56 protein-coding genes (2 of these 56 cut by a window edge) are annotated in these 55,433 nt (G+C 60.3%); 38 read left to right on the top strand and 18 right to left on the bottom strand.

The window, feature by feature from the left end; genetic code table 11:
* Positions 1–259, top strand: the end of a protein-coding gene (locus tag SULPSESMR1_RS12555; RefSeq protein WP_114284836.1) for an NAD(P)-dependent oxidoreductase. Its footprint begins 752 nt before the window's first position; only the last 259 of its 1,011 coding nucleotides appear in the window; its start codon lies off the left edge, out of view; it ends in the stop codon at positions 257–259.
* 56 nt (positions 260–315) lie between these two features.
* Positions 316–813, top strand: a complete 498-nt coding sequence (locus SULPSESMR1_RS12550) for a hypothetical protein (protein ID WP_089421134.1) — start codon at positions 316–318, stop codon at positions 811–813.
* A gap of 9 nt (positions 814–822) precedes the next feature.
* Here SULPSESMR1_RS12550 and SULPSESMR1_RS12545 read toward each other — a convergent pair whose 3' ends face one another.
* The 3 genes from SULPSESMR1_RS12545 to SULPSESMR1_RS12535 are packed head-to-tail and all read right to left on the bottom strand — an operon-like array spanning position 823 to position 3,349.
* A complete protein-coding gene (locus SULPSESMR1_RS12545; protein WP_089421133.1) occupies positions 823–1,383 on the bottom strand; it encodes a TadE/TadG family type IV pilus assembly protein in 561 nt (186 codons plus the stop codon).
* A complete protein-coding gene (locus SULPSESMR1_RS12540; RefSeq protein ID WP_114284838.1) occupies positions 1,383–1,919 on the bottom strand; it encodes a TadE/TadG family type IV pilus assembly protein in 537 nt (178 codons plus the stop codon). The genes SULPSESMR1_RS12545 and SULPSESMR1_RS12540 overlap by 1 nt, the downstream gene beginning before the upstream one ends.
* Positions 1,916–3,349: a TadE/TadG family type IV pilus assembly protein gene (locus SULPSESMR1_RS12535; protein ID WP_089421131.1), complete on the bottom strand. Its 1,434-nt coding sequence runs from the start codon at positions 3,347–3,349 to the stop codon at positions 1,916–1,918. Before SULPSESMR1_RS12535 ends, SULPSESMR1_RS12540 begins: the two co-directional genes overlap by 4 nt.
* A 327-nt stretch (positions 3,350–3,676) precedes the next feature.
* Between SULPSESMR1_RS12535 and SULPSESMR1_RS12530 the strand changes: the two genes are divergently transcribed.
* The 9 genes from SULPSESMR1_RS12530 to SULPSESMR1_RS12490 all read left to right on the top strand — a co-directional run bounded on the left by SULPSESMR1_RS12530 (position 3,677) and on the right by SULPSESMR1_RS12490 (position 15,510).
* Positions 3,677–5,107, top strand: coding sequence for a Glu/Leu/Phe/Val family dehydrogenase (locus SULPSESMR1_RS12530; protein ID WP_089421130.1), 1,431 nt, complete (start codon positions 3,677–3,679; stop codon positions 5,105–5,107).
* Positions 5,108–5,342: 235 nt separating this feature from the next.
* A complete protein-coding gene (locus SULPSESMR1_RS12525; protein ID WP_089421129.1) occupies positions 5,343–6,617 on the top strand; it encodes a sarcosine oxidase subunit beta family protein in 1,275 nt (424 codons plus the stop codon).
* Between the two features lie 85 nt (positions 6,618–6,702).
* The gene (locus SULPSESMR1_RS12520; RefSeq protein WP_089421128.1) at positions 6,703–6,966 is read left to right on the top strand and encodes a sarcosine oxidase subunit delta; all 264 of its coding nucleotides are present in this window, start codon (positions 6,703–6,705) and stop codon (positions 6,964–6,966) included.
* Entirely contained in the window at positions 6,963–9,896 is a 2,934-nt protein-coding gene (locus SULPSESMR1_RS12515; RefSeq protein ID WP_089421127.1) for a sarcosine oxidase subunit alpha family protein, read from the top strand. Before SULPSESMR1_RS12520 ends, SULPSESMR1_RS12515 begins: the two co-directional genes overlap by 4 nt.
* Before the next feature lie 4 nt (positions 9,897–9,900).
* On the top strand, positions 9,901–10,449 hold the full coding sequence (locus tag SULPSESMR1_RS12510; RefSeq protein ID WP_089421126.1) for a sarcosine oxidase subunit gamma: 549 nt from the start codon (positions 9,901–9,903) through the stop codon (positions 10,447–10,449).
* Between the two features lie 40 nt (positions 10,450–10,489).
* Positions 10,490–10,798, top strand: a complete 309-nt coding sequence (locus SULPSESMR1_RS12505) for a hypothetical protein (protein WP_198362797.1) — start codon at positions 10,490–10,492, stop codon at positions 10,796–10,798.
* Positions 10,799–10,930: 132 nt separating this feature from the next.
* Complete coding sequence (dnaG, locus tag SULPSESMR1_RS12500; protein ID WP_089421125.1) at positions 10,931–12,910, top strand: DNA primase; 1,980 nt, start codon at positions 10,931–10,933, stop codon at positions 12,908–12,910.
* Positions 12,911–13,044: 134 nt separating this feature from the next.
* On the top strand, positions 13,045–15,030 hold the full coding sequence (gene rpoD / locus SULPSESMR1_RS12495; protein WP_089421124.1) for an RNA polymerase sigma factor RpoD: 1,986 nt from the start codon (positions 13,045–13,047) through the stop codon (positions 15,028–15,030).
* A gap of 24 nt (positions 15,031–15,054) precedes the next feature.
* Positions 15,055–15,510 carry a thiol-disulfide oxidoreductase DCC family protein gene (locus SULPSESMR1_RS12490; RefSeq protein WP_089421123.1) on the top strand — a complete coding sequence of 152 codons (456 nt, stop codon included), beginning with the start codon at positions 15,055–15,057 and terminating at the stop codon, positions 15,508–15,510.
* Between the two features lie 7 nt (positions 15,511–15,517).
* On the opposite strand, the gene SULPSESMR1_RS12485 is transcribed toward SULPSESMR1_RS12490, so the two are convergent.
* Positions 15,518–16,192 (bottom strand): SDR family oxidoreductase, encoded by a 675-nt coding sequence (locus SULPSESMR1_RS12485; RefSeq protein WP_089421122.1) that lies wholly within the window; start codon positions 16,190–16,192, stop codon positions 15,518–15,520.
* A gap of 123 nt (positions 16,193–16,315) precedes the next feature.
* On the opposite strand from SULPSESMR1_RS12485, the gene SULPSESMR1_RS12480 reads away from it, so the two are divergent.
* The 5 genes from SULPSESMR1_RS12480 (at position 16,316) to ribD (ending at position 19,350) form a co-directional block, all read left to right on the top strand.
* Positions 16,316–16,735, top strand: coding sequence for a hypothetical protein (locus SULPSESMR1_RS12480; RefSeq protein WP_089421121.1), 420 nt, complete (start codon positions 16,316–16,318; stop codon positions 16,733–16,735).
* Between the two features lie 26 nt (positions 16,736–16,761).
* Entirely contained in the window at positions 16,762–17,169 is a 408-nt protein-coding gene (locus SULPSESMR1_RS12475) for a hypothetical protein (RefSeq protein WP_089421120.1), read from the top strand.
* A 57-nt stretch (positions 17,170–17,226) separates the two neighbouring features.
* Complete coding sequence (locus SULPSESMR1_RS12470) at positions 17,227–17,643, top strand: secondary thiamine-phosphate synthase enzyme YjbQ (protein WP_089422314.1); 417 nt, start codon at positions 17,227–17,229, stop codon at positions 17,641–17,643.
* 139 nt (positions 17,644–17,782) lie between these two features.
* Positions 17,783–18,250, top strand: coding sequence for a transcriptional regulator NrdR (gene nrdR / locus SULPSESMR1_RS12465; protein ID WP_089421119.1), 468 nt, complete (start codon positions 17,783–17,785; stop codon positions 18,248–18,250).
* Between the two features lie 23 nt (positions 18,251–18,273).
* Positions 18,274–19,350 (top strand): bifunctional diaminohydroxyphosphoribosylaminopyrimidine deaminase/5-amino-6-(5-phosphoribosylamino)uracil reductase RibD, encoded by a 1,077-nt coding sequence (ribD, locus tag SULPSESMR1_RS12460; RefSeq protein ID WP_089421118.1) that lies wholly within the window; start codon positions 18,274–18,276, stop codon positions 19,348–19,350.
* On the opposite strand, the gene SULPSESMR1_RS12455 is transcribed toward ribD, so the two are convergent.
* From SULPSESMR1_RS12455 to SULPSESMR1_RS12445, 3 genes are all read right to left on the bottom strand, one after another.
* Positions 19,347–21,362, bottom strand: a complete 2,016-nt coding sequence (locus SULPSESMR1_RS12455; RefSeq protein ID WP_089421117.1) for a capsular polysaccharide biosynthesis protein — start codon at positions 21,360–21,362, stop codon at positions 19,347–19,349. The genes ribD and SULPSESMR1_RS12455 overlap by 4 nt on opposite strands.
* Before the next feature lie 6 nt (positions 21,363–21,368).
* Entirely contained in the window at positions 21,369–22,457 is a 1,089-nt protein-coding gene (locus SULPSESMR1_RS12450) for a polysaccharide biosynthesis/export family protein (protein ID WP_198362886.1), read from the bottom strand.
* 161 nt (positions 22,458–22,618) lie between these two features.
* Positions 22,619–23,911: a capsule biosynthesis protein gene (locus tag SULPSESMR1_RS12445; RefSeq protein WP_089421116.1), complete on the bottom strand. Its 1,293-nt coding sequence runs from the start codon at positions 23,909–23,911 to the stop codon at positions 22,619–22,621.
* 154 nt (positions 23,912–24,065) lie between these two features.
* Between SULPSESMR1_RS12445 and SULPSESMR1_RS12440 the strand changes: the two genes are divergently transcribed.
* Positions 24,066–24,653 carry a riboflavin synthase gene (locus SULPSESMR1_RS12440; RefSeq protein ID WP_089422312.1) on the top strand — a complete coding sequence of 196 codons (588 nt, stop codon included), beginning with the start codon at positions 24,066–24,068 and terminating at the stop codon, positions 24,651–24,653.
* On the opposite strand, the gene SULPSESMR1_RS12435 is transcribed toward SULPSESMR1_RS12440, so the two are convergent.
* The 6 genes from SULPSESMR1_RS12435 to SULPSESMR1_RS12410 all read right to left on the bottom strand — a co-directional run bounded on the left by SULPSESMR1_RS12435 (position 24,623) and on the right by SULPSESMR1_RS12410 (position 31,503).
* Positions 24,623–25,564: an NAD(P)-dependent oxidoreductase gene (locus SULPSESMR1_RS12435; RefSeq protein ID WP_089421115.1), complete on the bottom strand. Its 942-nt coding sequence runs from the start codon at positions 25,562–25,564 to the stop codon at positions 24,623–24,625. The two genes, SULPSESMR1_RS12440 and SULPSESMR1_RS12435, sit on opposite strands and share 31 nt — an antisense overlap.
* Complete coding sequence (locus SULPSESMR1_RS12430; protein ID WP_089421114.1) at positions 25,561–27,168, bottom strand: ABC transporter ATP-binding protein; 1,608 nt, start codon at positions 27,166–27,168, stop codon at positions 25,561–25,563. Before SULPSESMR1_RS12430 ends, SULPSESMR1_RS12435 begins: the two co-directional genes overlap by 4 nt.
* Positions 27,165–28,004: an ABC transporter permease gene (locus SULPSESMR1_RS12425; protein WP_089421113.1), complete on the bottom strand. Its 840-nt coding sequence runs from the start codon at positions 28,002–28,004 to the stop codon at positions 27,165–27,167. Before SULPSESMR1_RS12425 ends, SULPSESMR1_RS12430 begins: the two co-directional genes overlap by 4 nt.
* A 10-nt stretch (positions 28,005–28,014) precedes the next feature.
* Positions 28,015–28,992 (bottom strand): ABC transporter permease, encoded by a 978-nt coding sequence (locus SULPSESMR1_RS12420; RefSeq protein WP_089421112.1) that lies wholly within the window; start codon positions 28,990–28,992, stop codon positions 28,015–28,017.
* A 74-nt stretch (positions 28,993–29,066) separates the two neighbouring features.
* Positions 29,067–30,611, bottom strand: a complete 1,545-nt coding sequence (locus SULPSESMR1_RS12415) for an ABC transporter substrate-binding protein (protein WP_089421111.1) — start codon at positions 30,609–30,611, stop codon at positions 29,067–29,069.
* Positions 30,612–30,675: 64 nt separating this feature from the next.
* Positions 30,676–31,503: a class II aldolase/adducin family protein gene (locus tag SULPSESMR1_RS12410; RefSeq protein ID WP_089421110.1), complete on the bottom strand. Its 828-nt coding sequence runs from the start codon at positions 31,501–31,503 to the stop codon at positions 30,676–30,678.
* Between the two features lie 154 nt (positions 31,504–31,657).
* On the opposite strand from SULPSESMR1_RS12410, the gene SULPSESMR1_RS12405 reads away from it, so the two are divergent.
* The 3 genes from SULPSESMR1_RS12405 to SULPSESMR1_RS12395 are packed head-to-tail and all read left to right on the top strand — an operon-like array spanning position 31,658 to position 34,809.
* Positions 31,658–32,353: a GntR family transcriptional regulator gene (locus tag SULPSESMR1_RS12405; RefSeq protein WP_089421109.1), complete on the top strand. Its 696-nt coding sequence runs from the start codon at positions 31,658–31,660 to the stop codon at positions 32,351–32,353.
* Positions 32,350–33,384, top strand: coding sequence for a histone deacetylase family protein (locus tag SULPSESMR1_RS12400; RefSeq protein ID WP_089421108.1), 1,035 nt, complete (start codon positions 32,350–32,352; stop codon positions 33,382–33,384). The genes SULPSESMR1_RS12405 and SULPSESMR1_RS12400 overlap by 4 nt, the downstream gene beginning before the upstream one ends.
* A 42-nt stretch (positions 33,385–33,426) precedes the next feature.
* Positions 33,427–34,809 (top strand): aspartate aminotransferase family protein, encoded by a 1,383-nt coding sequence (locus tag SULPSESMR1_RS12395; RefSeq protein ID WP_089421107.1) that lies wholly within the window; start codon positions 33,427–33,429, stop codon positions 34,807–34,809.
* Between the two features lie 111 nt (positions 34,810–34,920).
* Here SULPSESMR1_RS12395 and SULPSESMR1_RS12390 read toward each other — a convergent pair whose 3' ends face one another.
* Entirely contained in the window at positions 34,921–36,204 is a 1,284-nt protein-coding gene (locus SULPSESMR1_RS12390) for a serine hydrolase domain-containing protein (protein WP_089421106.1), read from the bottom strand.
* A gap of 192 nt (positions 36,205–36,396) precedes the next feature.
* Between SULPSESMR1_RS12390 and ribB the strand changes: the two genes are divergently transcribed.
* From ribB to SULPSESMR1_RS12370, 4 genes are read left to right on the top strand one after another with little or no spacing between them, the layout of a single operon-like run.
* Complete coding sequence (gene ribB, locus SULPSESMR1_RS12385) at positions 36,397–37,536, top strand: 3,4-dihydroxy-2-butanone-4-phosphate synthase (RefSeq protein ID WP_089421105.1); 1,140 nt, start codon at positions 36,397–36,399, stop codon at positions 37,534–37,536.
* Positions 37,536–38,087 carry a 6,7-dimethyl-8-ribityllumazine synthase gene (locus SULPSESMR1_RS12380; protein ID WP_089421104.1) on the top strand — a complete coding sequence of 184 codons (552 nt, stop codon included), beginning with the start codon at positions 37,536–37,538 and terminating at the stop codon, positions 38,085–38,087. Before ribB ends, SULPSESMR1_RS12380 begins: the two co-directional genes overlap by 1 nt.
* Positions 38,084–38,551, top strand: a complete 468-nt coding sequence (gene nusB, locus SULPSESMR1_RS12375; RefSeq protein ID WP_089421103.1) for a transcription antitermination factor NusB — start codon at positions 38,084–38,086, stop codon at positions 38,549–38,551. Before SULPSESMR1_RS12380 ends, nusB begins: the two co-directional genes overlap by 4 nt.
* A complete protein-coding gene (locus SULPSESMR1_RS12370) occupies positions 38,551–39,519 on the top strand; it encodes an NADPH:quinone oxidoreductase family protein (protein ID WP_089421102.1) in 969 nt (322 codons plus the stop codon). The genes nusB and SULPSESMR1_RS12370 overlap by 1 nt, the downstream gene beginning before the upstream one ends.
* Here the strand turns inward: SULPSESMR1_RS12370 and SULPSESMR1_RS12365 are convergent.
* Complete coding sequence (locus SULPSESMR1_RS12365; RefSeq protein WP_089421101.1) at positions 39,506–40,483, bottom strand: DMT family transporter; 978 nt, start codon at positions 40,481–40,483, stop codon at positions 39,506–39,508. The two genes, SULPSESMR1_RS12370 and SULPSESMR1_RS12365, sit on opposite strands and share 14 nt — an antisense overlap.
* Positions 40,484–40,581: 98 nt before the next feature.
* Between SULPSESMR1_RS12365 and SULPSESMR1_RS12360 the strand changes: the two genes are divergently transcribed.
* The 11 genes from SULPSESMR1_RS12360 (at position 40,582) to SULPSESMR1_RS12310 (ending at position 50,555) form a co-directional block, all read left to right on the top strand.
* A complete protein-coding gene (locus SULPSESMR1_RS12360; protein WP_089421100.1) occupies positions 40,582–41,118 on the top strand; it encodes a CoxG family protein in 537 nt (178 codons plus the stop codon).
* Between the two features lie 112 nt (positions 41,119–41,230).
* On the top strand, positions 41,231–42,160 hold the full coding sequence (locus tag SULPSESMR1_RS12355) for an ABC transporter ATP-binding protein (protein WP_089421099.1): 930 nt from the start codon (positions 41,231–41,233) through the stop codon (positions 42,158–42,160).
* A complete protein-coding gene (locus SULPSESMR1_RS12350) occupies positions 42,157–42,918 on the top strand; it encodes an ABC transporter permease (RefSeq protein ID WP_089421098.1) in 762 nt (253 codons plus the stop codon). Before SULPSESMR1_RS12355 ends, SULPSESMR1_RS12350 begins: the two co-directional genes overlap by 4 nt.
* A gap of 48 nt (positions 42,919–42,966) precedes the next feature.
* Positions 42,967–43,764: a S49 family peptidase gene (locus SULPSESMR1_RS12345; RefSeq protein WP_089421097.1), complete on the top strand. Its 798-nt coding sequence runs from the start codon at positions 42,967–42,969 to the stop codon at positions 43,762–43,764.
* 171 nt (positions 43,765–43,935) lie between these two features.
* Positions 43,936–44,934 (top strand): calcium/sodium antiporter, encoded by a 999-nt coding sequence (locus SULPSESMR1_RS12340; protein WP_198362796.1) that lies wholly within the window; start codon positions 43,936–43,938, stop codon positions 44,932–44,934.
* Positions 44,935–44,953: 19 nt separating this feature from the next.
* Positions 44,954–45,733, top strand: a complete 780-nt coding sequence (locus SULPSESMR1_RS12335; RefSeq protein WP_089421096.1) for an SDR family oxidoreductase — start codon at positions 44,954–44,956, stop codon at positions 45,731–45,733.
* A 334-nt stretch (positions 45,734–46,067) separates the two neighbouring features.
* Complete coding sequence (gene uvrC, locus SULPSESMR1_RS12330; RefSeq protein WP_089421095.1) at positions 46,068–47,942, top strand: excinuclease ABC subunit UvrC; 1,875 nt, start codon at positions 46,068–46,070, stop codon at positions 47,940–47,942.
* Positions 47,943–48,052: 110 nt separating this feature from the next.
* The gene (locus SULPSESMR1_RS12325) at positions 48,053–49,216 is read left to right on the top strand and encodes a serine hydrolase domain-containing protein (RefSeq protein ID WP_089421094.1); all 1,164 of its coding nucleotides are present in this window, start codon (positions 48,053–48,055) and stop codon (positions 49,214–49,216) included.
* Positions 49,217–49,254: 38 nt separating this feature from the next.
* Positions 49,255–49,860 (top strand): CDP-diacylglycerol--glycerol-3-phosphate 3-phosphatidyltransferase, encoded by a 606-nt coding sequence (gene pgsA / locus SULPSESMR1_RS12320; protein ID WP_089421093.1) that lies wholly within the window; start codon positions 49,255–49,257, stop codon positions 49,858–49,860.
* Complete coding sequence (moaD, locus tag SULPSESMR1_RS12315) at positions 49,860–50,105, top strand: molybdopterin converting factor subunit 1 (protein WP_089421092.1); 246 nt, start codon at positions 49,860–49,862, stop codon at positions 50,103–50,105. Before pgsA ends, moaD begins: the two co-directional genes overlap by 1 nt.
* 3 nt (positions 50,106–50,108) lie before the next feature.
* Complete coding sequence (locus tag SULPSESMR1_RS12310; RefSeq protein ID WP_089421091.1) at positions 50,109–50,555, top strand: molybdenum cofactor biosynthesis protein MoaE; 447 nt, start codon at positions 50,109–50,111, stop codon at positions 50,553–50,555.
* 35 nt (positions 50,556–50,590) lie between these two features.
* Here the strand turns inward: SULPSESMR1_RS12310 and SULPSESMR1_RS12305 are convergent, their stop codons facing one another.
* The 3 genes from SULPSESMR1_RS12305 to ubiA all read right to left on the bottom strand — a co-directional run bounded on the left by SULPSESMR1_RS12305 (position 50,591) and on the right by ubiA (position 53,905).
* The gene (locus tag SULPSESMR1_RS12305; protein ID WP_089421090.1) at positions 50,591–50,917 is read right to left on the bottom strand and encodes a hypothetical protein; all 327 of its coding nucleotides are present in this window, start codon (positions 50,915–50,917) and stop codon (positions 50,591–50,593) included.
* Positions 50,914–52,851, bottom strand: coding sequence for an OmpA family protein (locus tag SULPSESMR1_RS12300; protein ID WP_089421089.1), 1,938 nt, complete (start codon positions 52,849–52,851; stop codon positions 50,914–50,916). The genes SULPSESMR1_RS12305 and SULPSESMR1_RS12300 overlap by 4 nt, the downstream gene beginning before the upstream one ends.
* Positions 52,852–52,912: 61 nt before the next feature.
* Entirely contained in the window at positions 52,913–53,905 is a 993-nt protein-coding gene (gene ubiA, locus SULPSESMR1_RS12295) for a 4-hydroxybenzoate octaprenyltransferase (RefSeq protein ID WP_089421088.1), read from the bottom strand.
* A 12-nt stretch (positions 53,906–53,917) separates the two neighbouring features.
* Here ubiA and SULPSESMR1_RS12290 point away from each other — a divergent pair, with 12 nt between their 5' ends.
* The 3 genes from SULPSESMR1_RS12290 to SULPSESMR1_RS12280 all read left to right on the top strand — a co-directional run.
* Positions 53,918–54,637 carry a 16S rRNA (uracil(1498)-N(3))-methyltransferase gene (locus SULPSESMR1_RS12290; RefSeq protein ID WP_089422310.1) on the top strand — a complete coding sequence of 240 codons (720 nt, stop codon included), beginning with the start codon at positions 53,918–53,920 and terminating at the stop codon, positions 54,635–54,637.
* Between the two features lie 88 nt (positions 54,638–54,725).
* Positions 54,726–55,253, top strand: a complete 528-nt coding sequence (locus SULPSESMR1_RS12285) for a hypothetical protein (RefSeq protein WP_089422309.1) — start codon at positions 54,726–54,728, stop codon at positions 55,251–55,253.
* Between the two features lie 83 nt (positions 55,254–55,336).
* Positions 55,337–55,433 carry the start of a glutamate--cysteine ligase gene (locus tag SULPSESMR1_RS12280; protein ID WP_089421087.1) on the top strand. Its footprint extends 1,274 nt past the window's final position, so 97 of the gene's 1,371 nt are visible here — the first part of the coding sequence; its start codon is at positions 55,337–55,339; its stop codon lies beyond the right edge, outside the window.

Raw genomic sequence — 55,433 nt, 5'->3', positions numbered from 1 at the left:
GATGGACCTGATCCAGAAAGACATTGGCCTGTTTCAAAAGCTGGCAGATGACGCAGGCGTGCCGCTGGAAATCTCTCCGTTGATGATCGGGATGATGACCGACGGGCAAGCCCGCTATGGCGCGCGGGCGCAGTCTGATCGCATGATTGAACGGCTGGAAGAGGCGACGGGGCTGCGTATTCTGGCCGACGGTTTCCCGCAAGAACTGATCGACGACGAGCTGGAAGAGCGCGGTTATGAGGTGCCACGCCGTCACTGACAGCTTGCCCCGCACCATCTGCACATGCAAAAGGGTCCAAACGCGGGGAACCCAACATGCAAGACATCAATCCAGACGACGTTCTGGCCGCAGTATCTGCCTCATTCGGGCGGCGCATCATCGGCGTGTTGTCGGTGGCGATGCTGGGGCTGCTGCTGATCTATTTAGCCATTTTCCAGCCGCCTCCGCTGGGATGGCAGCTGTTCCTGTTGGTGATAGGGGCCGCATCGCTGTGGCTGGGTTTGCGCATGTGGCACGCCACACGGCACACCGTTGTGCTGACCGAAACCGAATTGTGCGATACTGCAGGCAACGTGCTTGCCACCATTGAAGACATCGAAAGCATCGACCGTGGTTTTTTCGCGTTCAAGCCGTCGAACGGGTTTCTGCTGACAACCAAAAGCCCCGGACCGCGCACATGGCAGCCGGGTCTTTGGTGGCGCATCGGACGCCGGATCGGTGTGGGGGGCATGACGCCGGGATCGCAGTCGAAATCCGTGTCCGAGATTATCGCGATCAAAGTGGCCCAACGCGACATGGGCAATCAGACGTAAGCGAGCGTCTTAGCTGCCTGCCCAAAGCACCTGTGGGGTATAGCGCGGGCGGGTGAAGATAAAATTGGTGATCGTCCGGGTTTTCAGGCCCGTGTTGAATGGCGGATCATAGTAGACGAATGTTTCGACTACGACGATACGTTCGTTGTGCAGCATCACGGGCAGACGGTTGTGCCAGTTTTTGACATCCGTGTTGCTGAGTGGCGTGACAGCGTCGCCGCGTGTGTGTGACCAGTCAAGTTTGTAGATGTCATTGTCGGCGTCATATTTAACCGACGTGACTCGAATGGACGGATCCTGACCCCGGTTGCGGGTCAGGTATTTCAGCAACGCGCGGCTTCCATCCAGATAGGCATTGTCCAAGGGCGTCGTTTGCCGCGAGATCATGTCACCGATGGTAAAGGCGGCCTTTTCGTTCAGCGCGTGCTGACGATAGGCATCAAAGATCGCGAACATGCTGAGATAGGCCCAGAACAGGATCGGAATGATGATGATCGTCTCGATGGCGACGTTGCCGTCTTCGTCGCGCGCAAAGCGGCGCAACCAGCGGAAGGGGGAACGGACGGACATTAGCGCGGCTCCTGAACAAAGGCGGCAACACTGACCATTTTGGCATGGCCTGCACCATTTTTGGTAAAGCCTTCACCCAAGCCGGTCAGGCGGAACACCGGATCAAACATATAGCACCCGCGCATCAGCATGACCGAATGGTCCGACCCGCGCGAGAAGGTGCGCAGGGGGGTGATCGGCTCGGATGTGTCAACGCAATCGGCAGTGCCCTGAAAGCCGGTAAAGGCCCGCATGTTCACTTCGTTCATTTCCAACCGCAAACGGGTGTTGCAATCAGGCAGAAAGCCGGAGAATTCGCAAATCATGTCTTTGAGTTCGTTGTGGGTGTATTGCCTTGCTGTGTTCAAGCGGACCAGACGAATGGTCATCTCCATGCCGCGGTCCAGAAACATCTGGCGGGTGGTGTAGATGCCCAGTTCGACCGAGGTCATGAACATGGTAAAGATCAGCGGGATCGCAAGCGCGAATTCGACAACCATGAACCCGCTTTCGTCCTTCCGGAACTTGCGCAGCCCCTTTTTCATGACGCGCATCATTGTGTCAGCCTCAATTGGTTGATGGTGCGGGCAATGGCCTTGAACGCTTCGGTGATCTCGACGCCCTCAACCCGGAAGAAGTGGCTGGGTGTCGACGCGCAGTTCTTCATTTCATTGGCGCCGTGTTCGTCGACCTCGAACCCGATGGCCCAGATCACGATGCCTTTGTCCTTGGCGGCGTCGCAAATGTTGTCCAGCAGATAGTCACCTTGCGTAGCGGTGTAATGGTTCGACTCGTAGTAGTAGCGGTAATCGCGGCTGTTGACGTATCGGCTGAGGTACCAGTTAAAGTTGTAGTTGTTCCAATGCACGTAGTCGCTGCTTGAATCATATGCCCAGTCGGCGATGCGGTTCGAGCGGTCGTTCTTGCCGTCCGTCATCAGAATGATGGTTTTCAGCGTTTCGATATCGTCATAGGAAACCGGACGCCCTGTAAATTCGCTGTCGATATCGTTTTTCCCGATAAGGCTGGTGACCACTGGGCGAAACGAAGGGTCCAGCAGGGCGGTGGCCCACTTCATGCCCAGAAAGATCGACGTACCGGCGCGCGGCTGGAACTGGCTGATTTGCTGTTTCAGCTGGTAGGCGTTCTGGCTGAGCGGTGTGACTGTTTCGTAGCTATAGCGCGGGCAAACCGTATCCGATCGGTCGTTGTTGCGCCCGTCATAGTTCCACTGAAAGTGCTGCATCTGGTCATAGCGGCGCGACAGATTGAATGAGGCGTTGCTGAATTCCGCATCCGGAATTTCCAGGCAATGGGAAAAGTTATGGATATGTCTGGTCCAAAGCTCGTTAAAGATGGCTTCACCCACGTTCACGTGTTCGGAATAGGGCACCAGTGACAGCGACACCAGATCTTCGGTTTCGGGGCGGATCACCGTGTCGACAAAGACCGAAGCTGCGTTGCGCAGGTTGTAGATCTTGCTGTTCGATGCCATCGAGCCGGAAATATCGAGCACCAGCGAAATTTCGACGTTGGCGATGCGTTCGCTGGCCTGACCCACAGCGGGGACGTGCAATTCGGGCACGCCCATCAGCCGCATAAAGCGGGTCGGCGATTTGGTTGAGGCATTTGCCGTAACGGTGCGAAAGTTCAAACCCTCGTTAACGGTGACACTGTTCAGATAGCTTCCCAGTCCCGATTTTTCGAAATAGTCGGTGACAACCGCTTCTGGGGACAGTTCCTGATCCAGATCCGCAGCGGCCAGCACCGCGCGGTCCATTGTGTTCTGGAGGCGTGTGCGTTCCATTTCGTTGCGCATCAGGTCGATGCCGATGCCACCGACCAGCAGCATCATCATCAACAGGAAGCAGGCGAAAATTGTCATCGACCCGTCATCGTCACGCACAAAACCGCGCAAACGCTTGGCGACACCGTTGGTGCGCACACAGGCCGATCCGAAAGTCGTGTCATGTGGAATGCGTGTCATGATGCAGGTCCAATATTGTTCTTCGCAAATGCGGCCACCGGGGCCAATCCGCCAGCATCTTCCATGCATGCAGAATATGGTCAGAATCAGGCGAAAGGGGGCTATCACTGTGGTTCTAGGGTGATTTTACGTCAATTATGTCGCGTTTCCTCCTTGGTTGCGGACAGTCGCGCGGGCTTTGATGTGATTGTTTCCGCGGGCAGTTTTTTGCCTGCGTGCGAAGAATCTTTCTTAAAAGTGCCTAATAAAGTCGCAAGTCTTTACCTCTTCGTCATAGGCTGATGTCACTTGTCTCGAAGAATTCGAGTCGCGATCAAAGGAAGTACCATGAGCAACGTGCAAGAACCGAGTTTCCGCGACAGTGTGGATTTGATGTTCAACAGGGCGGTGGCTTTGATGGACCTTCCGCCCGGGCTTGAAGAAAAGATACGGGTTTGCAACGCGACCTACACGGTGCGCTTTGGCGTGCGCCTGCGCGGCAAGATCCAGACTTTCACCGGCTACCGTTCGGTTCACTCTGAACATATGGAGCCGGTCAAAGGCGGTATTCGCTATTCGCTGGGCGTGAACCAGGACGAGGTCGAGGCGCTGGCGGCGCTGATGACGTATAAATGCGCATTGGTCGAGGCACCCTTTGGCGGTTCCAAGGGCGGACTTTGCATCGACCCGCGTGAATACGAAGAACACGAGCTTGAACTGATCACCCGACGCTTTGCCTATGAACTGGCCAAACGCGACCTGATCCATCCCAGCCAGAACGTACCGGCCCCCGACATGGGCACCGGCGAGCGCGAGATGGCATGGATCGCCGACCAATACGCGCGGATGAACACGACCGATATCAACGCCAAGGCCTGCGTCACCGGAAAACCCCCCCACGCGGGCGGCATTCAGGGCCGGGTCGAGGCAACGGGGCGTGGCGTGCAATATGCGTTGCAAGAGTTTTTCCGCCACCCGCAAGACGTGGCCAAGGCGAACCTGACCGGAACGCTTAGGGGCAAGCGCGTGGTTGTGCAGGGTCTGGGCAACGTGGGCTACCATGCTGCCAAATTCCTGTCGGAAGAAGACGGCGCGCTGGTTACCGGCATCATCGAACGCGATGGCGCATTGATTGATCCCAAGGGTATCAACGTCGAGGCTGTCTCGAGCTGGATCCGCCATCATGGCGGCGTTACGGGCTATGCCGATGCCACCTATGTCGAAGAAGGCGTTTCAGTGCTTGAGGCCGAGTGCGACATTCTGATCCCCGCTGCACTTGAGGGCGTGATCAACCTGAGCAACGCAGAGCGCGTCAAAGCACCGCTGATCATCGAGGCCGCGAACGGCCCCGTGACGGCGGGTGCCGACGACATCCTGCGCGAAAGGGGCTGCGTCATCATTCCCGACATGTATGCCAACGCAGGCGGTGTGACGGTGTCCTATTTTGAATGGGTCAAAAACCTCAGTCACATCCGATTTGGCCGCATGGGTCGCCGTCAGGAAGAGGCACGGCATCAACTGATCGTGGAAGAGCTTGAACGGCTGTCCAAGGACAAAGATCTGGGCTGGAGCCTGTCACCCGACTTCAAGACCAAATACCTGCGCGGCGCGGGCGAACTTGAACTGGTGCGCTCGGGTCTCGAAGATACGATGCGCACCGCTTATCAGGCGATGGCCGAGGTCTGGCGTTCGCGTGACGACGTCAAAGATTTGCGCACCGCTGCCTATCTGGTGTCGATCGATCGGGTGGCGACCAGCTATCGCGCCAAAGGTCTTTGAGCGGGTGCGGGCAGGGCCGTTGGCCACTGCCCGCATAACCCACGCCAAAGGTGACAGAACAGCACGCAAGACGGTGTCGCGTCGGGACATTTCAGGGTCAGCACCGATCCGCTGATTTTTGTGTCGCTGCCAAGCCGGTTGATGTCGGAAACCCGAGCGGTTTGCATCTGCCCCATTGATACTTCTGCCCCAATGCGACAGCTTGCCGTTGCGTGCTTCGGGGAGATAACGGGCCATGGGCTTTGATCGGCTGACAAAAGGGTTCTCGGGCCTGCGGGTTTTGAAAGAAGGCCTGACAGGCAACAAGGGGTGGACCCCGCACTGGCGTGATCCCGCGCCCAAACCCGAATACGACATTATTATTATCGGCGGCGGCGGTCACGGTTTGGCCACGGCACATTATCTGGCATCGCAGCATGGCATCACCAACGTGGCTGTGCTGGAAAAAGGATACCTTGGCGGTGGCAACGTGGGCCGCAACACCACCATTGTGCGGGCAAACTATATGCTGCCCGGCAATTCGGAATTTTACAGCCACTCGCTGAAACTGTGGGAGGGGCTGGAGGAAGACCTGAATTACAACGTGATGCATTCCCAGCGTGGCATCATCAACTTGTTCCATTCGGACGGCCAGCGCGACGCCTATGCGCGGCGCGGCAACCAGATGATCGCCCAAGGCGACGATGCGATTCTGCTGGACCGTGCCGGCGTGCAAAAAGAACTGCCCTATCTGGATTTCGACCAGACCCGTTTTCCGATCTATGGCGGGCTGTACCATAAACGCGGCGGTACTGCGCGGCACGATGCAGTTGCATGGGGCTTTGCCCGCAGCGCCGACAGCCGTGGGGTGGACCTGATCCAGCAATGCGAAGTGACCGGCATCGACATTGAAAACGGCGCCGTGCGCGGGGTGCAAACCACACGCGGCGCGATCCGTGCCAAAAAGATCGGTATCGTTGTGGCGGGACGTTCGAGTCAGGTGGCGGCGATGGCGGGCATGCGGTTGCCGATTGAAAGCCACATCTTGCAGGCCTTTGTCACCGAGGGGCTAAAGCCGTGCATCGACCATGTGGTCACCTATGGCTCGGGTCACTTTTATATCAGCCAGTCGGACAAGGGCGGGCTGGTCTTTGGTGGCGATCTGGACATGTATTCCAGCTATGCCAGCCGCGGCAACCTGCCCACCGCCGAACATGTGGTCGAAGCGGCGATGACCCTGATGCCGATGATCGGCAAGGCGCGAATGCTGCGCAGTTGGGGCGGGATCATGGATATGTCGCCTGACGGCTCGCCGGTGATTGATCGGACCCATATCGACGGGCTCTATGTGAACTGCGGCTGGTGCTATGGCGGGTTCAAGGCGACGCCGGGTTCGGGCCACACCTTTGCGCATCTGCTGGCCACCGACGCACCGCATCCGGTGGCGGCGCGGCACCGGTTGGACCGTTTCCGCACGGGGCGGGGGATTTTGGACGAAGAGGCCACAGGGTCTCAGCACAACCTGCACTAACGCTTGGGACATCTGATGAAAGCCTTGGTACGGGATACTGTTAAAACACAAAAGATGCGGATTTCACGCATCAAGGGGAACTGACATGCGCTTGCCTTGTCCGATTTGCGGAGAACGGGACCGCCGCGAGTTTTACTATCAGGGGGCGGCTGTGGCGCTGAACCGGCCTGCGCCGGATGCCGATGCGGCCGAGTGGGAAGACTATGTCCACCTGCGCGACAACCAGCCCGGTGATCTGGACGAGTTGTGGAGCCATGACGCAGGCTGTGGTGCATGGCTGGTGGTCACACGCAATACGGTAACACACGCGGTTTCGGGTGCCAAACTGGTGTCGGAGGCGGCACGATGAGGGTTCCAGGCAAGGGTCGGATCGACCGCAGCAAACCTGTGCAGTTTCGTTTTGACGGGGTGCAGTATCAGGGGTTTGAGGGCGATACGGTGGCATCGGCGTTGTTGGCCAATGGCGTGCGCCTGATGGGTCGGTCGTTTAAATACCACCGTCCGCGCGGCGTGCTGACCGCTGGCAGCGAAGAACCTAACGCGCTGATGACCATTGGTTTGGGTGCCGCACGCGAGCCCAACGTCCGCGCTACGGTGCAAGAATTGTACGACGGTCTGGAGGCGCGGTCGCAGAATGCGTTTCCGTCACTGGCCTTTGATCTTTTGTCAGTTAACGACCTGGCCGCCCCGTTCCTGTCAGCGGGCTTTTACTACAAGACATTCATGTGGCCGCGCGCCTTTTGGGAAAAGCTGTACGAGCCTGTGATCCGGCGGGCTGCGGGGCTGGGCGCACTGAGCGGCGAGGCGGATCAGGATCGCTATGAAAAGGCATATGCGTTTTGTGACCTGCTTGTGATTGGTGCTGGCCCTGCGGGTCTGATGGCCGCTTTGGTCGCTGCGCGGTCCGGGGTCGAAGTTATTCTGGCTGACGAAGATGCGCAGATGGGGGGCCGGTTGCTGGCCGAAACCCAGATGGTCGATGGCCAGTCCGGCGCGGATTGGGCCGATGCGGTGCTGCAAGAGCTGGCGGGCATGGACAACGTGCGCCTGATGACCCGCACCACCGTCACCGGCGTTTACGATCAGGGCACTTACGGCGCGCTGGAACGTGTCTCGCACCACATCGCGCGCCCTGACGGGCGGCTCCCGCGTGAGACATTCTGGCGGATTGTGGCACGGCGCAGCATTCTGGCGGCGGGCGCATTGGAGCGGCCCATCGCGTTCCAGAACAACGACCGCCCCGGCATTATGACCGCAGGGGCTGTGCGGACCTATCTCAACCGCTGGGGCGTGGCCCCAGGCAAGGCGGTCACCGTTTTTGCCAACAACGACGACGCGCACCGCACCGCGCTGGACCTGATCGCGGCGGGCGTGCACGTAACGGCTGTTCTCGACAGCCGCGCCGATGCGCAGGCACAGGGCGAGTACCGTCTGATCCGTGGCGCGCAAGTGTGCAACAGCGCGGGCCGCAGGGGGCTGGAATCAATCACCTACCGGACCACCTCGGGCGAGGACAAGCTGGCCACCGACTGTCTGGCCGTGTCCGGCGGCTGGAACCCGACGGTGCATCTGACATGCCATATGAACGGGCGCCCCGAATGGGACGAAAGCATCGCAAGCTTCGTGCCCAAGTCCGACGCCATTCCCGGCATGACCGTCGCGGGGGCGGCACTGGGCCGGTTCACCTTGCATGGCTGTCTGACCTCCGGTGCCGATGCGGCGCGGGCGGCGCTGGCCGGGTCGGGGCGATCGGTTGCGGATGTGACCGTGCCACAGGCCGACGATACCGCCTATGCGATCGCACCGCTCTGGGCCGTCGCGGGCAAGGGCCGGGCCTGGCTTGATTTCCAGAACGACGTGACGGTCAAGGACGTCAAACAGGCGGCCACCGAAAACTTCCGCTCGGTCGAGCATATGAAACGCTATACCACCCAAGGGATGGCGACCGATCAGGGCAAGAACTCGAACGTGGCGGCGCTGGCCGTGCTGGCCGACGCGACGGGCCGTGGCATCCCCGAAACAGGCACCACAACCTTCCGCCCGCCCTACACGCCGGTCACGCTGGCCGCATTGGGGGCCGGATCGCGCGGCAAGGGGTTCGCACCCCAGCGCTTTACCACTTCGCACGCCGCAAGTGTGGCCATGGGCGCGCCGATGATCGAGGCAGGCTTGTGGTATCGGCCCAGCTATTTCCCCCGCCAGGGCGAGACCAACTGGCGGCAGTCCTGTGACCGTGAAGTGGGTTTTGTCCGCAAGACTGTTGGCATCTGCGATGTCTCGACCTTGGGCAAGATCGACATTCAGGGGCCGGATGCGGGCAAGCTGCTGGATTTTGCCTATACCAATATGTTTTCGACGCTCAAGATCGGGCGCGTGCGCTATGGGTTGATGCTGCGCGAAGACGGTCATGTGATGGATGACGGCACCACCGCGCGACTGGGCGAGACGCATTTTGTCATGACCACGACAACGGCGGCGGCAGGGCAGGTGATGCGCCACCTTGAATTTATCACGCAGGCGTTGCACCCCGAATGGGACGTGCGGATTATGTCTGTCACCGAACAGTGGGCGCAGTTCGCCATCGCGGGGCCCAAATCGCGTGAATTGGTGAACGGGCTGATCGAAAGCCCGATCAACAACGAAAGCTGGCCCTTCATGGCCTGCGGTCCGGTGTGTGTTGCGGGGATCGACGCGCGGTTGTTCCGCATCTCGTTTTCAGGTGAACACGCGTACGAGTTGGCGGTGCCTGCCCGTTATGGCGATGCGTTGTTCCGCGTACTGGTCAAACGGGCCGAAGCGGTTGGTGGCGGTGCCTATGGAATGGAGGCGCTGAACGTGCTGCGCATCGAGAAGGGGCACATCACCCATTCGGAAATTCACGGGCGCACCACTGCATTCGATGTCGGTATGGAACGGATGATCTCGGCCAAGAAGGATTGCATCGGCAAAACGATGGCCGCCCGCGAGGGGCTGTTGGACGACGACCGCGCGCAATTGGTGGGTTTCAAACCCGCCGGTGCGATCAAAAAGCTAACCGCAGGGGCGCATGTCTATGCCGACGAATCTGACGCCGTTCCCGAAAATGATCAGGGTTATTTGACCTCGGTCGCCTTCTCGCCCGACTTTGGTCATTACATCGGCCTTGGCTTTGTGCGCGGCGGTGCGGCGCGACACGGCGACCGTTTGCGTCTGGTGGATGCCTTGCGCGGCATAGACACTGTCGTCGAGGTTTGCGCCCCTGTATTCTTGGATCCGGAAGGAGGCCGCGCACGCGGTTGATGATATGGCTGATGCACTGACCCTCTCCGAAACCACGCCCTGCTATGGATTGCTGCCCAAGACCATCGGCACCTGTACGCTGACGGAAACCGGTCTTGGTAGGCTGACGTCGATAGCGCCTTATAAACAGGTGGCGATCTCCGATGCGTTAAAGACCGCGCACGGCATGGTCTTTCCTGCGCCGAACCGAGCCACCGGCAAGGACGGCGCGCGCGCCATCTGGTTTGGTCGCGATATGGCGTTGCTGGCGGGCCCCGCGCCCGATGCAGCGCTTGCCGATCATGCGGCGCTGACCGACCAGTCGGACGCATGGACCTGCGTCACCCTGTCGGGCGCTGATGCACCGGCGGTGCTGGCGCGGTTGGTCCCCGTCGATTTCTCTGCCGCGCAGTTCAAACTGGGCCACACGGCCCGCACCCAACTGGGCCACATGAACGCATCCATCACCCGCACCGGCGCAGACAGCTTTTTGATTCTGGTCTTCCGCAGCATGGCGGCAACACTGGTTCACGATCTTGTAACGGCAATGGAAAGCCTTGCCGCACGGCACTAGGTTAAACAAAACCTTAAATGTAGTCCCAAAGAGGCCCGCCATGAAACGTATATTAATGATTGCCATGTTCGCCACTGCTGGCATGTCTACCGCTGCACTGGCCGCAGACACCAAGGAACAAAGCTGTGCCTATCAGGCAGCCATCGTTGCGGCGGTGCAGGCCGCACGTATGGACGGGGTCAAGGAACAGAGCGTTCCTGAAACCATCCTCGCCTCTGATCACAGCTGGCCTGAAGGTTATGATGCCGCGATTCCGATTATCACCCCTTGGGTCTACGAGCAAAAGCGCCGCGACCTGAAAACCAAGGACTTTGCCGCCGCTTGGTCCGAGCTGTGCTTGCAGCAGTAACACCTCCCATTCCCTTTGGCTGAAAATATCCCGCCGGAGGCTCCTGTGCTTACGGCCGGGTACCACGTCAGAAATGACGGGATGTCGCGCCGCATCTGGACTCTGACCGCCCGCGATACGATATAATAGGGCATGAGCCTGCCCCCCGGATTCCTTGACGAACTGCGCACCCGCCTCAGCCTTGGACAGGTTGTGGGCAGTAAGGTCATGTGGGACAGTCGGAAATCCAATCAGGCCAAGGGCGATCTGTGGGCCCCGTGCCCGTTCCATCAGGAAAAATCCGCCAGCTTTCACGTCGATGACCGCAAGGGATTCTACTATTGCTTTGGTTGCCACGCCAAAGGCGATGCAATTTCGTTCGTGCGCGAGACCGAGAATGTCGACTTTATGGAGGCGGTGCGCATTCTGGCGGGCGAGGCAGGCATGCCGATGCCCCAGCGCGACCCGCAAGCCCAGCAAAAGGCGGATACCCGCACGCAACTGGCCGAGGTTATGGAGCAGGCGGTGCAATACTACCGTCTTCAGCTGAAAACCGGTGTGGCGTCTGATGCGCGTTCCTATCTGGAACGGCGTGGCCTGAGCCAACAGGCGTTGGACCGCTGGGAAATCGGCTTTGCCCCCGATGCGTGGCAGGGACTGTGGGATCACCTGACGTCCAAAAACATAAGCGACGAGCTGATTTTGGGCGCGGGCCTTGCCAAACCCAGCCAGAAGGGTGGCAAACCCTATGACACCTTCCGTGGCCGCATCATGTTTCCGATCCGCGATGCACGCGGGCGCTGCACAGCTTTTGGCGGGCGCGCGATGGACCCGAACGACAACGCCAAATACCTGAACTCGCCCGAGACCGAACTTTTTGACAAAGGCCGCAGCCTTTATAATCATGGGCCTGCGCGTACGGCGGCGGGCAAGGGCCAGCCGTTGATCGTAGCCGAAGGCTATATGGACGTGATCGCACTGTCCGAGGCGGGCTTTGAAGCTGCTGTCGCGCCGCTGGGCACCGCCATCACCGAAAGCCAGCTGCAAATGCTCTGGCGCGTCTCGCCCGAGCCGGTCATCGCGCTGGATGGTGATACAGCGGGCCTGCGCGCCGCCATGCGGCTGATTGATCTGGCCCTGCCGTTGGTCGAGGCAGGGCAATCGCTGCGTTTTGCAATGATGCCCGAGGGCAAAGACCCCGATGATTTGCTGAAATCCTCGGGCGCGCCTGCACTGCAAAAACTGCTGGATGGTGCGATGCCGATGGTCCGGCTGTTGTGGCAACGCGAGACCGAAGGCCGCGTGTTTGACAGCCCCGAGCGTAAGGCAGCACTTGATAAGGCGCTGCGCGAAAAGATCAAAACCATCGCCGATCCGTCAATCCGCAACCACTACGCCCAAGAGATCAAGGAACTGCGCTGGCAGTTGTTTCGCCCACAGCGTGGCCCCTCTGGCGCGGGCCGGACTGGTGGACAACGCGGCGGCTTTGGCAAATGGCAACCGGCGCCGGTGCCGTTGCAGTCGACCAAATCTTCGGCATTGGCGACAGGCACGGGCAATAAGGTCACCCATTTGCTACGCGAATCGGTGATTTTGGCGGTGCTCATCACATGTCCCGAGGTGGTGGAAAGCTTTGAAACACCACTGGAAAACCTGCGCTGTATCGACCCCGACAACAACGCGCTGCGCGACCTGATCCTGCGTCATGCGCATGAGGGCACAGAGGTGTTGCGCGAAAAGATTTCCAGCGCGCGCGGGCCCGAAGCCCTTGAAAACCTGCTGAATGCAAGCCATGTCGCTATCGTCCCCTGCATCCGCTCCCCCGGCGACGCCGACATGGCCCGCATCACTGTGGCCGAAGAGCTTGCGAAACTCGCAGCGGCACGCGGGCTGGACGCTGAAATTGCCGATGCCGCCGAAGACCTGACAGGAGTGGCAGACGAAGGCGTAACATGGCGGCTGAGTCAGGCCGCCGAGGCTGCAGACAGCGCCAACCGCAGCACCCAGAAAGAGGGTCGCGGCGACTTTGTAACAGCCGACAACGGCGTGAAGATGGAAAAAGGCGAAGTGACCCGCAGTCGCGCAATGTTTGACGCTATCGACTTCTCAAAGCGGGGCAGAAAACAACACTAGCAAGGTTTTCGTTGTGAATCCTTGAGGAAATACGGCTACACGGGTGGCCGAATCACCCGAATCGTGAATGATTCCCTGTTAGCCGAATCACTTTAGGGTGATTCGCAGCAGGAGTGCTTGAACAGGAGCAACCGATGGCCGCGAAAGACACGAACGACGACACCAAGACCGACGACTCCGATACCGGTCACTCACTCGACATGAGTCAGACGGCCGTCAAGAAGATGATCGCCGAAGCCCGTGAAAAGGGCTATATCACCTATGACCAGCTGAATACCGTTCTGCCCCCCGATCAGGTCAGTTCCGAGCAAATCGAAGACGTGATGTCGATGCTGTCCGAAATGGGCATCAACATCATCGAGGACGAAGACGCCGAGGACGAAGACGGCAAAGGTTCGACCGAGCTGGCGACCACCGAAGGCACCCGCGAAATAACGCTGGGTTCGGGCACGTCCGAAAAACTGGACCGCACCGACGATCCGGTGCGTATGTACCTGCGCGAAATGGGCAGTGTCGAATTGCTGAGCCGCGAGGGCGAAATCGCCATCGCCAAGCGCATTGAGGCGGGCCGCAACACCATGATCGCGGGCCTGTGCGAAAGCCCGCTGACCTTTCAGGCGATCACCATCTGGCGCGACGAACTTCTTAGCGAAGACATTCTTCTGCGCGATGTGATCGACCTTGAAGCGACATTCGGCGACCAACTGGGCGACGAAGATACCACCGAGCCGGTTGTGACCGGTGGGACGTCCGATACGCAAAAATCGGGCGACAGTGACAAGCAAGAGCTGGACGCAGACGGCAATCCGATTGCCGGTGATGACGATGATGACGAAGACGAACAGGCCAACATGTCGCTGGCCGCTATGGAAGCTGCGCTGAAACCGCAGGTTCTGGAAGCGCTCGACATTATTGCCGACGACTACGTCAAACTGTCGCAAATGCAGGACAGCCGGATTTCGGCCACGTTGAACGAAGATTCCAGCTTTAGCGACACCGAAGAGACCACCTATCAACAGCTGCGGTCGGAAATTGTATTGCTGGTGAACGAATTGCACCTGCACAACAACCGTATCGAAGCACTGATCGACCAGCTTTACGGCATCAACCGCCGCATCATGCAGATCGACAGTGCCATCGTTAAGCTGGCGGATCAGGCGCGTATCAACCGCAAGGAATTCGTCGACGCCTATCGCGGCTACGAGCTTGATCCCAACTGGATGGAGCGCATGGCCGACAAGTCCGGTCGTGGCTGGCAGATGTTCATCGAACGCTCGGCGGACAAGGTCGAAGAACTGCGTGCCGATATGGCGCAGGTCGGTCAGTATGTCGGTCTGGACATCTCGGAATTCCGTCGCATCGTGCAGCAGGTCCAGAAGGGCGAGAAAGAAGCCCGTCAGGCCAAAAAGGAAATGGTCGAGGCGAACCTGCGTCTGGTGATCTCGATTGCCAAGAAATACACCAACCGCGGTCTGCAATTCCTCGACCTGATCCAAGAGGGCAACATCGGCCTGATGAAGGCCGTTGATAAATTCGAATACCGTCGCGGCTATAAATTCTCGACCTATGCGACATGGTGGATCCGTCAGGCAATCACCCGCTCGATTGCCGATCAGGCGCGCACCATTCGTATTCCAGTGCATATGATCGAAACGATCAACAAGCTGGTCCGCACCGGACGCCAGATGTTGCACGAGATTGGCCGCGAGCCGACGCCCGAGGAATTGGCAGAAAAGCTGCAAATGCCTTTGGAAAAAGTCCGCAAGGTCATGAAGATCGCCAAAGAGCCGATTTCGCTCGAAACGCCCATCGGTGACGAGGAAGACAGCCAGTTGGGCGATTTCATCGAGGACAAGAATGCCGTGCTGCCTCTGGACAGCGCCATTCAGGAAAACCTCAAGGAAACGACCACACGGGTTCTGGCGTCGCTTACCCCGCGCGAGGAACGCGTGCTACGCATGCGCTTTGGGATCGGTATGAACACCGATCACACGCTGGAAGAGGTTGGCCAGCAGTTCAGCGTGACCCGCGAACGTATCCGCCAGATCGAAGCCAAGGCGCTGCGCAAACTCAAGCATCCCAGCCGGTCGCGCAAGTTGCGGTCGTTCCTGGATCAGTAAGTCAAGGAAAGGGGCAAATTTGTAATGCCCCGATCTGTCGAAATTTTACCCCGAAATCAGATCGCGGTCCTTGGGGGCCGCGATCTGATTGTTTTTGACGGAGAATGTGTGCTGTGCTCGGGGTTTTTGCGCTTTGTGTTGCGCCATGACACAGCGGGGCGATTTTCCTTTGCCACGGCACAATCGCCGCTGGGGCAGGCGCTTTATACCGCGTTGGATTTAAACCCCACCGCGTTCGAGACCAATCTGGTGATCGTGGATGGGCAAATTTATGAAAAGCTGGATGCCTTTGCCGCCGCGATGTCGGCGCTGGGCTGGCCTTGGCGGGCGCTGTCCATAGCGCGCTGGATTCCGACTGCCATCAAGCGACCCCTGTACGAGGCCATCGCCCGCAACCGCTATCGTATTTTCGGACGGTACGACACCTGTATGGTGCCCACCGCAGATCTGCGGGCGCGGTTCATCGACACCGCGCCCTGACACGCATCTAGTTGGTTGGCATCAGGAACACTTCGCGCACCGTGTTGCGCGGGTTGGCATTCAGAGCGTGAACGACGGCGTCAGCCACGTCTTCGGGTTGCAGTTTGTCCGGTTTGCCCTCGTCAAAGAATGCGGTGTTAACCATGCCCGGCGCAATCACGGTGCAGCGTCCACCCCATTCTTTCATCTCGTCGGCCAGATTGCCGCCATAGCCATGCACGAACCACTTGGACGCGCCATAAATCGACCCTTTGATGTGCGCGCGCCCGGCGGCCGAGCCGGTCAGCACCATGTGGCCTTTTACGGGTTTCAGGTGCGGGATCGCCGCCTTGGCTGTGTAAAGCAGCGCGAGGATATTCAGTTGGATCAGATCCTGCCATTCCTGCGGATCGCCGTTTTCCGTGCCGGGGGTGTCCAACCCCATACCCGCATTGGCATAAGCGGCATGGACCCCGCCAAACTTATCGGCCAGCTTGCCGATCGCTGTCTGTTGTTGGTTCAGATCGGTCGCGTCACCGGGCAGGGCGATGGCCTGTTCGCCGATCTCGGACACCAGCGCATCCAGCTCGTCCTTGGATCGGGCGAAAAGCCCGACGTTCCAGCCAGCCTTGGCTGCGGCCTGCGCGGTGGCCGCACCAATGCCCGAGGATGCGCCGGTGATAAAAAGTGTCTTGCTGGTCATGTCGGTCTCCTTGAATGCTTCGGTCGCCCAACGCGCCAGCCACTGATATGTTCAGTGACAGCCATGTGATTGGGGTCTTGGGCGCGGCACCCTATATTGAAACGAAGTTACAGGAGATTTTATATGGTTCGCTTTCCCATTGCCGCCAGTTTTGCGCTGGCTTTGACAGCCCTGCCTGCCTCTGCGCAGATTCTTCACGTCTTTGTCGCGCCAAGGCTAGATGTAAACCGCCTGTCGGATACAACATTCGAAGTCATCGAAAAAGGCGGCGTGGGGCCGCGTGGTGTCTGGTGCGCTGCGGCAAACTACGCGATCCACGAACTTGGCAAGCAACGCGGGCGCATTTACATCGTGACACCGCGCGGACCGGCCCAAACCGAGGCGGGTGCCAAGGGCGTCGCCTTTTCCACCCAAGATCCGGGGATTGCTGCCAATACGGGCTATTCGGTGACAACGGATGTTGCAGGGGCCAACCTGTTGGTCTTTCATGCCCAGCAGTTCTGCAAGGATAATATCGTCGAACCCGGCGACATCCTGCCCTGATGTCACCACCAACAAAGGACGTTTTTATGTATCGCCCGCTTCTTACGATCCTTGCCTTTGCTTTGGCCTCTCCAACGCTGGCACAAAGCTATTCGGCGCGAAATGACCTGACCGTTGCACCATTGGCCGATGGCGCCTTTGAAGTGATCGAGGCCCAAGGTGCAGGCGCGCGCGGGCTTTGGTGCGCCGCCGGAGACTATGCCCGGGATCAGTTGAACAGCCCCAGCAGCGCACGGCTTTACGTGGTTGTACCGCGCAGCGACAGCCAGACGGCTGCTGGTCGCAAGGCGGTGACATTCGCGCTGACACCACAAGGCACGGTGCCGCGTCCGACAGTTTTTGTGGGCTTTTCCACGCGCAACGCGGGTTCGACTCTGTCGGTGGCGCACGCGGTGACTTTCTGTGCGGGTGAACGGGCGCCCGGCGGGCTTTGATGCGTCTACGCCGTTAACCGCTTGCAGCCTGCGGTGGGCTGCGCCACCTTCGGCTTTATGCAGACCCTGTTCCAGATCGACACGCGCGGCCCTGGCCTGACCGAATTCACCGACGCGGTGGCGCGCTGGCTGCGGGGGCAGGGGGATGGATTGCTGACCCTGCTGGTGCAGCACACATCGGCCTCGTTGGTAATACAGGAAAACGCTGACCCCGAAGTGCAAAGCGATCTGCGCGCCTATTTCGAACGGCTGGTGCCGCCCACCACGGATGCGTCGATGGCCTATTTGACCCACACTTACGAAGGCCCCGACGATATGCCAGCTCATATCAAGGCGGCGATGCTGCCTGTGTCCTTGTCGATTCCGGTGACCGCAGGGCGTATGGTGTTGGGTACATGGCAGGGCATTTACCTGTTCGAACACCGCAACAAACCGCACCAACGCAAGGTCGCCGCACATTTCAGCGCGGATTAGACGCGCAGCAGCAAAAACATGCAGCTTATGTAGCGGTGGCATTTCCCCCCTACCCAAAACCTAGGCAAGGTCCTATAACTGTGGATAAGTGCGGGTCAAACCCCACAACACAGGCGGGACAGTATAAGGGGACAGGCCAATGCGCTGCCCATTTTGCGGAAATATCGACACCCAGGTAAAAGACAGCCGACCGGCCGAGGATCACGTTTCGATCCGCCGCCGCCGTTTTTGTCCGGCCTGCGGTGGCAGGTTCACCACCTACGAGCGGGTGCAACTGCGTGACCTTGTTGTCATCAAATCCAGTGGCAAGCGTGAAGATTTTGATCGGGACAAGCTGGAACGCTCGATCCGGATTTCGATGCAAAAACGCCCGATAGAGCCGGAACGCATCGACCAGATGATCTCGGGCATTGTGCGACGGCTTGAATCGTTGGGCGAAACCGACATTCCGTCCAAAGTCATCGGAGAGATCGTGATGGAGGCACTGGCCCGCATCGACACCGTGGCCTATGTGCGTTTTGCCAGCGTTTACAAAAACTTTCAGGCGGCTGATGATTTTGACAAGTTCGTTCAAGAACTGCGTCCAGACCAGCCAATGGATGAGTGAGCGCGGCATCTGACAGCCGGTTCATGGCGCTGGCCCTGTCGCTGGGGCGACGGGGGCAGGGCAACACCGCACCCAATCCGGCAGTGGGCTGCGTGATCGTGGCCAAGGGTCGCATTGTCGGGCGCGGCTGGACCCAACCGGGCGGTCGCCCGCACGCGGAAGTCGTGGCGCTGGCGCAGGCCGGTGCAGCGGCGCGCGGGGCAACCGTTTATGTCACGCTGGAGCCCTGCGCCCACCACGGCCAGACGCCTCCCTGCGCTCAGGCGCTGGTTGATGCAGGCGTGGGCCGCGTTGTGGTTGCTGTGGCTGATGTTGACGGGCGGGTGGACGGACGCGGGCTTGCGATGCTGCGCGATGCGGGAATTGACGTCGAAGAAGGCTTGATGGCCAACAGGGCCTTTGCCGATTTGACCGGATTTTTCCGCCGCGTGGTCACGGGCCGCCCCGAAGTTACCCTGAAACTGGCCAGCAGCTTTGATGGCCGCATTGCCACCGGCACCGGTGAAAGCCAATGGATCACAGGACCGGAAGCGCGGCGTATGGGCCATTCCATGCGGCTGCGCCACGACGCGGTGATGGTGGGGGGCGGCACCGCGCGCCACGACGATCCGTCGCTGACGGTGCGTGGCATGGGGGTGGTCAAGCAACCCGCGCGCGTGGTCGTCTCGCGCAGGCTGGATTTGCCGTTGTTGGGCAATCTGGCACGCACGGCCCAAGATGTTCCGGTGATCCTGTGCCACGGCAGGGATGCCGACAAGGGACTGCAACGCACATGGTCCGAACTGGGCGCTGTTTTGCTGTCCTGTCAGATCGTGGGCAGTCAACTTGACGCCTATGATGTGCTGACCCAACTGGGCGCACACGGGCTGAACCGTGTCTATTGCGAAGGCGGCGGCGCGCTGGCGGCGACACTGCTGGCAAATGATCTGGTGGACCGTTTGGTGGGCTTTACTGCGGGCATGACCATCGGGGCCGAAGGGCTGCCGTGTGTTGGTGCGCTGGGTCTTGGGGCATTGTCCGAAGCGCCGCGCTTTGATCTGGTGGAAACCCGCACCGTGGGACCGGACGTGATGCACGTCTGGGAACGCACCGAAGGCTAGCGCCAAAGATGCGCGTATGAGGCAAAAATTCCCTGCACTTTCGCCACCATCCGGTTCAGCACGCCGGGGTGTGGCACGTCGCCCGTCGTCAGCCGTTCGGTAACCACCTCGACAGGGCAGGGCAGACCGGTTTTCGGATCGAAATAGCGCGGATAATCAATCAACGTGGCGTGTACCAGCCCCGCAAGGTCGGGCAGCGCGCGGCGACGCGGTGGAATGTCGCCACGATCATCGGTCAGCCCCCAGCCCGCATAGAACGGCGCGCCGGTTGTGGTGACAGCCACGCCTCGGATCAACGCCTCGAACCCTGCCAGTGATGTCATCGTCCACAGACGGTCAACGTGCCCCAACAGTGCGGCGATGTCGGTGTTTTGCGCGATCACGTCGGCCGTGTCGCTGGCATCCAGGGCACCGGCGCGCAGGCCGGCTTCGACATCAGGGTGCGGTTTGTAGATCAGAGTTGCATCGGGATGCGCCGCGCGCGCCGCTTGCAACAGCGCGCGGTTTGTACATATTTTGCCAGATCCTGTACGGATCGACGCATCGTCTTCGACTTGCCCCACAACCAGAATGCGCGGACCGTCCGGCAGATCGGGCAGCGCACCGCCAAGGTTGTATTTGCTCAGGGCCGCATCGGTTAGATGGCGTATCAACGCTTCGGCACGGTCGCGTTGGTCAGGGCGCAGGCTGGCCCGCGCGGCGATCAGTTGCTCAAGACGGCTGGGGCGCGCGGGATCGTAGTAGATGCCCAGATCGTCCGTCACCAGCGACAGCGGCGGCACCAGTTCGGCCCCCAACCCGCGCGACCGCAAGAACCCGTCCTCGACGCGCACGGCGTCATCGTGCCCGACGTCGGCCTTGCCTGCCCAAACCATCCAGGGCCGCTGCATATCGCGGGCGCGGGCGGGATCATCAACAAAGACCATGCGCTTGTGACGGCCAAAGACCTGTTGCAACGGCTTGCGCTTCCACAACCGCATGCCGCTGGCGACCCACCCCTGATGATCGGCCCGCCATGCACGGGTCTGCGCGGCCAATGCCTCGATCGCGGTTTCAAGGCTACACAGGCAATCGCGGTAAGGGTCGTACCATGTGGGATAGAGCAGCATCGCACCGGCAAACAACTGCGCGCGGGTCAGATTGCGTTGGCGGCGCTGAACGGGAAATTCATCTTCAGTCAGGCCCCATCCAGCATAAAACGGCTGGCCGAACACGCGCGGTTTGTGGCCGGCAAAGATCGCCTCGAATCCCAGTTGCGAGGATACAGTATACACGCCGACAGCCCCCTCGAACAGCGTCCACGGGCTGATGGCGTCCTCCAGCAGCGTGATGCGGTCGTTGCAGTCAGCCTGTGTAAAATAACCTTGGCGGAATCCTTGGGCGGTTTCGGGGTGTGTCTTGATAAGGATTGGCGCACCCGGATGTTCCTCTTGGGCGACGAACAGCATTTCCAGAAACCGGTTGCGGTCGGCGCCGCTGGCACGGACCGACGCATCGCCAAAGGTCTGGTCTATTACCACCACATATCCCGGTGGCAGGGCCGGGCGCGTGGCATCGAAGGCGGTGTATTTGGTCAGATGCGCCTCTTGCATCCGTGCAATGCAGCCGCGGGCGCGGTTCAGCAGGGCGGTGTTGTCCAAGGGATCATCGCGTAGGATCTTTTCCAGATCGGACGGCTGCGCGGGGTCGAAATGCACGCCCGAATGGTCGATCAGCAGGCCCAGCGGCGGGTCACCTGCCCGCCCCGGATACAGCGAGCGCAGCCATGCGTCCTCGATCCGCACGACGGGGGCGTTGTATTTGGCGGCCACAGCCTCGCCGCGGCGGGCGGTCGGACTGTTTCCCCAGACGCCAACCAGATCACCCTTTCGCGGCACGCCCAAGGCAATGTGATATCCCGCCAGTTTCAGAATGCGGCGCAACCGCCGCTTGGTCAGAAAGCCGCCGTTGTAAACGCACAGCCGCCGCACCCTGTCAGGTCCGGCGGAGTGCATGCCCTGCGACGCAGGCATCAGGCATTAGTTTCCGGCAAGACTGGACAGCGAGTTGACCGAGCCCGCAGGGCCGGTCAGCGCCGAGAGTATCTTGGTGAACTGTGTATATGGTGCTTCGGTGACATAGAGCGTATCGCCGTCGCGGATCAGGAAATCGCGCGCTTCGAACATGCCGTTGGGCTGTGTCAGATCCAGAACATAGACCATCCGCTGCGCCCCTTGCAGGTCGCTGCGGCCCAGAACCGAATTGGCAATCTCGGGCTCTTCGTTGCGCATCACAAAAATGCCGGTGGGATCGGCTGTCGCAGGATTCAGGCCGCCGACTTGCGCAATGGCTTCCAGCGCGCTCATGTTCTGGCTTTCAAAGGGCACGCGGGCCTGACCGCCCGTCGCACCCAGCGCGGTAAAGGCGCGGGTGTCTTCCTCGACCAGAATCCGGTCGCCGCCGCGCAGGGCGATGTCCAGTTCGGGATGGTCATAGAGGTCTTGCAACCAGATCTTGCCACGTTGGCCGCCACGGGTCACGGTTACTTGGGCAATTTCGGGTTCGATGGTCACGCCGCCTGCGCGGGCCAGCATGGCCCCCAGCGTGCGCGTGGGTCGTTCGATGGCGTAAACACCCTGACCGCCAATCGACCCGATCAGTGACACGGTCGAGCCGTCACCAGCGACGCGGCGCACTTGCACCTGTGGGTCTGGTGTCTGCTCTTCTAGCTTGGCTGTGATGATGCGCCGGATGGCTTCGGGGCTGTTGCCTGCGGCGCGGATGCGGCCAGCATAGGGCACAAAGATAAATCCGGCACCGTCAACCTGCACCTCTTCCAGCTGGGTGGCGTTCTGCATCTCGCCAGCCAGCAGGCCGTCATCGACATTTTCCCAGATCGTCAGGCCCAGCACATCGCCCGGCTGGATCGTGTCCGAGCCCAGTTGCGAGGCGGCTTTGAACGATTGCGAAAAGCCCAGCGCAGGTACCACAGAGGTGGCGCGCGTGACGCGGTCGTTGACCGAAACGATAAAGGAATCGCCCTGCCGCTGCACCGATCCTGCGAAAATCTGTCGTTTGTTGGGGCCAACCTGAGGCAAGCCACAAGAGCTGACAACAGCCAATACCATCAGCAGCGCAACAGGGCGCGCCCACTTGAAATCAGGGAATATCACTGCGCGGTCTCCTCGACCTATTCTTGTTCTGCCTCGAAATCCCCGATTGCTTCGGGGTATTTGGAACCAAGTTAGCGGAATCCGTAGAGAAAATCTACCGCTAGGGGTGGTGTTGTTCAGTTGACCAACCGCAACTGTTGCCTGGGAGCCGCGGTGCCGGATTCAAGTGCGTCATAGGGATCTTCGGGCGAAAGCATCATATCGACCACATGGCGCAGCAATTGTCGCCGCCCGCGCGAGGAATAGTAACCGCCGGGCAGCTGCGAGGTTTCCAGCAAGTAGCGGCGGTAGTCCTTATAGGCCTTGTTGTCGGGACGGGTGGCCCCCTTGAAGAAGTCGGCCAGTGGTTGGTCCGAGACAAATTCGGGCTGGTTATAGACCGCGCGGCCAAAAACCTTTAGCGGGATGCCCCGCCACAGCACCTGTTGGCCTGCGGTGGAATTGACGGTGACGGCGCTGCGCGCTTCGTTCATCAGCCCCGCCAACTTGCCGCCGCGCACATAATGCACACGCTCTGCGACATCGTATTCACGCGCCAGCTTGCGCACGGCGCGGCGCACCGGCACGCGTCCATCTTCCAGCGGGTGATCCTTGAACACAAGATGGTGGTGCGTCGGTGCTCCCTTGGCAAAGCCTTCGATCACGACCCTTAGAAAATCGGTCATTGTGTCAAAGGGCGAATGTTGCTGGAAACTGGAGTCGTGTTCCAGTTGGAGCAGCGCCAGATGATAGGGAAAGCCGCCGTGCCGCACCCGCAGCGTGCTGATCCGCCGGTCAATGGCATGGACGGGCATCAGCAGCAGACGCCGCAGGTAAAGCTGGAATTCCTTGGTCACGCTGATGCTGCGGTGGGCGCGGAAATTGCGATAGTCGCCGTTCCGGAACATCACGAACCAATGATAAAGCGCGCCGTAAAACACATGCTGGCGCATGTCCCCCCAGTGGGCGGGCGGCAGGGGGGCCTCCATGTCGGACATGGCCAGCGCCTTTTGCATCTGCGCAATGCTCATTCCCATCAGCCGCGAGTTTCCGTTGGTGCCGCCCCGCTCGTACGTAACCCAATAGGGGCGCATATAGCCTTCTTCGAAGACATGCACCGTGATGCCGCGCCGCTTTGCCTCGGCCACGGCGCTGGCGTGAATAGGGCGGGTGTCACCATACAGCACAATGTCAGTGATGTTGCGGGCGGCGCACAGATCAGCAAAGGTCTGCGGCCAATCCCCGGCGGTGCCGCGATAGGGGATATAGCTGGACGGATGAAACCAGAACGCACGGTCGCCCGCATTAAATCCGACACGGCACACCGTTGCATCCGCACGGCGCAGCATTTTTCCAAGACGGTTGAAAAATGGTCCGTGGGGGCCCTGTAGAAACAGGAATACGCGTTGATCGGCGGTGGTGTGCGTCATTTGTCCTCTGATAAGCGGTAAGGGTTATAATCCAGTGACCACCCAAATCCGGCTGAAATATGACTGGGGTCGGGCATTTGCGCAATGGCCGTGGGTCTTGCGTGCAGGCGCAGGCACGTTTAGCTGGTGGGATGAGTTTCAGGGGGCACTTGGCATGTTTACAGGGATCATCACCGATATCGGCAAAGTCGTCGCGTTAGAGCACGCAGGCGACCTGCGGGCGCGGATCCAAACGGCCTATGATACGGACGGCATCGACATGGGCGCCTCTATCGCGTCGGACGGCGTGTGCCTGACTGTCGTGGCGCTGGGCGACAACTGGTATGATGTGGACATCAGTGCCGAGACTCTGTCCAAGACCAATCTTGGTGCATGGACCCAAGGCAAGCGCGTTAATCTGGAACGCGCGTTGCGTGTGGGCGACGAATTGGGCGGGCACATCGTGTCGGGCCATGTGGATGGCGTGGCCGAGGTGATCTCGGTCGTTGACGAGGGCGACAGCACCCGTGTGCAACTGCGCGCGCCCGAGGCGCTGTCGCGGTTTATTGCCCCCAAAGGGTCGGTGGCGCTGAACGGCACATCGCTGACGGTGAACGAGGTGCAGGGTGACGTGTTCGGCATCAACTTTATCCCGCACACCAAGGACATGACCACTTGGGGCGATGTGGCTGTGGGCGATGCGGTCAATCTCGAGATCGACACATTGGCGCGCTATGTGGCGCGGCTGGCCGAAGCGGGCTGAAGCCCGACGGGCGTATCCAGCTTGCCCAGACCGCGTCGCACATTCTCGACCACTGCGCGGTGCTGCGGAGTGCTGGCGACATGCGGTGTGACGAAGATGCCCGGATGATCCCACAGCGGGCTGGATGCCGACAGCGGTTCTGTGTCGAACACATCAAGCGACGCACCTGACAGATGGCCACTGTCGAGTGCCGCGATCAGGTCGTTCTCGACCAGATGCGCGCCACGCCCCAGCTGGATCAGCGCGGCCCCTTGGGGCAGGGCGGCAAACAGCGGGGCAGCCAACAGGCCCGTCGTCTGAGGTGTCAGCGGCAGCACATTGATCAGGATATCTGTCTGCCCCAGAAATGCGTCGATCTGGTCCGTGGTCATGTGGCTGATGCCTCTGGTCGCCGGATCGGGCCGCTTGCGCGACAGGGTGGTTACCCGATAGCCAAGGGCCGCCAGACCGTTTGCAATGGCCCGCCCCATCAAACCATAGCCCATAACACCGATGCGCCGCAGCGTCGGGCTTTGATCGCCCACTCGCCGCGCCCAGTCGTGGCGGTTCTGGGCGGCAAGAAAGTCGCCCATCCGGCGATGATGCCAGACCACATGGAACGCGGCGAACCCTGCCATTTGCAGCGCCTGATCGGGGTCTTCGACGCGGTGGACCGGCACATCAGGCAAAGACGGACAGCCCATGATCGCGTCCGTCCCCGCACCGGCAGAAAAGACCGCGCGAAGGTTGGGATAGGGCGTGAACGTATCATCCGCGGGATTGAACGTCAGCACAAAGTCCACCGCCCGTGGATCGTCTACACGTTCAGGTGGCAGCAGCGTGATCTCGGGGGCACCTTGCGCGAAGGGTTCTGCGAAATAATGCATCAGGTCGATCACGGAACAGGTCGCAACGCCGGTCCAGCGGGTCATTCGGCGGCCTTGCCCCAGCCTCCGCCCGGCACGGCGGCGAGCAGTTTCTGGGTGTATGCGTGCTGCGGGTTCAGGAAAACCTCGGAGACCGGGCCGATCTCGACCAGTTGTCCCTTTTGCATCACGGCGATCCGGTCACAAAGCTGGGCCGCCACACGCAAGTCATGGGTGATGAACAGTATCGACAGTTCAAATTTGCGGCGCAAGTCGCGCAACAGATCAAGGACTTGCGCCTGAATAGATACATCAAGCGCCGAGACAGCTTCGTCGGCGATAATCAGTTCGGGGTCCATCGCCAGTGCGCGGGCGATGCCGATACGCTGACGCTGTCCGCCGGAAAACTCGTGCGGAAAGCGGTCTACAGCTTCGGCACCAAGGCCCACGGTGTCCATCAATTCGCGGGCACGGGCGCGGGCCTTGTCCCTGGGCACGCCTTTGGCAATCGGGCCGTCGGTCAGCGCCCGCAGGATGCGTTGGCGCGGGTTAAGTGAGGCGTAAGGGTCTTGAAACACCATCTGCACCTTGTGACGTGCCGCCCGCAACTCGCTTTCGGAGAGGGCCGCCATATCGGTGCCGCCCACCAGAATCTCGCCCGCGTCGGGCGTAACCAGCCGCACGATTGCGCGGCCAAGCGTCGATTTTCCCGATCCGGATTCCCCGACAAGGCCAAGCACCTCGCCCTTGGCAATGGTCAGCGATACATCGGCAATCGCACGCACATCGCGGCGCGGGCGGAACAGGCCGCCACCCGTCAGATAGGTTTTCTCGAGGTGGTGGATTTCAAGCGCCGGCTGGCTGTCGACGGCAACAGATTGGGGTACCTGTCCCGTGGGGATCGCTTCTAGCAGGCGCTTTGTGTAGTCGTGCTGCGGTGCTTCGAGAACCTCGGTGGCTGTGCCGCGTTCGACGATCTCGCCGTGGCGCATGACGATCACCCTGTCGGCAATTTCGGCCACGACGCCAAAGTCGTGGGTAATGAACATCACCGCCATCCCGCGCCGCTCGCGCAGATCAAGGATCAACTTGAGGATTTGCGCCTGTGTGGTGACATCAAGTGCGGTTGTCGGTTCATCCGCGATCAGCAGTTCCGGTTCAAGCGCCAGAGACATTGCGATCATGGCGCGTTGGCGCTGGCCACCGGACAACTGAAAGGGAAAGGCACGGATGATCTTTTCGGGATCGGGCAGACCGACCTCGCGGACCAGATCCAGCGCGCGCGATTTGCGTTCGGAGGGGCTGTGCCGTTTGTGTGCCTCGAACACCTCGGCAATCTGGTCACCGATCCGCATCAGCGGGTTCAGCGCGGTCATCGGTTCCTGAAAGATCATCGCGATGCGGTCACCACGCAAGGCGCGCTGCTCGGCCTCGGAGATCTGAAGAATGTCGGTGCTGCCGAAGATGGCGGTGCCCTTTGCAACCGCCAGCCCTTCGGGCAGCAAGCCCATCAGCGCATTGGCGGTCATCGACTTGCCAGACCCGGATTCGCCCACGACGCACAGGATTTCGCCCTTGGCGATGTCATAGGTGCAGTCTTTTACGGCCAATTCGCGGTCGGCGCCCGTTGGCAATGAAATGGACAGGCCATTGATGGACAGAACGCTCATGATTTGCCTTTCCGGATCAGATGCGGGTTCAGCGCATCGTTCAGCCCTTCACCGATCAGGTTCAGCGCAAGCACGGTCAGCACGATGGCAACACCCGGAAAGAACGACAGCCACCATGCCGACCGGATTACCGTGCGTGCCGCACCAATCTGATAGCCCCACGACATGATGTTCGGATCACCCAGCCCCAGAAAGGACAGCGAGCTTTCCAGCAGGATCGCGGTTGCAACCATCAGCGATGCCATCACGATGATGGGCGAGACGGTATTGGGCAGCACCTGACGGGTCAGGATGTGCATATTGGACAGACCGGCAAGGCGGGCGGCATCGACGTATTCGCGCCGCGTGACAGACATGACTTCGGCCCGCACCAGACGCGCGACGGGCGGCCATGACACGATCGCGATGGAAATGGTGATCGAGGTCAGTGAGGGTTCGAGGATCGCCACCAGCACGATGGCGAGGGCAAAGTTGGGGATGGTCTGGAAAAACTCGGTAAAGCGCATGGCGCATTCATCGACCCAACCGCCATAGAACCCCGCCAGCGCGCCCAACGGCACCCCGATCAGCAGCGCCATCACCGTCGACACCAGCCCCACCAGAAGCGACACCCGCGCACCATAGATCAGCCCCGCCAGAACATTGCGGCCCAGCGTGTCGGTGCCCAGTGGCAGCCCGTCGGTGGTCAGGGGCACAAGGAACGGTCGCTGCACCATTTGCCAGGGCCCGTTGGGAAACATCACCGGCGCGAACAGCGCGAGAAGGATAACAGCAATCAAAACGACAAGGCCGAAAACTGCGGCGCGGTTGGTTGCGAAGCGGGACCAGAGACTCATGGGGTACTCCTTATGCCTTGTGCCCGATGCGGGGGTCAATCAGCCGGTAGACGATATCGGTGATGATGTTGAAAATGATGACCATCGCCGCAGAGACAAGAAACACACCGAGGATGGTGTTGTAGTCGCGTGCGGCAAGGCTCTCGAACATCAGGCGGCCGATGCCGGGCCATGCAAAGACGGTCTCGGTCAGCACGGCACCGCCGACCAGTTGACCGGCCTGAAGCCCCGCCAGCGTGACCACAGGCAGCAGCGCATTGCGCAGGATATGGCGGCGTCGGATGGTGGCAGGGGCCAAACCCTTGGCGCGTGCGGTTTTGACAAAATCCTGCTGCGCCACTTCCAGCATCGAGGCACGGGTCATCCGCATGTAAACCGCCATAAAGAACAGGCCTAAGGTCAGCGCGGGCAGGATCAGGTGTTTGAGAATGTCGATAGCGCGGTCAAATCCGCCATAGCCGCTGCCAACGGTTTCATAGCCAAATCCGGGCAACCAGCCCAGTTGCACCGAAAACACCAGCACTGCCATCAACGCAGCCCAATAGAGCGGAGTGGCATAGAACAGCAGCGCCGTACCCGTTATCAGGCTGTCGGTGAATTTGCCCACACGTGCGGATGCGGCAACTCCCAGCGCCACACCTGCAAGCAGCGAAATCCAGAACGCGGTCAGCGTCAGGATCAGTGTGGCAGGCAGCCGTTCAAGGATTAGATCCAGCACCGGTGCGCCCTGACGGAAGGAATAGCCAAGGTCGAGGGTCAGGATATTGCCCACATAGGTAAAAAGCTGGACGTAAAGAGGCTTATCAAGACCGAACTGCGCGCGCAGGTCGGCGATCATTTGTTCGTCTGCTGCGCCCGCTTCACCCGCCAGCACGGCTGCCGGATCTCCCGGTGCGGCGTGGATCAGGAAAAAGTTCAGCACAGCAATGGCAAGAAGCGTCAGCGCCGCCTTGAGCAGTCGCCCAAGGATCGTTCCGGCAATGGCCATGAGATCACCTTAAATCTTGTGTCACCCCGAAGGGCGGGGAGACGGGGCCCGAAGGCCCCGCCCGGGAGAAGATTTTACTGTTCGATCCAGGCGTCGCGCAGCCCGTCGTTCAGGCCGATGCCCGTGGTGATCAGGTTCTTGATGTTGCAGCGGTAGATGGTGGGAAACTCGATTTCCAACAGCCAAGCGACGGGAACGTCCTCGACGATCTGTTGCTGGATTTCGGTATACATCTCTTGCCGCTTTTCGTTGTCGGGCTCGATTGCGGCAGCCGCCCACATCTTGTCCAACTCGGGGTTTTCATATCCCTCGACGTTGTTCCACGGGCTGCCCTTTTTGATCTGGTCAGCGGTATAGTTCCGCGCCACACCCAATGCGGGGTCGCCGTATTGGTACAGATAGGTAAAGGCCATGTCATAGTCCCAGCTGGCCGTCTTCTCGTTCCAACCCGCAACATCGGCTGAATCGATGTCAACTTTGATGCCGACCTCTTCGAGGTTCTGCTTTACCGCCTCGGCCCAACGCTGCCATGTCTCGCCATAGGGCAGGGGCAACACGCGCACCGGTGTGCCGTCATAGTTCATCTCCGCCAGCAGTTCCTTGGCCTTTTCAGGGTCATGCGGGTACTGCGGAACATCATCGGTATAGAAGTTTGTCTTGGACGACACAGGGCCGGTTGGCACTGTGCCAAAGCCGTTCCAGACCACGTCTTTTACAAATTCGCGATCCAGTGCGAACATGACGGCTTGGCGGAAACGCTTGTCTGCGGTCGGCCCTTCGCGGTTGTTCAGCCACATCCATGCGTGGGGCGCAAAGAATTCCCAGCCCTTGGAAGTGGAGCACACGCCGTCCATCTCGGTCAGCCGTTTCACATCCCAGTTTTCGACCGCGCCACCGGGCAGGACAGAGACTTCACCGGTCTCGAAGGCCACAGCACGCGAGGCCGCGTCGGGCACCACGCGGTAATACAGGTCTTCGATGTGTGGCAGACCGTCGATGTAGTAGTCATCGTTCTTGGTCAGATGGATATAGCTGCCTTTGCTCCATTCGACGAACTTGTAGGGGCCGGTGCCGATGGGCGTGGCGTTCATCTCGTTGGTGGCATAATCCGTGCCTTCGTAGATGTGCTTGGGCACAATCGGCATCGAGCCTGCCTCGAAGGCGTTTATGAACGGGCCATAAGGCTCTTTCATATTGATCACGACGGTGTTGGCGTCAGGCGCATCGACGCTTTCCACATGGCTGAAGGCCGCGCGGAAACGCGCATGGTTGTCTTGCAGGAACTTGGTGGTAAACACCACGTCCTCGGCAGAGAACGGCGTGCCGTCATGCCATGTGACACCCTCGTTCAGATGGAACGTATAAGTCATGCCGTCTTCCGCAATCTCCCAGCTTTTCGCCAGCGAGGGTTGCGGTTCAAGGTCGGTGTTGTACCGCAGCAGACCCTCGTAAATCTGGCCCGCGACCATCTGGGTGGGACCGTTCTGCACAAGGCCCAGCATCAGGCCGGGTGGCTCGGGTTGTACGATCAGGTCAAGACGCCCGCCGTCTTGTTGCGCCGCGGCGCCGGTGGCCAGCATCGCGGCCACAAGGAATGTTGTCAGTTTCAGATGTTTCATAGTGATCGTCCCTGTTGGTTTGGGGTGACGGTTTGCCCGCTTTTGCGCAGGTCTGGGTTATGGATCAGTCGGCATAGGCCGGTGCCTGCCGGTCAAGCTGCCGCAGCATGGCGTCCCATTCGGGATCGACACCGGCAGCTTCGGTTTTATCATAGGCGCGGGCATATTGCGCCGCTGTGTGAGCGGCGACGTCGTCAGGCAATAGAATTGGCGTCAGCCCTGTGGACAGTGCCGCAATCTGTGCCTTGCACGAGCGTTCGAGATTGAACGCCAGCTTGACCGCCTCGGCGACAGAGCGCCCGCAGATCAGCGTGCCGTGGCTGCGCAAGAGCATCACGTTAAGATCACCAAGGTCGGCCACGATGCGCGCACGCTCTTCCAGATTCAGCGCGATACCTTCGTAGTCATGAAAGGCGATGGCCCCGTGAAACTGTGCCGACCACTGGTTCAGCGACAGCAGCCCCTCTTGCAGCGAACTGATGGCCACACCGGCGACGGTGTGCGTGTGCAGGACACAGGCAGCGTCATGTCGCGCCATGTGGACAGCCGAGTGAATGGTGAAGCCCGCAGCGTTCACACCTGCGCCGTACGGGTCGTCAATGATGGCACCGGTTTCGTCCACCGTCACAAGGTTCGAGGCGGTGACTTCGTCGAACATCAGGCCATATGGGTTCAGCAAGAACCGTTTGCTGCCCGAAGGTCCGTCCGGCAGGCGGGCCGAGATATGTGTGAAGATGCTATCATCCATCCCCTTGAGCGCGATCAGCCGATAGGCCGCAGCAAGGTCGATGCGAATCTGCCCCTCGTCCGTAGCATCACGGGGCGCGCGGGTCGGGGTGCCACCACCAATGGAAATGGTTTCTTCGGTCCTGGGCTGCGCGGTTGTCGCCATAGCGTCGGCCTTTCCACAAGAAGGTATATCTGTGGGGACAGAAGATTGACTCGAAGGCGGTGAGTCAAGAAGATTGTCGACAAACGACAAATCATCAGATACCAAAATCGGGTAAAGCTGGGGATTTGGGCAATGCTGTTTTGCGGAGAAAAAAGTGTTGGCTGAGCACAGCGGATTTGTTCCACTCAATCGCGATGGACTTGTGGACCGGGTCGCCAAAACTTTGGTCGATGCGATTTTGTCGGGGGGAATACCCTCGGGCGCACGGCTGGCCGAATCGACCATTGCCCGCCAGATGGACCTTAGCCGCGCCCCCGTGCGAGAGGCGCTGCGGCTGCTGGAATCCTCGGGGTTGGTCGAATACCGGACCAACCGCGGTTTCTTTGTCAAAGTCGTGTCTGCGGTGTCGGTCTCGGACCTTTACGATCTGCGTATCCTGCTGGAAACCGCAGCCATCCGGCGACTGACCGAAACCAACGCCGAAGCGGCCCTGCCCGCATTGCGTGCCCAAGTTGCAGAGTTGCACAGGCTGGCGGACGAAGAGGCCGATCTGATGGCGCATGTCTCGGCGGATATGCAGTTTCACAGGCTGATCTGCGAAAGCTCGGGTAACTTGCGGTTTTTACAGCTTTTTGACCAGATTGCGAACGAAACCAAGCTGGGGTTGCTGGTGATCGGACGGCTTTACGACGATTCGCACCAAATGGCCGAAACGCACGAGCCGATCGTCGAGGCCATCGCGCTGCACGATGCGGACCGCGCGGTTGCAGCCATCAGCTATCATATTAGCGTCGCCAAAGAGTTGGTGACGCAGCATTTTTTCGACCAGCAGGAAAGTAAACCGGAATGAAGTGCTTTTACGCCAAAACCACCGAGTCGCACGACCCTGTGTTTCGCCTTTATTTGGGTGTCATTGCCCGCAACGCCGAACAGGCCGAGCGGGCGCAGTTGCTGCTGGCGGGGCTTGACCGACTGGACATGCCGGTGACCGAGCCGGGCCGCGCGCCGCGCGCCCTGCTGGAAAAGGTTCACACGCCTGAACTTCTGGCCTTTCTGGAAACCGGTTGGGACCAGTGGAAGGCGCTGGACGGGGCCGGCCCCGAGGTGGTGCCGAACGTGCATGCACTGAATTCCGAGCGCACCTACCCCAGTCATATCGTGGGCAAGGCAGGTTGGCACATGGGCGACACGTCCGCGCCACTGGGCAAGAACTCGTGGGAGGCGACATTGGGTGCCGCCGCTGCCGCGCATGATGCTGCACAGGCAGTGATCGGCGGGGACGACGTGGCCTATGCGCTGTGCCGTCCGCCGGGGCATCACAGCTCTGCCGACATTGTGGCGGGGCACTGCATGATCAATTGCGCCGCTGTCGCCGCCGAAGCCTTGCGCGAGACCTATGGCCGTGTCGCGATTCTTGATATCGACGTGCACCACGGCAACGGCACGCAGGACATCTTTTACGAGCGTGACGATGTGCTGTTCGTGTCGGTTCACGCAACGCCGCAAACCTATTATCCGTTCTTCGTGGGCTACGCACACGAAACCGGACGGGGCGCAGGCGACGGGTACAATCTGAATATCCCGTTGCCGCAGAGTACGGGTGACGATGGTTGGTGCGAAGCTGTGGCTTCGGGGCTTGACCGCGTGGTCGCGTTCAAGCCTGATGCGCTAGTTGTCAGCCTTGGGTTGGATGCGCATGAAAACGACCCCCTGAAAGGGTTACAGGTCACCTTTGACGGCTTTTCGCGCGTGGGTGGTATGATCGCCGCCGCCGGATTGCCCACTGTTCTGGTTCAGGAGGGCGGATACCTTTCGCCGGATCTGACCACATCGCTTGTCGCATTTCTAGCCGGATACACCGGACGGGACATGCAATTCTGAAACTGGCGTGCCTTACGCCGCCTAGATCTACGGGAAGTCAAAATGAACACGCGTTCCAACTCGCTGCACGAAACCGACATTGCCTATCAACTGCACCCCTATACCAATGCACGGGTACACGAAGAACAGGGGCCAATGATCATCACCAAGGGTGACGGCTGCTATGTCTATGACAGCGAGGGCAAAAAGTACCTCGAAGGGCTGGCTGGCCTGTGGTCGGTCGCGGTCGGTTTTTCCCAGCCGCGGCTGGTCGAGGCGGCGGCCAAGCAGATGTCCGAACTGCCCTATATCCAGAACTTTGCCCACAAGGCGCACGCGCCGGGCATCCTGCTGGCCGAAAAGCTGGTGGAAATGACGCCCGAGCATCTGACCAAAGTTTTTTACACCAACTCGGGTTCCGAAGCGAACGACACGGTGGTGAAATTCGTCTGGTTCATGAACAATATGCTGGGCCGCCCGAAAAAGAAGAAATTCCTTGCCCGCAACAAGGGGTATCACGGTATCACCATCGCCTCGGGTTCGCTGACCGGCCTGCCAGGCAACCAGCGCGGCTTTGACCTGCCTGCGATTCCCGTCGTGCACCTGACCTGCCCGCATCACTATCGCTGGGCGCATGAGGGCGAAAGCGAGACTGAATTCACCGCGCGCCTGCTGAAAGAGGCCGAGGACACCATCCTTGCGGAAGACCCCGATACAATCGCGGCTTTCATCGGTGAACCGGTCATGGGTGCGGGTGGCGTGATGACCCCGCCCGAAGGGTATTGGCCGGGGATCGAGGCGCTGTGCCGCAAATACGATATTCTGCTGGTCTCGGACGAGGTTATCAACGGATTTGGTCGCACCGGCCAGCCCTTCGGCTGTCAGACCTACGGCTTTACGCCCGACATTCTGGTGACGTCGAAACAGCTGACATCGTCCTATATGCCGCTGGCGGCGATCCTGATGACCGATGCGGTTTATCAGGTGATTGCGGATTACACCGCAGAGCTGGGCACGCTGGGACACGGGTTTACCGCAGGGGGCAACCCGGTGGCCTGTGCCGTCGGCATCGAAAACCTGAACATCATTCAGGAAGAAGACCTGATGGGCAACGCGGCGCGTCTGGCGGACCGGCTGCAATCGGGTTTGCGGGCGTTCTCGGACCATTCGCTGGTGGGTGAAGTGCGTGGCATCGGCCTGATCGCGGGTGTCGAACTGGTGCGCGACAAGGCGACCAAGGCGTCGTTCGAACCCGCTGGCAAGATTGCGGCCATGACGGCCAAGTTTGCGGCCGAAGAGGGTCTGATTATCCGCAACATCTACGAGACAATCGGGATCTGCCCACCGTTGATCATCACCGAGGCGCAGATTGACGAGTTGCTTGAAAAGCTGGGGCGGGCACTGGACCGGACGCTGGAATGGGCGCAGGCTGAAGGGCTGAAGTAAGCCGCCGCGCGGGTTTTGGGGGCTCTGCCCCCGCGCCTGCGGCGCTCCCCCGGAGTTTGTCTGGCAAGATGAAGAAAAGGCCCTGCGCGGATGTGCAGGGCCTTTGCCGGTTCAGTCGTCAGCGCGGCTGTCTGCGATGGTCGAGAAAGCCAGATTCTTGAAGATCATGCGCAGCGGGCCACGGTTGGCCGGTGACTGGATCATCAGCAACGCAATCATGTCTTCTTGCGGGTCGGCGTAATAGCCTGTGCCTGCAGCGCCGCCCCAGTTGTAGTCGCCAGCCGTGCCAAAGGACGGTGCGTTGCCGTCGTCAAGACGCACCGCATAGCCAAGACCAAAGCCGTAGCCGGGGCCGGGCAGGTAGTATTTGCCGGGTGTGATGCCTTCGAGGTGATTGGAGGTCATCAGTTGCACTGTTTTGGGCGACAAAAGACGGGTGCCGTTCAGTTCGCCCCCGTTCAGCATCATTTGCGCGAACTTGGCATAGTCATGAACCGTGGACATCAGACCGCCGCCGCCCGACTGGTTGGGTTTGCGCACGCGTGGATCGAAAACGTCGCTTTCGCCCAGTTTGGCCTGATCGGAGAAGGGTTCGGCGATGCGCGCGTGGTCCGCTTCGTCATCCACGTAAAAGGTGGTGTCGGTCATACCGAGCGGGTCGAATATGCGGGCGGTCATGAACTCTTCGAGGGTTTGGCCCGAGACGGTCTCGACCACGGCACCCAGCACATCGGTCGAGCGCGAATATTCCCAAGTGGTGCCCGGATCATGTTCCAGTGGCAGGCTGGCCAGCAGATTGGCCTGTTCGATGCCGGTGTTTTCGGACGACCAGACGTCGGCGGCATTATAGGCATCGCGCGCAGGGCCCGTGCCGAAAAAGCCGTAGGTCAGCCCCGAGGTGTGGCGCATCAGGTCGCGCACGGTCATGGCGCTTTTGGCGGGACGGGTGACCGCCTTGCCCTCGGCGTCGGTTTCGCCGGTGACCACGGTCATGTCTTTGAAGGCGGGCAGGTAGGTGGCCACTGGCGCTTCCAGCAGCAGGCGACCTTCTTCCACCAGCATCATCGCGGCGACCGTGGTGATCGGTTTGGTCATCGAATAGATGCGGAAAATCGCGTCTTCGCTCATCGGCGCGCCGTCGGGCGTGCGTTTGCCCAAGGTAGACAGGTGCGCGATCTGGCCGTCGCGGATCAGCATGAGAACGGCGCCGGGGGTCATTCCCTTGTCGATCAGCGCGCCAAAGGTGGCGTCCAAGCGAGCCAGGCGCGCAGGGTCAAAACCCAGTTCGGCGGCATCACCGCGTGGCAGATCCTCGGCCAGTGTGCTTGTGACGCTGGCAAATGCGGTGGCAATAGCAAAGGCCCCGACGGCAAAGCCGGTTTTCAGTCGATTCATGATAGTTCCTCCCAATTGGTGCGCCCTGAGGGGGCAGCCCCCCAAGCCTAGGCGGTCGGGGCCGTTTGTGGCAAATAACCTTGCGGCATCATCTCATGCGCAATTTTGCACGAGCTTATGTGGAGTAGCCCGCACTGGCGTTTTGTCACCACAGGGCTTATCTGCCGGATAACACATTCAAGGGAGGCCCACATGCCCGACAGCAAGACATATGAAACGCCCGGCCCCGTCGAAGGCGGCTTTGCGGGCGCGATCAGCCCCATCGAGGAAATCATCGAGGCCGCGCGGGCGGGGCAGATGTTTATTCTGGTCGACCACGAAGACCGCGAGAACGAAGGCGATCTGGTGATTCCCGCAGGCTTTGCCGATGCCAAGGCGGTGAACTTCATGGCGACGCACGGGCGCGGGCTGATCTGTCTGACGCTGCCGGCCGAACGGATCGAGGAACTGGGCCTGCCGATGATGGCGATGCACAATTCATCGCGGCACGAGACCGCCTTTACTGTCAGCATCGAGGCGCGCGAGGGCGTGAGCACCGGCATTTCCGCCGCCGACCGTGCGCTGACAGTGGCCACAGCCATCAACCCGCAGGCCGGTGCGGCGGACATCGCGACACCGGGCCATGTGTTTCCGCTGCGCGCCCGCCCCGGTGGTGTGCTGGTGCGCGCCGGTCACACCGAGGCAGGCTGTGACGTGGCGCGATTGGCCGGACATTACCCCGCATCGGTGATCTGCGAGATCATGAAGCCCGACGGTGAAATGGCACGGCTGCCCGATCTGGTGGACTATGCGGCCGAGCACGGGCTGAAGATCGGCGCGATCAGCGATCTGATCGCCTATCGTCGTCGTCACGACAATCTGGTCGACCAGACCGATGCGCGCATGGTCACGTCGGAATTCGGCGGCGAATGGGACATGCGGATATTCACTGACCAGACTTTCGGCATTGAACATGTGGCATTGATCAAGGGCGACATTACCACACCCGAACCGGTGCTGGTGCGCACGCACGCGCTGGATGTGTCAACCGATGTTCTGGGGCTTGGTCCGACCCCTGCCAGCGAACTGCCGCGCGCGATGGAGATCATTGCGCAGGAAGGGCGGGGCATTGTTTGTCTGTTCCGCCAGCCGCGCAAGACGCTGACTGACAAGGAGGCCGACGAAGACGGTCCGCGCACGGTCAAGAACACCGGACTTGGTGCGCAGATCCTGTCCAATCTGGGGGTGAATCAACTGGTCCTGCTGACCGATCACCCGCAAACACGCTATGTCGGGCTGGATTCGTACAATCTGGAAATCACGGGCACACGCCCGATCATGGGAGACGCCTGATGGCCGGAACCGAGCAACATTACGTCCTTGACCGCCCTGCATTTGACCGGCCTGTGAAAATCTTGATTGTCGTATCGCCCTATTACAAGGACATCGCAGACAATCTGGTGGCCGGTGCCAAGGCCGAGATCGAAGCCGCAGGCGGCACTTGGGATCTGGTTGAAATGCCCGGAGCGTTGGAAATTCCCACCGCTATCGGCATCTCGGACCGCGCGTCGAATTTTGACGGCTATGTGGCGCTGGGCTGTGTCATTCGGGGCGAGACAAGTCATTACGAAACCGTGTGCAACGACAGCAGTCGTGCGCTGCAATTGCTGGGCTTGCAGGGACTGTGTATCGGCAACGGCATCCTGACGGTCGAAAACCGCAAGCAGGCCGAAGTGCGCGCCGACACCAAGGGCCAGAACAAGGGCGGCGGGGCTGCTGCTGCGGCCTTGCATCTTGTCGCGCTCGCCCGTAAGTGGCGGGGCCAAAGCAAAGGCATCGGGTTCAAACCGGCCTCTGAGAACATCCTGCTTGCAGGCGATACAGACGGATCCACGACAGCATGACCCTTTCGGGCAATCAAAAACGCAAAATGCGCTCGGCTTCGCGGCTATATGCAGTGCAGGCGCTGTTCCAGATGGAACATTCCAGCATGACCGTCGAGGCGGTGCGGCGCGAGTTTCTGGACCACCGTTTCGGTGCGATCTATGAAGGCGACGAGATGCAAGAGGGCGACCCCGACCATTTCGCGCGCGTGTTGGAAGATGCGGTGAACTATCAGGCGTCCATCGACCAGATGACCGACCGTGCGCTGGTGGCGAAATGGCCGATTGCACGGATCGACCCGACGCTGCGGGCACTGTTCCGCGCGGCAGGGGCCGAGTTTCGCGACACCGGCACGCCGCCCAAGGTGGTGATTGTCGAATATGTCGATGTGGCGAAAGCGTTCTTTCCCGATGGCAAGGAACCCAGCTTTGTGAATGCGGTTCTGGACCACATGGCGCGTGAGGCGCGGCCCGAGGCATTCTGATGCGTGCGATGCAGGTCACGGCGCTGGGTGCGCCGCTGGAACTGCATGACATCGCCCTGCCGGAACCTGCGGCGGGCGAAGTACGGGTGCGGGTGCTGGCCTGCGGTCTGAATTTTGCCGATACGCTGGTTCAGATTGGAAAATATCAGGAAAAATTTGACCTGCCCGTGACACCGGGGATGGAGCTGTGCGGCGTAATCGATGCGCTTGGCGAAGGTGTGCGCGGGCTGGGCATTGGCCAGCGGGTTGCGGCCAATCCGGGGCATGGCGGTCTGGCGGATTATGCCGTGGTGCCCGCCAGTGCCTGTGTGCCGATTTCCGACGATATGCCGGACGCGGATGCGGCGGCCTTTCTGGTGGCCTATGCCAGCAGTCACATGGCGCTGGACCACCGCGCACATCTGCAAGCTGGTGAACGGTTGTTGGTGTTGGGTGCCTCTGGCGGCGTCGGCCTGACGGCGGTCGAGTTGGGCAAGCTGATGGGCGCCGAGGTCATCGCCTGTGCCCGTGGTGCCGAAAAGCTGGAGATTGCCCGCGCCGCAGGGGCTGATCATCTGATCGACAGTGATAGCGATGATCTGCGCGAGGCGGTGCTGGCGTTGGGCGGTGCCGATGTGGTCTATGATCCGATTGGCGGTGATCTGTTCACGGCTGCCTTGCGCGCCTGCAACCCCGAGGCGCGCATCCTGCCCATCGGTTTTGCCAGCGGCACGGTGCCGCAAATTCCCGCCAATATCCTGCTGGTGAAGAACCTGACGGTGATCGGGTTCTATGTCGGCGGCTACAAACGCTTTGCCCCCGACGTGCTGACGCGCAGCTTTGCGCGGTTGATTGCGTGGTATAACGCGGGCCAGTTGCGTCCCCATGTCAGCAATGTGCTGTCGCTGGAGCAGGCCAACGACGGTCTGGACCTGCTGCGCAGGCGTCAGGCCACTGGCAAAGTCGTGATCCGGATCAGCGCAGCTTGACCTTGGCGCGTGCGACCATGCGCGCCTTTTTCTGTTCGCGCAGGAACACGAACAACCCCGACGACAGGATCAGCGTAATGCCGATCCAGACCTCAAGCACCGGCAATTCCGAAAAGACCGCCCAGCCCCAGAGCACCGCCAGCGGCAGGCCCACATATTCGAACGGGGCGACAGTCGCCGCGTCTGCCATCCGGTAGGCTTGTGACAGGCAATAGCCGACCGCAGCCGAGTTCAGCCCCAGTCCGACAAAGGCCCAGATGTCACCGGATGCGGGCCATATCCATGCGCGCAGCAAAAACAGCACCGAGGCGTTGGTCGATCCTTCGGCAAAGCGTCCGTCTCCGGCGATGGCGAAAAACGCCAGCGACACCAGAATGAACATCACCTGAATATAGACCGACAGGGCGCTGGCCTTGCTGGTCACGCCCAGTTTGCGGGTCATCAGCTGGTTCAACGCATAGGTCAGCGCCGACAGGACGGGCAGCAACAGCACCAGCCGCGACACATCCAGTTCGCCCGCATCGGCCCAAGGGCGCTGCATGATGACGACACCGACAAAGCCTGCGATCACTGCACCGATGCGCAGGGGCCCGACCTTTTCGCCCAGAACCGGAATGGACAGCAGTGTGATAAACAATGGTGCCGCGAAAAACAGCGCCGTGGCGTCGGCCAGCGGCAGCGCCGCCAGTGCGACGAAATAGGACATATTGGAAATGACAATCAGCAGTCCGCGCACTGCGTGCAACCACGGGGTCGAGGTGCGCAGAATGCCCCAGCCGCCTTCGAGTTGTACAATAAACAGCGTGATCAGTACACCAATGGCCGAGCGGACAAAGACGATCTCGTGCAAGGGATAGCCGCCCGAAAGCTGCTTGATCAGCATATCATTGATCGAAATGCAGAAAATGCCGATCAGGATAAAGAGTATGCCGATGTTGGCGCGATTCTGGGGCTGGGTTGTCATAAATCAGCACTAGCATGATCTTCGCATCTGTCACCCCCTCTTGGCGCAGCAGACGCGCTGGGGTATGACCTGAACATAGTCCAGAGGGAGCCTTCCACATGAAAATGACCGACACACGCCAGATCGACGCCCCGCCCGCCGCTGTTTATGCCGCATTGCTGGACCCCAAGGTACTGCAGGCCTGCGTTCCCGGTGCGCAAGACGTGACCGGATCGCCCGAAGAAGGCTTTGAAGCGACCGTGGTGCAAAAGGTCGGCCCTGTAAAAGCCACGTTCAAGGGGCAGGTGACCCTGTCCGAGATGGTCGAAAACCAATCGCTGACCATCAGCGGCGAAGGCAAAGGCGGTGCCGCAGGCTTTGCCAAGGGCGGCGCGGACGTGCGTGTGACCGAAAAGGATGGCGGCACCGAACTGAGTTATGACGTCGAGGCCAAGGTCGGTGGCAAGCTGGCGCAGCTGGGCAGCCGGATCATCGACGGCTTTGCCAAAAAGATGGCCGACCAGTTTTTTGACAACTTCAAGGCCGCGGTCGAAGGCCCCGCACCCGAAGAGGCGCCCGTTGACAACGCTGACGCCGGCGCTGAGGCTGAAGAACCCAAAAAGGGCTGGTTGGGTCGGCTGACCGGCAAGGACTGACCGCCGCACCGGATGGACAAGGCAGCGGGCGCACAGGTGTCTGTGCGCTGCTGCGCTGGTCATGTTCGGGCATAGGAGCTAGATACATCTTCCGAAGCTGCCGGAGGCCCGCATGTCCACTATCCTAGAAATCCGCAATCTCAAGAAATCCTATGACGACGGGTTCGAAGCGCTGAAAGGCGTGAACCTGTCCATCGAACAGGGTGAAATCATTGCACTGCTGGGCCCGAACGGCGCTGGCAAGACCACGTTGATCTCGGTGGTGTGCGGCATCGCCACACCCACGTCGGGCACTGTGACGGTGGGTGGCCACGACATCGGCACAGATTTTCGCGCCACACGTTCGATGATCGGGCTGGTTCCCCAAGAGGTTGCGCTGGAACCCTTTGAACGGGTCATCAGCACTGTGCGCTTTTCGCGGGGTCTGTTCGGCAAGCGCAGCGACGAAGCGCTGATCGAAAACATCCTGAAACGTCTGTCTTTGTGGGACAAGCGTAACAACCAGATCAAGGAACTGTCGGGCGGCATGAAACGCCGCGTGCTGATCGCCAAGGCACTGGCCCACGAGCCGCGCGTGCTGTTTCTAGATGAACCGACCGCCGGTGTGGATGTCGAGCTGCGCAAGGACATGTGGGACATCGTGGCCGATCTGAAGGCCGACGGGGTGACCATTATTCTGACCACCCACTACATCGAAGAAGCCGAAGCCATCGCCGACCGCATCGGTGTGATTGCCAAGGGCGAGATTCTGTTGGTCGAGGACAAGGACGCGCTGATGCAGCGCATGGGTAAGAAAGAGCTGGAAGTGCAACTGAGCGCACCGTTGGATGCACTGCCCGCAAGCCTGAAGTCGGACGCGCTGCGCCTTGGGCCGGATGGTTCCTGCCTGATTTACACCTACGACACCCGTGCCGAACGCACGGGCATCACCAATCTGCTTAGCGATGTGGCCGCCGAAGGACTGGTGCTGCGTGATGTGGTCACGCGGCAATCCTCGCTTGAAGATATTTTTGTGACTCTGGTCAAAGAGGATGCGGCATGAACTGGACAGCAATCAAGTCGATCTACGTTTTTGAAATGACGCGGTTTTTCCGCACGTTCCTGCAATCTCTTATCTCGCCGGTGCTGTCGACATCGCTGTATTTCGTCGTTTTCGGCGCCGCGATCGGCAGCCGTATCAACGAAGTCGAAGGTGTCAGTTATGCCGCGTTCATCGTGCCGGGGCTGATCATGCTGTCGGTGATGACCCAAGGCATCTCGAACGGGTCATTCGGCATCTATTTCCCCAAGTTCATCGGCACAATCTATGAATTGCTGTCGGCGCCCGTGAATTTTCTGGAAATTGTTCTGGGCTATGTGGGGGCAGCGGCGACCAAGGCGATGTTTATCGGCACGATCATCCTGATCACCGCGTTTTTCTTTGTCGACCTCCAGATTCTGCACCCCGGTGCGATGGTGCTGTTTCTGGTGCTGACCTGCGTCAGCTTTTCGCTGTTCGGGTTCATCATCGGCATTTGGGCCAAGAATTTTGAACAGTTGCAACTGGTGCCCTTGCTGATCGTCACACCCTTGGTTTTTCTTGGCGGATCGTTCTATTCGATTTCGATGCTGCCCCCCGTCTGGCAGGCCATTTCGATGTTCAATCCGGTGGTTTACCTGATCTCGGGCTTTCGCTGGGCGTTCTTTGGCATCGCCGACGTGCCGATTGGCATCAGCCTGCTGGCGATTGCCGCATTTACGACCCTTTGCCTGCTGGTGATCGGCTGGATTTTCCGCACAGGCTGGCGCATTCGGGAATAAAGTGCGCTTGGCCTTGTTTGCCCCGCCTGTGCTGTCTACATCAGCGGTATGAAACGCTTTGTACCCTTTATGAAATCCGGCCCGAGCGTCGCCGTGGTCCGCATGCAAGGTGTGATCGCTGGCGGCACACGCGGCACGTTGAATGACGCCAACCTTGGACCGATCCTTGAAAAAGCGTTCTCGCGGGGCAAGCCGGTGGCTGTCGCGCTGGAAATCAGCTCGCCCGGTGGCAGCCCTGTGCAATCCTCGTTGATCGGGGCGCGCATCCGGCGGCTGGCCGAGGAAAAGAAAATTCCGGTTATCGCCTTTGTCGAAGATGTGGCGGCCTCGGGTGGCTATTGGCTGGCGGCAGCGGCAGACGAGATTTATGCAGACCCTTCATCGGTTGTGGGGTCCGTCGGCGTCATCTCGGCAGGGTTCGGTTTGCACGAGCTGATCGGCCGCTATGGCATTGAACGGCGCGTACATACTGCGGGTAAATCCAAGTCGATGAACGACCCATTTCGCCCCGAAAAGGAAGAGGACGTGGCAAGGCTGGACCGGCTGCTGAACGACATCCACACCAATTTTATCGACCACGTGACCGCGCGGCGCGGGTCCAAACTGGACAGCACCGAAGAACTGTTCACCGGCGAAGTCTGGCTGGCCAAACGCGCCACCGAGTTGGGCCTGATCGACGGCATCGGCCATCTGAAACCGGTTCTCAAAGAGCGTTTCGGTGACAAGGTTCGCTTGCGCCGTTACGGCGTGCGCCGCCCGTTCTGGTCGCGCTTTGGCGCGCAGGTGGTCGAAGATGCGGGCCATATGATCGAAGAACGCGCCGCCTATTCCCGGTTCGGGCTGTAATCCATGCTGCTCAAGATCATAGTTCTGTTTTTTGTCTTTATTGCGGTACTGGGCTTTTTCGGAAAAATGCACTGGTTGGGTGGCAAACGGTTCACCCAGTCCAAATGCACCCGCTGTGGCCGCCACCGCATTGGCACATCTCCCTGTCCCTGTCGTAAAAAAGGCTGATTGATGATCTTGCCGTGGATTCTGTCGGGCCTTGGGCTCGTGATTTTGTTGCTGGCAGGCGATGCGTTGGTGAAGGGGGCGGTTAACCTTAGCCTGCGCTTTGGCGTGCCTGCGCTGATTATCAGTCTGACCATCGTGGCTTTTGGCACTTCGGCGCCCGAGCTGCTGATTTCGATCCGCGCGATCCTTGACGGTGTGCCGAGTTTGGCATTGGGCAATGTCGTGGGGTCGAACACAGCCAACGTGCTGCTGGTGTTGGGCTTGCCTGCGCTGCTGGCGACGATGCACACGTCGGAACATAATACCCGCAAAACCTTTCGTTTTATGCTGGTGGCCACGCTGGTGTTCATCGGGTTGGGCGTGCGCGGGGTCTATGACTGGATTTCGGGGCTGCTCCTGCTGGCGATGCTGGCCTTTGTGCTGACCGACGCCATGCGTCAGGCGCGCTGCCATCGTCGTGCAGGCAAAGCCGAACGCGCCGCCGCCGTTGCCGCAGCTGCCGAAGACCAGGACTTCTGCACCGAAGAAATCGAAGGTGCAGACCCCGACATGAAAATGTGGCGCATTCTGGCCTATCTCGTCGCTGGTCTGGTGGGCTTGCCGTTGGGGGCGGAACTGCTGGTGACCAATGCGACACTGATCGCTGAAACCTATGGGGTCAGCGATACGGTGATCGGTCTGACGCTGGTGGCTGTGGGCACGTCGCTGCCTGAACTGGCCACCACGGTGATGGCGGCCCTGCGTCGTCAGGCAGATGTGGCGCTGGGCAATGTGATCGGGTCGAATATGTTCAACCTGCTGGGCATCATCGGCGTGGCCACGATGGTTGGCCCCATTCCTGTTGATCCGCAATTCTTGACGTTCGATTTTTGGGTCATGCTGGCGTCTGCGCTGTTGCTGCTGCCCTTTGTATATTTCGGGCGTGACATCACGCGGATATGGGGTGTGATCTTGACCGTGCTGTACGTGGCCTATGTGTTGGTCGTATTGTTCTGCATCTGACGCCCCGAAAGGATCGCCCATGACCCGCAGCCTTGTCACCGGTGCCGGCCATCGTCTTGGCCGCGCAATGGCGCTTTACCTTGCCGGGCGAGGTCATGACGTTGCGGTGCATTACGCAACCACATCCGAAGGCGCGGAGGAGGTCGTGGGTCTGATCAGGGATATGGGCCGCAATGCCCTGTCCATACAGGCCGATCTGCTGGACGAGGACGCCACCCAGACGCTGTTCGGGCAGGCGGTCGAGGGGCTGGGCGGGCCGATTACCTGTCTGGTCAACAACGCCTCGATCTTTGAATATGACACCATCCATTCCGCCACCCGCGACCATTGGGACAAGCATATGGGCAGCAACCTGCGCGCGCCTTTTCTGCTGACACAGCGGATGGCGGCCCAAGGGTTGCAGGCCGACACCGACGAGAACGGCGAACCTGTCGCCACGGGGTTGATCGTGAATATGGTCGATCAGCGGGTGCGCAAACTGACGCCGGAATTCATGACCTATACGCTGGCCAAGATGGGTCTGTGGGCGCTGACCCAAACCACGGCGCGCGCATTGGCGCCAGCGATCCGCGTCAATGCCATCGGCCCCGGTCCGACCCTTCAGGGGGCACGGCAAAGCGACGCACATTTTGCCGCGCAGAGGGCGGCGACGATACTGGGGCGTGGGGCCAATCCCACGGACGTTACGGCGGCTTTGGGCTATTTTCTGGATGCTCCTGCCATTACAGGTCAGTTGCTGTGCGTGGATGGCGGACAGCATCTGGCGTGGCACACACCGGACGTTCAAGGTGTGGAATGACACGAATCGGGTACAGTTGCGCAGCCTTGCAACCCCGAGACAAAGAGGCCGCCGCAAAAGTTTTGCACTGCGTTAGGCTTTGTCACAAAACTGTTAAGAAAAGGTGTGTGTTTTCAGAGGTTTGTCGGGTGATTGGGGAAGTTTCATTTAAAAACAACGATGTCAGCGTGTGCCTAAAAAATGAGCAATCCAAGGAAGCCTGCCAAATTCAACGGAAAATCCACGCAGTCGGAAAGTTGTCCAAAGACTTATCCACAGAAACGGTGGACATCAAAATGCTTGTGGGGTGCTTCACTTCTGTTGCAGCCAACCCCTTGGGGGATTCGATCTGAACATGGTGCATGACAGCGATGATACCACTCCGAAAGCCGAGCAGGGCCACAAAGTTATTCAGGCCTATTTGAAGACGATTGACGCCTCGCCCGGTGTGTACCGGATGCTGGATAGCGAAAGCCGCGTGCTTTATGTGGGCAAGGCGCGCAACCTGCGCGCGCGGGTGTCGTCCTATGCGCGGCCCACCGGCCACAGCGCACGGATTTCGCGGATGATCGAAAACACCGCGTCGATGATGTTTCTGACCACACGCACCGAAACCGAAGCGCTGCTGTTGGAACAGAACCTGATCAAGCAGCTTAAACCCAAGTTCAACGTGCTGCTGCGCGACGACAAAAGCTTTCCCAACATTCTGGTCACTGCTGACAGTGATTACCCACAGATCAAAAAACATCGGGGCGCGAAAAAGGAAAAGGGTGCCTATTATGGCCCCTTTGCCAGTGCCGGTGCCGTGAACCGTACGCTGAACCAGTTGCAGCGGGTGTTTTTGCTGCGCGACTGTTCCAATTCCATGTTCGAAAGTCGCTCACGCCCCTGTTTGCAGTATCAGATCAAGCGGTGCAGCGCGCCCTGTGTGGGCAAAATCAGCCCTGAGGACTATCAACAGACCGTGCAGGACGCCGAAAAGTTTCTGTCTGGCAAGTCCACCGATATTCAGGCCCGGTTAGGGCGCGAGATGGCGCAGGCTTCCGAGAATATGGAGTTCGAGCGCGCCGCGGCCCTGCGAGACCGGATCAAGGCGCTGACGCAGGTGCAGACGGCGCAGGGCATCAATCCCAAAAACGTCGACGAGGCGGACATCATCGCCCTGCATCTGGAAAACGGGCAAGCCTGCGTTCAGGTGTTCTTTATTCGTGCGGGGCAGAACTGGGGCAACCACGACTATTACCCGCGTGTGGGGGCAGATGTGGACGCGGCCGAAGTGCTGGAAGCCTTTGTCGGGCAATTCTATGATACCCGCGAACCGCCGCGCCAGTTGATCTTGTCCAATCAGGTCGAGAACCCCGACCTTATGGCCGACGCGTTGACGCAGAAATTGGGCCGTAAGGTTGAATTGCTGGTGCCCCAGCGCGGCGAAAAGGCTGAACTGATCGATAGCGCCCTGCGCAACGCCCGCGAAAGTCTGGCACGCAAGATGGCCGAAACCGCGACGCAGACACGTCTGTTACAAGGGGTGGCAGATGCATTCGATTTGCCGAAAACCCCCGCGCGTGTCGAGGTTTACGACAACAGCCACATTCAGGGCGCACATGCAGTGGGCGCGATGATCGTCGCAGGCCCCGACGGGTTTATGAAAAACCAGTACCGCAAATTCAACATTCGCGGCGATGAACTGACGCCCGGCGATGACTTTGGTATGATGAAAGAGGTGTTGAACCGTCGATTCAAACGTTTGTTGAAGGAAGACCCGGACCGCACGCGCGGCATGTGGCCCGACCTGCTGTTGATCGACGGCGGCGCGGGGCAGGTCAGTGCCGTGCGAGAGATCATGGAAGACCACGGCGTGGGCGATATTCCGATGGTGGGCGTTGCCAAAGGGTTGGACCGCGACGCGGGCAAGGAAGAATTCCACCGCACCGGCAAAACGGTCAAGGCGCTGCGCCACAATGATCCGGTGTTATACTTCGTCCAGCGGATGCGCGACGAGGCGCACCGTTTTGCCATCGGCACCCACCGCGCAAAGCGCTCCAAGGCTGTGGGCGCCACGCCGCTGGACGATGTGCCCGGCGTAGGTGCAGCCCGCAAGCGTGCGTTGTTGGCGCATTTCGGCTCTGCCAAGGCAGTGGGGCGGGCCAATCTGGCCGATCTCAAGGCTGTTGATGGCGTCTCGGCGGCGCTGGCGCAAAAGATCTATGACTATTTCCAGACAGGATAGGGGCCTGAGCCGAAGGAACGCGGTGTAAATCAGCCGCTTGAGCGGCATTTGCATCTTGCCTCTGCCGCGTATTCCTCCGACCCTGCTGCTGAATAACAAAAGGTCCAGATATGCCCCTGATGCAAGGTTTCCCGCCCGCCCCAGAAGACCGCGCCACGCTGGCCAACTGGCGCACCCAGCCATTCAACGCATGGGCATTTCACCATGTGCGCGAGGTCGTGCCATCCGCCGAAATCCGCAATGATCCGGCCAACGTGCGGGTGCTGCCCGAGGGCGACACCGATCTGTCTGCGGCCGATTTGGACGCGGCGATAAATGGCATGGCGAACGACGCGCTGGTGGTCCTGCACAAAGGCAAGGTTGTTCACGAAAGCTATCGCAACGGCATGACCCGCTTTGACCCGCATATTCTGATGTCGGTGTCGAAATCGGTGCTGGGTTTGGTCATGGGAACTCTCGTTGAACGTGGCGAAGTGGCGATGGGTGACCTGCTGACCAAATACCTGCCCGAGGTTTCCGGCACGGCCTATGCCGGGGCCACCGTGCGCCATGCTTTGGACATGCAGGTGGGCCTGTTCTTTGAAGAGGACTATACGGCCACGGATGGTGTGATCGTTGATTATCGCAAGGCCGCCAACTGGAACCCGCTGGCGGCGGGCGATGTGGCTGGCGACTTGCGCAGCTTTCAAGAGCGCCTGACCGACAGCACCGGCCCGCATGGCGAAACATTCTACTACGCTTCGCCTGTAACCGACCTGCTGGTGTGGTTGATGGAACGCGCCACGGGCGTCCGCTTTGCCGATCTGGTCTCGCAACGGCTGTTTGCGCCGATGGGGGCCGAAACGTCCGGCTATATCACGGTTGACCGCATTGGTGCGGCGCGCGGGGCAGGGGGCATGTGCCTGACGGCGCGCGATCTGGCGCTGGTGGGGCAATTGATGATCGAGGAAGGTGCCCGCGACGGTGTGCAGATCATTCCCAAGGGCTGGATCGAAGACATCGTCACCAACGGCGACAACGCGGCGTGGCTGCGCGGCGACTTTCACGACAAGTTCGAAAACCAGCAAATGCACTACCGTGCGAAATGGTACGTTCACCCCGGTGACGCGCCGCTGATCCACGGGCTGGGCATTCATGGCCAGTTCCTGTTTGTCGATCCGGCACGCGAGCTGTCCATCGCGTGGTTCTCATCCGAAGACACACCCACCGATCAGGGCTGGATGGACCACGTGATGAAATCTGTCGAACGGATACGCGCCGCCATTCCCATCTGACCCTTTTCCATCGGCCCGCAACAGGATACCACGTTGATATGATCTGGAACCTGCCCAATACCCTGACGACCCTGCGGCTGCTTGCGGCCCCTATGGTCGCGGTCATGTTCCTGTTCTTTCCACGCTTTTACGCGGACTGGTTTGCACTGGTGCTGTTTGTGGGTGCGGCGATCACGGATTGGTTCGATGGTTATCTGGCCCGCGCTTGGAAGCAACAGACCAAACTGGGTGCGATGCTGGATCCGATCGCGGACAAGGCGATGGTGGTGATCGCACTGATGGTCATTATCGGATTCTCAAGCTGGAAAGCGTCGCTGGTGTTGCCCGCTACGATGATCCTGTTCCGCGAAGTCTTTGTCAGCGGGTTGCGCGAGTTTCTGGGTGATGTAGCCGGTACGCTGGCCGTGACGAAACTGGCTAAATGGAAAACCACATTGCAAATGATCGCCATCGCGGTTCTGTTCTCGCAGGGGGTTTTTGAACATTACAGCGCTACGGCTGGCGGACTGGGGTGGAAACTGATGGCGGCCCGTTGGTCGGGCGGCGTGGGGCTTGTCCTGCTGTGGGCTGCCGCCGGGCTGACTTTGATGACCGGCTGGGATTACTTCCGCAAGGCGCTGCCACATCTCAAGGAGACTGTCTGATGAATGTGCTCTATTTTGCATGGGTGCGCGAACGCATCGGCCTGCCGCGTGAACAGGTCCAGACGGACGCCGCCACGGTGAATGATCTTGTGGCCGAGCTGCGCGCCCGCGAAGACCGCTATGATCTGGCCTTTTCCGACCTTGGCGCCTTGCGGGTGGCGCTGGACCAGCAATTGTCCGACTTTGACGCGCCGCTGGCTGGCGTGCGCGAGGTTGCGTTTTTTCCACCGATGACAGGCGGCTAGGCCATGCGGATCACCGTGCAAGAGGCACCCTTTGATATGGGGACCGAGGCGAACGCCTTTGCTGCGGGTCACACGGATATGGGCGCGATTGTAACGTTTTCCGGCGTGGTGCGTGATCTGCCCGATGATCCGCTGGTGGCAATGGAAATCGAACATTACCCCGGTATGACCGAGTCCGCACTGACCGACATTGCGACCCGCGCGCAAGAGCGTTGGAGCCTTGGCGATGTGTTGGTGATCCACCGCTATGGCCGAATGGCACCGGGTGAACAAATCATGATGGTTGCCACCGCCGCCCCGCACCGCCGCGATGCGTTCGAGGCAGCAGAATATCTGATGGATTTCCTGAAGTCCCGTGCGCCTTTCTGGAAGCGCGAGATTACCGCCAATGGTGCGTCCGACTGGGTCTCCGCGAAAGATGCCGACGAAGACGCGCTAAGCCGCTGGTAGACCCTCGTTGTCCCTGGCAGAGGCGTTTCGCCTTTTCAGCCCGCCTGATTCTTCTCGATATAGGCGCGCATTTCTTCGGCTTCGTGGCGGGCGTCGCGCAGCCCGTCCATCGCGGCGCGCAGTTCTGCTTCGGTCTGGCTTAGCTGGTTGGTCAACTCGGCCTCGCGCTGTTGCAGGTACGTGATTGCCTGATCGCGGGTCTCTTCCGCTTCGTGCAATTCCTGACTCATCCGGTCCAGTTCGGCCACGTCGCCCGGAGCCACGCGGCTGAACCGGTGGACCAGCCAGTTTGCAAACCATCCAAGGCTGAAGGCCACAAATAGGATAATGGCCGTCGCGATGACGAATTCTGTTCTGCTCATTCCGTCGCGTCCCCTGACGAGTCTGACGCGGTGCTGCCTGCTGCGTCTTCGGTGGTGTCCTCGGGGTTGTTATCACCGTTTTCGGCCAAGCTTTCCAGAGTTGTTTGCGGTGTTGGAGCGCTTGGTTCGGGGCGGATCAACCAAAATTCGATGCGGCGGTTGGCTTCTCGGCCTTCTTCGGTGCCATTGTCCTGAATCGGGCGCTCTTCCCCATAGCCTTTGGCCTCGAAGGTGGACGTGCGCACGCGCCGTGCACGCAGTTCGTTCAAAACCGATTGGGCGCGGGCCTGACTGAGCGACAGGTTCATCTCTTCGCGGCCCTGACTGTCGGTGTGGCCTTGAATCTCAAGACGCAACTCGCCGCAGGTTTTCAGAACTTCGGCAATGTCGTCCATCGTGCCCAAAGCACCGGCGTCGATTGTGGCGCTGCCGGGTTCAAAATTGATTTTGTTGCTGTCGGTGATCGCCTTGATCTGGGCTTCGCATTCATCCGGCGTGGGAAGCGACGCCACGGGGTCCAGCTTTTCCCTATAGGTCACGCTGATCTCGAAATCTTCGGCCTCGCCCAGCTTGGCGGCCAAGAGGGTCGCGATTTCTGCGCTGGCGTCCGCGTTTCCGGTGTTGCCTGATACGGTCAGCTTGTCAGGGGTAACCGTAATGGCCCCGTTCGACAGGTAAGACAGCGATTCCAGTCCTGCCAGAACGCGGGTGGACCAATCCGAGGGCAGCCCCTCGACGACCCGCGCCGCCGTGTAAACACTGTCTGAGCCAAAGCGCGACCGTGCATAGCTGTCAGCGATGTTGCGCAGGTTCTCGGTGCTGAGCCGTCCGCGCAGCTGCACCTGACCCTCGGGTGACAAGGTGGCCACGAATTCGGGCGGGCCTTGGTCGGGCGCTTGGGTTTCGGGCAGCTTGGCATGAAGCGCAAAAACCTCGGGCAGGGCGTTTTCCAGCTCGCCCACCACAGTGTCGAACGTGCCCTGATCAGAGCCTTCTTGTGCCAGAAGGGTCACATCCGCATCGGAAAATGTCACCGAACCGCCACCGATCTTGGCCAGTGCCGCGATGGATTGCTCGACCGCTTGTGCCCAGTTCGGTGTCGGCACGCCCATGCCCACGGTGCAGCGTCCCTCGGGTGCCATACCTGCATTGGTGGCGGCAGTCAGGATGCGGGTTCGCGCCTTTTCGGTGTCGGCGCTGCATGCGTCAAAGCGTGCGCCCTCTTCGTCGATGATAAAGCGCAGGGTAAAGGGCGTGATAACCGGACGCGGTGCCGAAATGTCCAGCGTCAGACGCAGGCCCGGAGGGGCGGCGGATTTTAGCGATTTTTCCAGCGCCAGCTTGTCCTTGAGGCTGTCGGTGATCGCCGTGATCGCAACGCGGCCTGCGCTGACCGACACTTTGGCGCGTGGCAGTTGCTCCATCGCAACCAGCGCAAAACCCAACGCGTCCTCCCACCCCTCGGGGGCCGGATAGTTGGCGGTTTCGATCAGATCAGCCACAGGTGTTTCGGCACCGGCCATTGCGGCAAAGCGGTCGGTGATGATGTCGCGATCGGTGCTGTCGGGGATCAGCCCGATGATGGAAATGCCCGCATCATTACGCAAAATCTCGGCAGAAAATCGGGGCGCGCGAATTGCGGCGACCGCTTCGGCCTCCATTCCGTCGATCACGCGGGCGGCGTCCACCACGGTGCCCGCGGTGGTCAGGGCGGCAAAACGATCGGCCTCGGTCGGGGCAGTTCCGGCCAGCGTCACGGTCAGCCCGTCAGCCTGCACTTCGGCCCACGTTGCCCCTGCATCGTCGAGCGCATCGCGAACGCCGATCTCTGATGTCTCCTCGATCAGTTTGACCGAGAAATTGGCCGCCACGACGGACACGGCAGCGGCCGCAGCAAAGGTGATGGCGATGATCAGAGCCGAACTGAGACGCATGAGGATTCCGTAGGCAGTGACTGTACCGGACTTTGTTACGCGGCCCGCCTTGTGGTTTCAATCACGCCAGCAGGCTTGCGACAAAAAACACCAGCGGAATCATGCCGGTGTCACGGTTGGCGCGGAACAGTTGCAAACACTTTCCCGCGTCGCTTGCATCAAAGCCGCGCAACTGCCACGCCATGTGCCATCCCATCGCCCAAGGGCCGGCCAGTGCCAGAACCAGTGCCAGAACCGATGCTTGCGGCAGGGCGGCATAGATGACTGCAATGCCCATCAGCCCCACGGTTGCCATCAGAAAGCGACGCAGCCATTGGGGGGACTTTTCAGCGAACAGGCGGGCGGTGGATTTCACCCCGATCAGCGCGTCGTCCTCGGTGTCCTGATGAGCATAGATCGTGTCGTAAAACAGTGTCCACGCAATCCCCGCCAGATACAGCACCATGGCAGGCGCCGCCAGCGATCCGGTGTGCGCGACCCAGATCATCAGCGCACCCCAGTTGAACGCCAGCCCCAGAAACACCTGCGGCCACCATGTAAACCGCTTGGCAAAGGGATAGATCGCAACCGGCAGCAGGGCCAGCACACCCATCCGTATGGCCGCAGCGTTAAAGGTCAGCAGGATCAAAAAGGCCAAAAGCGCCTGCAAGCACATCCAGACCAGCGCCCCGCGCACGCTGACCTGACCCGAGGGGATGGGACGCGAGCGCGTGCGTTCGACCGCCCCGTCGATGTCACGGTCGGTGATGTCGTTCCAAGTGCATCCCGCACCGCGCATCAGAAACGCGCCCAATGCGCAGGCCACCACCAGCCACAGGTCGGACCAACGGGGGCTTTGGTCATAGAGAATCGCCAACGCCAGCCCCCACCAGCAGGGGATCAGCAACAGCCATGTCCCGATGGGACGGTCTGCACGGCTAAGGCGCAAGTAGGGTCGCATCCATGCCGGTGCCCAACGGTCCACCCAGTTGCCGCTGACCGCATCTGCGACCGATCCTTCAGGCTTTGCGTTTTCTGCGGGCTCTGCCTCTGGTGTGACGCGGTTGTCTTGCATATGTATCTGCCTATGAATGACGCGAAAATCCGCCTTTATGTAGACGCACCCTTGGGGCAGGGGCAAACGGTTCCTCTGAACCGCGATCAGGCGCATTACCTTTTCGGGGTCATGCGGCAGGCGGTTGGGGGCGCTGTGCTGCTGTTCAACGGACTGGACGGTGAGTGGCGCGCCGAGATTTCCGAAGCGGGCAAGCGGGGTGGGGTGCTGACCTGTGTGGCACAAACCGCGCCACTGCGGATGCCGCCCGATTTGTGGCTGCTGTTCGCCCCGATCAAAAAGGCGCGCACCGATTTCATCGTGGAAAAGGCCGCCGAGATGGGCGCCGCGCGCATTGTGCCGGTGATGACCGAGTTTACAAATGCTGGCCGCGTCCAGCACGAGCGCCTGCAAGCGCATGCGGTCGAGGCGGCCGAGCAATGCGGTGGCACCTATGTGCCGCAGGTCACCGAGGCGCAGAAGCTGGGCCGGTTGCTGGACCAGTGGAATCCAGCGCGACGCATCCTGTTTTGTGACGAGGCGTTGGCAGGTGACCCACCCGATCTGCCGGTGCAGGCTGGCCCTTGGGCCATTCTGATCGGCCCCGAGGGCGGATTTTCCGAAGGTGAACGCAAGCGCCTGCGCGGGCTGGATATTGCACATCCTGTGGCGCTGGGGCCGCGTATCTTGCGGGCCGATACAGCAGCGGTGGCTGCGATGACCCTGTGGCAACGGGCGTTGGGGGATTGGTGATGGGTAAGCATTTGGGGCGCTGCCCCCGGCCTGCGGCCTCCCCCGGGATATTTTGGGCCAAAAGAATGCAAGCAGGTGCGCGATGGCAATAGGGTTCTTCCGGCCCGAGGCTGTGGCCGCAGTGATACGTTGGCGCGAAGCGCTGGTGGGCGCGGGGCTGGCAGTGTTGGGCCTGTGGTGGATACTGGGGCCGGGCGGGTTGCTGGCATTGGTCGGAGCGTTGCTGGTTCTGATTGCGGGCGGGTTGATTCTGATCGGCATCCAGCGCGGGCGGTTTCGCGGTCCCGGTGGCGGTGCGGGTGCGGTGCAGGTGGACGAAGGGCAGATCACCTATTTTGGGCCGCTGACCGGCGGGGCTGTTGCGCTGCGCGAACTTGAGCGTCTGACGCTGGATCGCGCAATGTATCCGCCGCACTGGCGGCTGGACCAACGCGGATCGCCTGCGCTGCTTATTCCGGTGAATGCGGCGGGGTCGGATGCGTTGTTTGATGCCTTTGCCACCTTGCCCGGCTTGCGCACTGAACGAATGCTAAGCGAGCTGGGCGAGGATAACCGAGCGGCGGTTGTGATCTGGGAGCGCGCCCCCTTGCGTCCGCAAGCGGCGCGGCTGCATTAGGATGCTCTTCACGTCCTTGCGCCTTGACACTTCTGCGCCCGCCCTACACCAAGTCTCACGACGAACACGAAAGGCCACAGCGCATGTCTATTCCACAGTCCGGCGGCGGGCCGATCGAACATCACGACCAACTGGCACAGTACCTTGCCGACGGCTGTAAGCCCAAGGAAGACTGGCGTA

Source organism: Pseudosulfitobacter pseudonitzschiae (assembly GCF_002222635.1).
GTDB classification, from domain to species: domain Bacteria; phylum Pseudomonadota; class Alphaproteobacteria; order Rhodobacterales; family Rhodobacteraceae; genus Pseudosulfitobacter; species Pseudosulfitobacter pseudonitzschiae_A.
This window is presented reverse-complemented; position numbering and strand designations above follow the sequence as displayed.

Coding starts and splice junctions, on each gene's coding strand:
- SULPSESMR1_RS12430 (WP_089421114.1), bottom strand. CDS start 27,168: ATGAGCGTTCTGTCCATCAATGGCCTGTCCATTTCATTGCCAACGGGC.
- pgsA (WP_089421093.1), top strand. CDS start 49,255: ATGATCTGGAACCTGCCCAATACCCTGACGACCCTGCGGCTGCTTGCG.
- uvrC (WP_089421095.1), top strand. CDS start 46,068: ATGGTGCATGACAGCGATGATACCACTCCGAAAGCCGAGCAGGGCCAC.
- SULPSESMR1_RS12525 (WP_089421129.1), top strand. CDS start 5,343: ATGGGCTTTGATCGGCTGACAAAAGGGTTCTCGGGCCTGCGGGTTTTG.
- SULPSESMR1_RS12335 (WP_089421096.1), top strand. CDS start 44,954: ATGACCCGCAGCCTTGTCACCGGTGCCGGCCATCGTCTTGGCCGCGCA.
- moaD (WP_089421092.1), top strand. CDS start 49,860: ATGAATGTGCTCTATTTTGCATGGGTGCGCGAACGCATCGGCCTGCCG.
- SULPSESMR1_RS12455 (WP_089421117.1), bottom strand. CDS start 21,362: ATGCCTGCGTCGCAGGGCATGCACTCCGCCGGACCTGACAGGGTGCGG.
- SULPSESMR1_RS12365 (WP_089421101.1), bottom strand. CDS start 40,483: ATGACAACCCAGCCCCAGAATCGCGCCAACATCGGCATACTCTTTATC.
- nrdR (WP_089421119.1), top strand. CDS start 17,783: ATGCGCTGCCCATTTTGCGGAAATATCGACACCCAGGTAAAAGACAGC.
- SULPSESMR1_RS12505 (WP_198362797.1), top strand. CDS start 10,490: ATGAAACGTATATTAATGATTGCCATGTTCGCCACTGCTGGCATGTCT.
- SULPSESMR1_RS12535 (WP_089421131.1), bottom strand. CDS start 3,349: ATGACACGCATTCCACATGACACGACTTTCGGATCGGCCTGTGTGCGC.
- SULPSESMR1_RS12410 (WP_089421110.1), bottom strand. CDS start 31,503: ATGGCGACAACCGCGCAGCCCAGGACCGAAGAAACCATTTCCATTGGT.
- SULPSESMR1_RS12415 (WP_089421111.1), bottom strand. CDS start 30,611: ATGAAACATCTGAAACTGACAACATTCCTTGTGGCCGCGATGCTGGCC.
- SULPSESMR1_RS12475 (WP_089421120.1), top strand. CDS start 16,762: ATGTATCGCCCGCTTCTTACGATCCTTGCCTTTGCTTTGGCCTCTCCA.
- SULPSESMR1_RS12310 (WP_089421091.1), top strand. CDS start 50,109: ATGCGGATCACCGTGCAAGAGGCACCCTTTGATATGGGGACCGAGGCG.
- SULPSESMR1_RS12515 (WP_089421127.1), top strand. CDS start 6,963: ATGAGGGTTCCAGGCAAGGGTCGGATCGACCGCAGCAAACCTGTGCAG.
- SULPSESMR1_RS12425 (WP_089421113.1), bottom strand. CDS start 28,004: ATGAGTCTCTGGTCCCGCTTCGCAACCAACCGCGCCGCAGTTTTCGGC.
- SULPSESMR1_RS12445 (WP_089421116.1), bottom strand. CDS start 23,911: ATGACGCACACCACCGCCGATCAACGCGTATTCCTGTTTCTACAGGGC.
- SULPSESMR1_RS12370 (WP_089421102.1), top strand. CDS start 38,551: ATGCGTGCGATGCAGGTCACGGCGCTGGGTGCGCCGCTGGAACTGCAT.
- SULPSESMR1_RS12530 (WP_089421130.1), top strand. CDS start 3,677: ATGAGCAACGTGCAAGAACCGAGTTTCCGCGACAGTGTGGATTTGATG.
- ribD (WP_089421118.1), top strand. CDS start 18,274: ATGGCGCTGGCCCTGTCGCTGGGGCGACGGGGGCAGGGCAACACCGCA.
- SULPSESMR1_RS12395 (WP_089421107.1), top strand. CDS start 33,427: ATGAACACGCGTTCCAACTCGCTGCACGAAACCGACATTGCCTATCAA.
- SULPSESMR1_RS12420 (WP_089421112.1), bottom strand. CDS start 28,992: ATGGCCATTGCCGGAACGATCCTTGGGCGACTGCTCAAGGCGGCGCTG.
- SULPSESMR1_RS12350 (WP_089421098.1), top strand. CDS start 42,157: ATGAACTGGACAGCAATCAAGTCGATCTACGTTTTTGAAATGACGCGG.
- SULPSESMR1_RS12400 (WP_089421108.1), top strand. CDS start 32,350: ATGAAGTGCTTTTACGCCAAAACCACCGAGTCGCACGACCCTGTGTTT.
- SULPSESMR1_RS12440 (WP_089422312.1), top strand. CDS start 24,066: ATGTTTACAGGGATCATCACCGATATCGGCAAAGTCGTCGCGTTAGAG.
- SULPSESMR1_RS12480 (WP_089421121.1), top strand. CDS start 16,316: ATGGTTCGCTTTCCCATTGCCGCCAGTTTTGCGCTGGCTTTGACAGCC.
- SULPSESMR1_RS12345 (WP_089421097.1), top strand. CDS start 42,967: ATGAAACGCTTTGTACCCTTTATGAAATCCGGCCCGAGCGTCGCCGTG.
- SULPSESMR1_RS12545 (WP_089421133.1), bottom strand. CDS start 1,383: ATGTCCGTCCGTTCCCCCTTCCGCTGGTTGCGCCGCTTTGCGCGCGAC.
- ribB (WP_089421105.1), top strand. CDS start 36,397: ATGCCCGACAGCAAGACATATGAAACGCCCGGCCCCGTCGAAGGCGGC.
- SULPSESMR1_RS12290 (WP_089422310.1), top strand. CDS start 53,918: ATGAATGACGCGAAAATCCGCCTTTATGTAGACGCACCCTTGGGGCAG.
- SULPSESMR1_RS12360 (WP_089421100.1), top strand. CDS start 40,582: ATGAAAATGACCGACACACGCCAGATCGACGCCCCGCCCGCCGCTGTT.
- SULPSESMR1_RS12300 (WP_089421089.1), bottom strand. CDS start 52,851: ATGCGTCTCAGTTCGGCTCTGATCATCGCCATCACCTTTGCTGCGGCC.
- SULPSESMR1_RS12550 (WP_089421134.1), top strand. CDS start 316: ATGCAAGACATCAATCCAGACGACGTTCTGGCCGCAGTATCTGCCTCA.
- SULPSESMR1_RS12355 (WP_089421099.1), top strand. CDS start 41,231: ATGTCCACTATCCTAGAAATCCGCAATCTCAAGAAATCCTATGACGAC.
- SULPSESMR1_RS12435 (WP_089421115.1), bottom strand. CDS start 25,564: ATGACCCGCTGGACCGGCGTTGCGACCTGTTCCGTGATCGACCTGATG.
- SULPSESMR1_RS12490 (WP_089421123.1), top strand. CDS start 15,055: ATGCCCCGATCTGTCGAAATTTTACCCCGAAATCAGATCGCGGTCCTT.
- SULPSESMR1_RS12305 (WP_089421090.1), bottom strand. CDS start 50,917: ATGAGCAGAACAGAATTCGTCATCGCGACGGCCATTATCCTATTTGTG.
- SULPSESMR1_RS12450 (WP_198362886.1), bottom strand. CDS start 22,457: ATGGTATTGGCTGTTGTCAGCTCTTGTGGCTTGCCTCAGGTTGGCCCC.
- nusB (WP_089421103.1), top strand. CDS start 38,084: ATGACCCTTTCGGGCAATCAAAAACGCAAAATGCGCTCGGCTTCGCGG.
- rpoD (WP_089421124.1), top strand. CDS start 13,045: ATGGCCGCGAAAGACACGAACGACGACACCAAGACCGACGACTCCGAT.
- SULPSESMR1_RS12520 (WP_089421128.1), top strand. CDS start 6,703: ATGCGCTTGCCTTGTCCGATTTGCGGAGAACGGGACCGCCGCGAGTTT.
- SULPSESMR1_RS12470 (WP_089422314.1), top strand. CDS start 17,227: ATGCAGACCCTGTTCCAGATCGACACGCGCGGCCCTGGCCTGACCGAA.
- SULPSESMR1_RS12540 (WP_114284838.1), bottom strand. CDS start 1,919: ATGATGCGCGTCATGAAAAAGGGGCTGCGCAAGTTCCGGAAGGACGAA.
- SULPSESMR1_RS12380 (WP_089421104.1), top strand. CDS start 37,536: ATGGCCGGAACCGAGCAACATTACGTCCTTGACCGCCCTGCATTTGAC.
- SULPSESMR1_RS12510 (WP_089421126.1), top strand. CDS start 9,901: ATGGCTGATGCACTGACCCTCTCCGAAACCACGCCCTGCTATGGATTG.
- ubiA (WP_089421088.1), bottom strand. CDS start 53,905: ATGCAAGACAACCGCGTCACACCAGAGGCAGAGCCCGCAGAAAACGCA.
- SULPSESMR1_RS12340 (WP_198362796.1), top strand. CDS start 43,936: ATGATCTTGCCGTGGATTCTGTCGGGCCTTGGGCTCGTGATTTTGTTG.
- SULPSESMR1_RS12325 (WP_089421094.1), top strand. CDS start 48,053: ATGCCCCTGATGCAAGGTTTCCCGCCCGCCCCAGAAGACCGCGCCACG.
- SULPSESMR1_RS12485 (WP_089421122.1), bottom strand. CDS start 16,192: ATGACCAGCAAGACACTTTTTATCACCGGCGCATCCTCGGGCATTGGT.
- dnaG (WP_089421125.1), top strand. CDS start 10,931: ATGAGCCTGCCCCCCGGATTCCTTGACGAACTGCGCACCCGCCTCAGC.
- SULPSESMR1_RS12390 (WP_089421106.1), bottom strand. CDS start 36,204: ATGAATCGACTGAAAACCGGCTTTGCCGTCGGGGCCTTTGCTATTGCC.